General features: G+C 59.1%; 57 protein-coding genes, 2 tRNA genes and 2 pseudogenes. 30 read left to right on the top strand and 31 right to left on the bottom strand.

Annotated features, from left to right (window positions below):
• Positions 1-295: pseudogene (locus tag GIW04_RS05800) on the bottom strand (Zn-dependent hydrolase); the annotation flags it as partial.
• An 11-nt stretch (positions 296-306) separates the two neighbouring features.
• Complete coding sequence (locus GIW04_RS05795) at positions 307-1,623, bottom strand: MFS transporter (protein ID WP_034135086.1); 1,317 nt, start codon at positions 1,621-1,623, stop codon at positions 307-309.
• A 157-nt stretch (positions 1,624-1,780) separates the two neighbouring features.
• On the opposite strand from GIW04_RS05795, the gene GIW04_RS05790 reads away from it, so the two are divergent.
• The 4 genes from GIW04_RS05790 (at position 1,781) to GIW04_RS05775 (ending at position 4,905) form a co-directional block, all read left to right on the top strand.
• Positions 1,781-2,722, top strand: coding sequence for a LysR family transcriptional regulator (locus GIW04_RS05790; protein ID WP_120247651.1), 942 nt, complete (start codon positions 1,781-1,783; stop codon positions 2,720-2,722).
• Positions 2,723-2,828: 106 nt separating this feature from the next.
• On the top strand, positions 2,829-3,143 hold the full coding sequence (locus GIW04_RS05785) for a type II toxin-antitoxin system RelE/ParE family toxin (protein WP_034135084.1): 315 nt from the start codon (positions 2,829-2,831) through the stop codon (positions 3,141-3,143).
• A gap of 2 nt (positions 3,144-3,145) precedes the next feature.
• Positions 3,146-3,433 (top strand): NadS family protein, encoded by a 288-nt coding sequence (gene nadS, locus GIW04_RS05780; protein WP_014717446.1) that lies wholly within the window; start codon positions 3,146-3,148, stop codon positions 3,431-3,433.
• A gap of 245 nt (positions 3,434-3,678) precedes the next feature.
• Complete coding sequence (locus tag GIW04_RS05775; RefSeq protein ID WP_034135083.1) at positions 3,679-4,905, top strand: MFS transporter; 1,227 nt, start codon at positions 3,679-3,681, stop codon at positions 4,903-4,905.
• Positions 4,906-4,977: 72 nt separating this feature from the next.
• Here GIW04_RS05775 and GIW04_RS05770 read toward each other — a convergent pair whose 3' ends face one another.
• Entirely contained in the window at positions 4,978-5,229 is a 252-nt protein-coding gene (locus GIW04_RS05770) for a DUF6124 family protein (protein WP_120247650.1), read from the bottom strand.
• Positions 5,230-5,871: 642 nt separating this feature from the next.
• On the opposite strand from GIW04_RS05770, the gene GIW04_RS05765 reads away from it, so the two are divergent.
• Together GIW04_RS05765 and GIW04_RS05760 are read left to right on the top strand one after the other, a co-directional pair.
• Positions 5,872-6,111, top strand: a complete 240-nt coding sequence (locus GIW04_RS05765) for a type II toxin-antitoxin system RelB/DinJ family antitoxin (protein WP_020301039.1) — start codon at positions 5,872-5,874, stop codon at positions 6,109-6,111.
• On the top strand, positions 6,101-6,394 hold the full coding sequence (locus GIW04_RS05760; RefSeq protein ID WP_120247649.1) for a type II toxin-antitoxin system RelE family toxin: 294 nt from the start codon (positions 6,101-6,103) through the stop codon (positions 6,392-6,394). Before GIW04_RS05765 ends, GIW04_RS05760 begins: the two co-directional genes overlap by 11 nt.
• Positions 6,395-6,489: 95 nt before the next feature.
• Here the strand turns inward: GIW04_RS05760 and GIW04_RS05755 are convergent.
• The 5 genes from GIW04_RS05755 to dapA all read right to left on the bottom strand — a co-directional run bounded on the left by GIW04_RS05755 (position 6,490) and on the right by dapA (position 10,178).
• Positions 6,490-6,579: transfer RNA gene (locus GIW04_RS05755), tRNA-Ser, on the bottom strand.
• Between the two features lie 83 nt (positions 6,580-6,662).
• Entirely contained in the window at positions 6,663-7,376 is a 714-nt protein-coding gene (gene purC, locus GIW04_RS05750; RefSeq protein ID WP_010212191.1) for a phosphoribosylaminoimidazolesuccinocarboxamide synthase, read from the bottom strand.
• 27 nt (positions 7,377-7,403) lie between these two features.
• A complete protein-coding gene (locus GIW04_RS05745; RefSeq protein WP_003189469.1) occupies positions 7,404-8,162 on the bottom strand; it encodes an MBL fold metallo-hydrolase in 759 nt (252 codons plus the stop codon).
• A 4-nt stretch (positions 8,163-8,166) separates the two neighbouring features.
• Positions 8,167-9,282 (bottom strand): outer membrane protein assembly factor BamC, encoded by a 1,116-nt coding sequence (gene bamC, locus GIW04_RS05740; RefSeq protein ID WP_003189467.1) that lies wholly within the window; start codon positions 9,280-9,282, stop codon positions 8,167-8,169.
• A gap of 17 nt (positions 9,283-9,299) precedes the next feature.
• Complete coding sequence (gene dapA / locus GIW04_RS05735; RefSeq protein ID WP_034135081.1) at positions 9,300-10,178, bottom strand: 4-hydroxy-tetrahydrodipicolinate synthase; 879 nt, start codon at positions 10,176-10,178, stop codon at positions 9,300-9,302.
• Positions 10,179-10,440: 262 nt separating this feature from the next.
• Between dapA and GIW04_RS05730 the strand changes: the two genes are divergently transcribed.
• Together GIW04_RS05730 and GIW04_RS05725 are read left to right on the top strand one after the other, a co-directional pair.
• Complete coding sequence (locus GIW04_RS05730; RefSeq protein WP_003189463.1) at positions 10,441-11,001, top strand: glycine cleavage system protein R; 561 nt, start codon at positions 10,441-10,443, stop codon at positions 10,999-11,001.
• A gap of 14 nt (positions 11,002-11,015) precedes the next feature.
• Positions 11,016-11,489: a peroxiredoxin gene (locus GIW04_RS05725; protein ID WP_003189461.1), complete on the top strand. Its 474-nt coding sequence runs from the start codon at positions 11,016-11,018 to the stop codon at positions 11,487-11,489.
• Between the two features lie 19 nt (positions 11,490-11,508).
• On the opposite strand, the gene GIW04_RS05720 is transcribed toward GIW04_RS05725, so the two are convergent.
• The gene (locus GIW04_RS05720) at positions 11,509-11,748 is read right to left on the bottom strand and encodes a sulfurtransferase TusA family protein (RefSeq protein WP_003189460.1); all 240 of its coding nucleotides are present in this window, start codon (positions 11,746-11,748) and stop codon (positions 11,509-11,511) included.
• 95 nt (positions 11,749-11,843) lie between these two features.
• On the opposite strand from GIW04_RS05720, the gene GIW04_RS05715 reads away from it, so the two are divergent.
• Positions 11,844-13,277, top strand: coding sequence for a M48 family metalloprotease (locus tag GIW04_RS05715; RefSeq protein ID WP_003189458.1), 1,434 nt, complete (start codon positions 11,844-11,846; stop codon positions 13,275-13,277).
• A gap of 68 nt (positions 13,278-13,345) precedes the next feature.
• Here the strand turns inward: GIW04_RS05715 and GIW04_RS05710 are convergent, their stop codons facing one another.
• From GIW04_RS05710 to rpoE, 4 genes are all read right to left on the bottom strand, one after another.
• Positions 13,346-14,782 (bottom strand): DegQ family serine endoprotease, encoded by a 1,437-nt coding sequence (locus GIW04_RS05710; RefSeq protein ID WP_003189456.1) that lies wholly within the window; start codon positions 14,780-14,782, stop codon positions 13,346-13,348.
• A 234-nt stretch (positions 14,783-15,016) separates the two neighbouring features.
• Positions 15,017-15,979 carry a MucB/RseB C-terminal domain-containing protein gene (locus GIW04_RS05705; RefSeq protein WP_120247648.1) on the bottom strand — a complete coding sequence of 321 codons (963 nt, stop codon included), beginning with the start codon at positions 15,977-15,979 and terminating at the stop codon, positions 15,017-15,019.
• A gap of 16 nt (positions 15,980-15,995) precedes the next feature.
• Positions 15,996-16,583, bottom strand: coding sequence for a sigma-E factor negative regulatory protein (locus GIW04_RS05700; protein WP_003189451.1), 588 nt, complete (start codon positions 16,581-16,583; stop codon positions 15,996-15,998).
• A gap of 32 nt (positions 16,584-16,615) precedes the next feature.
• Positions 16,616-17,197: an RNA polymerase sigma factor RpoE gene (rpoE, locus tag GIW04_RS05695; RefSeq protein WP_003172477.1), complete on the bottom strand. Its 582-nt coding sequence runs from the start codon at positions 17,195-17,197 to the stop codon at positions 16,616-16,618.
• A 460-nt stretch (positions 17,198-17,657) separates the two neighbouring features.
• Between rpoE and nadB the strand changes: the two genes are divergently transcribed.
• Positions 17,658-19,265 carry an L-aspartate oxidase gene (gene nadB, locus GIW04_RS05690; protein WP_120247647.1) on the top strand — a complete coding sequence of 536 codons (1,608 nt, stop codon included), beginning with the start codon at positions 17,658-17,660 and terminating at the stop codon, positions 19,263-19,265.
• 614 nt (positions 19,266-19,879) lie between these two features.
• Here the strand turns inward: nadB and GIW04_RS05685 are convergent.
• The 6 genes from GIW04_RS05685 to GIW04_RS05660 form a co-directional block, all read right to left on the bottom strand.
• Positions 19,880-20,935 (bottom strand): hypothetical protein, encoded by a 1,056-nt coding sequence (locus GIW04_RS05685; protein WP_020301034.1) that lies wholly within the window; start codon positions 20,933-20,935, stop codon positions 19,880-19,882.
• A gap of 105 nt (positions 20,936-21,040) precedes the next feature.
• The gene (locus GIW04_RS05680; RefSeq protein WP_020301033.1) at positions 21,041-21,457 is read right to left on the bottom strand and encodes a hypothetical protein; all 417 of its coding nucleotides are present in this window, start codon (positions 21,455-21,457) and stop codon (positions 21,041-21,043) included.
• Positions 21,458-21,644: 187 nt separating this feature from the next.
• Entirely contained in the window at positions 21,645-21,944 is a 300-nt protein-coding gene (locus GIW04_RS05675) for a hypothetical protein (RefSeq protein ID WP_120247646.1), read from the bottom strand.
• The gene (locus tag GIW04_RS05670; protein ID WP_120247645.1) at positions 21,941-22,690 is read right to left on the bottom strand and encodes a hypothetical protein; all 750 of its coding nucleotides are present in this window, start codon (positions 22,688-22,690) and stop codon (positions 21,941-21,943) included. The genes GIW04_RS05675 and GIW04_RS05670 overlap by 4 nt, the downstream gene beginning before the upstream one ends.
• Positions 22,691-23,439: 749 nt before the next feature.
• A complete protein-coding gene (locus GIW04_RS05665; RefSeq protein WP_046784947.1) occupies positions 23,440-24,054 on the bottom strand; it encodes a hypothetical protein in 615 nt (204 codons plus the stop codon).
• A 79-nt stretch (positions 24,055-24,133) separates the two neighbouring features.
• Positions 24,134-25,576: a tyrosine-type recombinase/integrase gene (locus GIW04_RS05660; RefSeq protein ID WP_120247644.1), complete on the bottom strand. Its 1,443-nt coding sequence runs from the start codon at positions 25,574-25,576 to the stop codon at positions 24,134-24,136.
• Between the two features lie 43 nt (positions 25,577-25,619).
• Between GIW04_RS05660 and GIW04_RS05655 the strand changes: the two are divergent.
• Positions 25,620-25,811, top strand: a pseudogene (locus GIW04_RS05655) (L-aspartate oxidase); the annotation flags it as partial.
• Here the strand turns inward: GIW04_RS05655 and GIW04_RS05650 are convergent.
• Positions 25,780-26,226: a protein YgfX gene (locus GIW04_RS05650; RefSeq protein ID WP_003189446.1), complete on the bottom strand. Its 447-nt coding sequence runs from the start codon at positions 26,224-26,226 to the stop codon at positions 25,780-25,782. The pseudogene GIW04_RS05655 and the gene GIW04_RS05650 overlap by 32 nt on opposite strands.
• Positions 26,210-26,464: an FAD assembly factor SdhE gene (locus tag GIW04_RS05645; protein ID WP_034135077.1), complete on the bottom strand. Its 255-nt coding sequence runs from the start codon at positions 26,462-26,464 to the stop codon at positions 26,210-26,212. The genes GIW04_RS05650 and GIW04_RS05645 overlap by 17 nt, the downstream gene beginning before the upstream one ends.
• 140 nt (positions 26,465-26,604) lie before the next feature.
• Between GIW04_RS05645 and ygfZ the strand changes: the two genes are divergently transcribed.
• Both ygfZ and GIW04_RS05635 read left to right on the top strand, forming a co-directional pair.
• Positions 26,605-27,546 (top strand): CAF17-like 4Fe-4S cluster assembly/insertion protein YgfZ, encoded by a 942-nt coding sequence (gene ygfZ / locus GIW04_RS05640; RefSeq protein WP_003189442.1) that lies wholly within the window; start codon positions 26,605-26,607, stop codon positions 27,544-27,546.
• A 36-nt stretch (positions 27,547-27,582) separates the two neighbouring features.
• Positions 27,583-28,404, top strand: coding sequence for an HDOD domain-containing protein (locus GIW04_RS05635; RefSeq protein ID WP_003189441.1), 822 nt, complete (start codon positions 27,583-27,585; stop codon positions 28,402-28,404).
• Here the strand turns inward: GIW04_RS05635 and GIW04_RS05630 are convergent, their stop codons facing one another.
• Both GIW04_RS05630 and GIW04_RS05625 read right to left on the bottom strand, forming a co-directional pair.
• Entirely contained in the window at positions 28,405-29,790 is a 1,386-nt protein-coding gene (locus tag GIW04_RS05630) for a sensor histidine kinase (RefSeq protein ID WP_120247643.1), read from the bottom strand.
• A complete protein-coding gene (locus GIW04_RS05625; protein WP_003189437.1) occupies positions 29,783-30,454 on the bottom strand; it encodes a response regulator in 672 nt (223 codons plus the stop codon). Before GIW04_RS05625 ends, GIW04_RS05630 begins: the two co-directional genes overlap by 8 nt.
• Before the next feature lie 235 nt (positions 30,455-30,689).
• Here GIW04_RS05625 and GIW04_RS05620 point away from each other — a divergent pair, with 235 nt between their 5' ends.
• The 5 genes from GIW04_RS05620 to GIW04_RS05600 all read left to right on the top strand — a co-directional run bounded on the left by GIW04_RS05620 (position 30,690) and on the right by GIW04_RS05600 (position 36,152).
• Complete coding sequence (locus GIW04_RS05620; RefSeq protein WP_120247642.1) at positions 30,690-31,982, top strand: OprD family porin; 1,293 nt, start codon at positions 30,690-30,692, stop codon at positions 31,980-31,982.
• 27 nt (positions 31,983-32,009) lie between these two features.
• Positions 32,010-32,999, top strand: a complete 990-nt coding sequence (locus GIW04_RS05615) for a Bug family tripartite tricarboxylate transporter substrate binding protein (protein WP_169855587.1) — start codon at positions 32,010-32,012, stop codon at positions 32,997-32,999.
• Between the two features lie 148 nt (positions 33,000-33,147).
• The gene (locus GIW04_RS05610; RefSeq protein WP_003189430.1) at positions 33,148-33,606 is read left to right on the top strand and encodes a tripartite tricarboxylate transporter TctB family protein; all 459 of its coding nucleotides are present in this window, start codon (positions 33,148-33,150) and stop codon (positions 33,604-33,606) included.
• Between the two features lies 1 nt (position 33,607).
• Complete coding sequence (locus GIW04_RS05605) at positions 33,608-35,122, top strand: tripartite tricarboxylate transporter permease (protein ID WP_003189428.1); 1,515 nt, start codon at positions 33,608-33,610, stop codon at positions 35,120-35,122.
• Complete coding sequence (locus tag GIW04_RS05600) at positions 35,115-36,152, top strand: AbrB family transcriptional regulator (protein WP_034135075.1); 1,038 nt, start codon at positions 35,115-35,117, stop codon at positions 36,150-36,152. Before GIW04_RS05605 ends, GIW04_RS05600 begins: the two co-directional genes overlap by 8 nt.
• A 29-nt stretch (positions 36,153-36,181) precedes the next feature.
• Here GIW04_RS05600 and ung read toward each other — a convergent pair whose 3' ends face one another.
• On the bottom strand, positions 36,182-36,874 hold the full coding sequence (gene ung, locus GIW04_RS05595; protein WP_003189424.1) for a uracil-DNA glycosylase: 693 nt from the start codon (positions 36,872-36,874) through the stop codon (positions 36,182-36,184).
• A gap of 136 nt (positions 36,875-37,010) precedes the next feature.
• On the opposite strand from ung, the gene GIW04_RS05590 reads away from it, so the two are divergent.
• A complete protein-coding gene (locus tag GIW04_RS05590) occupies positions 37,011-38,123 on the top strand; it encodes an enoyl-CoA hydratase/isomerase family protein (protein ID WP_120247641.1) in 1,113 nt (370 codons plus the stop codon).
• Here the strand turns inward: GIW04_RS05590 and GIW04_RS05585 are convergent.
• A complete protein-coding gene (locus tag GIW04_RS05585) occupies positions 38,109-38,561 on the bottom strand; it encodes a DUF3757 domain-containing protein (RefSeq protein ID WP_032900451.1) in 453 nt (150 codons plus the stop codon). The two genes, GIW04_RS05590 and GIW04_RS05585, sit on opposite strands and share 15 nt — an antisense overlap.
• 157 nt (positions 38,562-38,718) lie before the next feature.
• Positions 38,719-39,078 (bottom strand): hypothetical protein, encoded by a 360-nt coding sequence (locus tag GIW04_RS05580; protein ID WP_019818497.1) that lies wholly within the window; start codon positions 39,076-39,078, stop codon positions 38,719-38,721.
• Positions 39,079-39,321: 243 nt separating this feature from the next.
• Between GIW04_RS05580 and GIW04_RS05575 the strand changes: the two genes are divergently transcribed.
• The 8 genes from GIW04_RS05575 to GIW04_RS05540 all read left to right on the top strand — a co-directional run bounded on the left by GIW04_RS05575 (position 39,322) and on the right by GIW04_RS05540 (position 43,522).
• Positions 39,322-39,534, top strand: a complete 213-nt coding sequence (locus tag GIW04_RS05575; protein WP_057710821.1) for a cysteine-rich CWC family protein — start codon at positions 39,322-39,324, stop codon at positions 39,532-39,534.
• Positions 39,524-40,216, top strand: coding sequence for a pseudouridine synthase (locus tag GIW04_RS05570; RefSeq protein WP_057710820.1), 693 nt, complete (start codon positions 39,524-39,526; stop codon positions 40,214-40,216). Before GIW04_RS05575 ends, GIW04_RS05570 begins: the two co-directional genes overlap by 11 nt.
• 305 nt (positions 40,217-40,521) lie before the next feature.
• On the top strand, positions 40,522-41,406 hold the full coding sequence (locus GIW04_RS05565; RefSeq protein WP_034135073.1) for an alpha/beta fold hydrolase: 885 nt from the start codon (positions 40,522-40,524) through the stop codon (positions 41,404-41,406).
• A gap of 113 nt (positions 41,407-41,519) precedes the next feature.
• Positions 41,520-41,593, top strand: a tRNA-Gly gene (locus tag GIW04_RS05560).
• A gap of 296 nt (positions 41,594-41,889) precedes the next feature.
• Positions 41,890-42,072, top strand: a complete 183-nt coding sequence (locus GIW04_RS05555) for a type II toxin-antitoxin system HicA family toxin (RefSeq protein ID WP_003189411.1) — start codon at positions 41,890-41,892, stop codon at positions 42,070-42,072.
• Between the two features lie 21 nt (positions 42,073-42,093).
• A complete protein-coding gene (locus tag GIW04_RS05550; protein WP_003189409.1) occupies positions 42,094-42,504 on the top strand; it encodes a type II toxin-antitoxin system HicB family antitoxin in 411 nt (136 codons plus the stop codon).
• A gap of 79 nt (positions 42,505-42,583) precedes the next feature.
• Positions 42,584-42,922: a hypothetical protein gene (locus tag GIW04_RS05545; protein WP_373874295.1), complete on the top strand. Its 339-nt coding sequence runs from the start codon at positions 42,584-42,586 to the stop codon at positions 42,920-42,922.
• A 99-nt stretch (positions 42,923-43,021) separates the two neighbouring features.
• Positions 43,022-43,522: a methylated-DNA--[protein]-cysteine S-methyltransferase gene (locus GIW04_RS05540; protein ID WP_034135071.1), complete on the top strand. Its 501-nt coding sequence runs from the start codon at positions 43,022-43,024 to the stop codon at positions 43,520-43,522.
• Positions 43,523-43,624: 102 nt separating this feature from the next.
• On the opposite strand, the gene GIW04_RS05535 is transcribed toward GIW04_RS05540, so the two are convergent.
• The 3 genes from GIW04_RS05535 to fos all read right to left on the bottom strand — a co-directional run bounded on the left by GIW04_RS05535 (position 43,625) and on the right by fos (position 45,376).
• Complete coding sequence (locus tag GIW04_RS05535) at positions 43,625-44,152, bottom strand: DUF4142 domain-containing protein (RefSeq protein WP_003189402.1); 528 nt, start codon at positions 44,150-44,152, stop codon at positions 43,625-43,627.
• A 119-nt stretch (positions 44,153-44,271) separates the two neighbouring features.
• Entirely contained in the window at positions 44,272-44,913 is a 642-nt protein-coding gene (locus GIW04_RS05530) for a LysE family translocator (RefSeq protein WP_120247640.1), read from the bottom strand.
• Positions 44,914-44,959: 46 nt separating this feature from the next.
• The gene (gene fos, locus GIW04_RS05525) at positions 44,960-45,376 is read right to left on the bottom strand and encodes a fosfomycin resistance glutathione transferase (RefSeq protein WP_120247639.1); all 417 of its coding nucleotides are present in this window, start codon (positions 45,374-45,376) and stop codon (positions 44,960-44,962) included.
• A gap of 101 nt (positions 45,377-45,477) precedes the next feature.
• Between fos and GIW04_RS05520 the strand changes: the two genes are divergently transcribed.
• On the top strand, positions 45,478-45,717 hold the full coding sequence (locus GIW04_RS05520) for a CopG family ribbon-helix-helix protein (protein WP_032900450.1): 240 nt from the start codon (positions 45,478-45,480) through the stop codon (positions 45,715-45,717).
• Entirely contained in the window at positions 45,707-45,991 is a 285-nt protein-coding gene (locus GIW04_RS05515) for a type II toxin-antitoxin system RelE/ParE family toxin (protein WP_120247638.1), read from the top strand. The genes GIW04_RS05520 and GIW04_RS05515 overlap by 11 nt, the downstream gene beginning before the upstream one ends.
• A 7-nt stretch (positions 45,992-45,998) precedes the next feature.
• On the opposite strand, the gene GIW04_RS05510 is transcribed toward GIW04_RS05515, so the two are convergent.
• Positions 45,999-46,904 (bottom strand): LysR family transcriptional regulator, encoded by a 906-nt coding sequence (locus GIW04_RS05510; RefSeq protein WP_413469141.1) that lies wholly within the window; start codon positions 46,902-46,904, stop codon positions 45,999-46,001.
• A 77-nt stretch (positions 46,905-46,981) separates the two neighbouring features.
• Between GIW04_RS05510 and GIW04_RS05505 the strand changes: the two genes are divergently transcribed.
• Entirely contained in the window at positions 46,982-47,458 is a 477-nt protein-coding gene (locus tag GIW04_RS05505; RefSeq protein ID WP_057711916.1) for a DMT family transporter, read from the top strand.
• On the opposite strand, the gene GIW04_RS05500 is transcribed toward GIW04_RS05505, so the two are convergent.
• On the bottom strand, positions 47,430-48,104 hold the full coding sequence (locus tag GIW04_RS05500) for an NAD(P)H-binding protein (protein WP_003189392.1): 675 nt from the start codon (positions 48,102-48,104) through the stop codon (positions 47,430-47,432). The two genes, GIW04_RS05505 and GIW04_RS05500, sit on opposite strands and share 29 nt — an antisense overlap.
• Positions 48,105-48,431: the final 327 nt, after the last annotated feature.

Genomic DNA, 48,431 nt, shown 5'->3' with positions numbered 1-48,431 from the left:
CCAACACGCCGTACACCCCATCGAAACGTCCGCCTTCGGGCTGGGTATCCAGATGGCTGCCCATCATCACCGGGGCGGCGTCCTTATCGGTGCCGGCGCGGCGAGCGAACAGGTTGCCGATAGCGTCCACGCTCAACGTCAGGCCAGCTGCTTTACACCAGTGGCTGAATAGCTCCCGACCGGCCTTGTCTTCAGCGCTCAATGCCAGACGGCAGCTGCCACCGCGTGCCGTCGCGCCGATCTCGGCCATGGCCATCAGGCTATGCCACAGGCGCTCGCCATTAATCTTCAACATTGCTGACTCCCTCAACTGTGTGCCATTTCCAGGCGGTGGGCCGTGGCGTGGCGGCGGGACAAAGCGAGTACGCACACCAACGACACCGCTGCGATGACGCTGTAGAAAACCGCCATCGGCCACCATTGGCCCAGGTATTGATGGGCCAGCCAGGTGCCGATCAGCGGCGTCAAACCACCGGCCAACGCGCCACACACCTGATAGGCCAAAGAGATCGCGGTGTAACGCACACGGGTTTCAAACAGGCCGCTGACGTAACCCGCGATCACGGCGTAGAACGACGCCATGCACACTACCGCCAAGGCAATACCAAAGATGATCAAGGGCGCCTGGCCGCTGCTGACCAAGACGAACATCGGATACGGCGAAGCCATTGCCAGTACGCACATGGCGCACAGGAACCGCGTAGCGCCGACCTTCTCCGCCACCCAGGCGGCCAGCGGCTGAACGCAGAACTGGATAATGGCAACGAAGAACAGGCATTCCAGAATCAGCGATCGCGGTAGGTCCAATTGCTGAGTGCTGTAGGCAATCATGAAGGTGTTGGTGAAATACACGCCGGCAATCCCCAACGTGTTGGCGCCAATGCACAGCAACAGGGGGCGCCAAGCCGTCTTCAGCACTTCCAGCACGGGGGCTTGGTCTTTCTTGATGGCGCGGGCTTTTTCCGCCAGGGCTTTGTCTTCGAGGAACTCCGGCGACTCGTTCACACCCAGGCGAATCGCCAGGCCGACCACCAGCAGCAAGGCACTGGCCAGGAACGGCAGGCGCCAGCCCCAACTGAGCAGATCCTCTTCTGGCAGACGGGTCACAGCGCTGAACGCCAGCAAGGAAAGGATCAAACCGGCCGGGCTACCCAATTGCGCGAAGGATGCAAAGAAGTTACGGCGCCCCTTTGGCGCATGTTCCCCGGCCATCAGCACCGCCCCGCCCCACTCGCCACCGACCGCGATGCCCTGCACCACGCGCAGCAAAATCAGCAACACCGGGGCCGCAGCGCCGATCTGCGCATAGGTCGGTAACAGGCCGATACACACCGTCACCACGCCCATCATCACGAGGGTAATCACCAGGGACTTCTTGCGCCCGATGCGGTCGCCGATATGGCCGAACACCACGCCACCCAACGGCCGTGCGAAAAAGCCCACGGCGAAGGTGCCGAATGCGGCCATGGTGCTGAACAGTTTATCGTCGGAAGGGAAGAACAGCTGACCGAACACCAGCGCGGCGGCGGTAGCGTAGATGTAAAAGTCGTACCACTCGATCATGGTGCCGATAAAGGCGGCGGCCGCGGCACGGCGAGGCTGCGGCGAAGCGGAAGGCTTCATGGGGCTGGCTCCTTTGGTTATTTTTTTGGCAGGAGAAGGTCAAACCAGTGCGCTCTGGTGGCGCTTGTTGAGCCCGATTTTTCGGCCTGGGGCTATGATTAGTCAATTTTCTATTTATTATCTTGATTATAAGAACTGCTTATTATCGAGCGACCCCATGCCCGAATCCCGCCGCGATATTCACCCCCTGCTCAATGACCGCCTGGACTGGAACTTGCTGCGCACCTTCCGTGTGATCGGCCAGGAACTGAGCATCAGCCGCGCCGCCGCCCGCCTGCACCTCACGCAACCGGCGATCAGCCAGGCGCTCAAGCGCCTGGAAGAACAGCTCGACTGCCAGCTCATCCTGCGCCGTGGCCCGCGCTTTGTGCTTACCGAGGCCGGTGAGCAGATCTTCGCCATTGCCGGTGAGATGTACGGCCAGGTCTCGCAGATGAGCAACGCCCTGCAAAAGCCGGGTGATGAAGTGATCGGCAAAGTGCGCTTGCTGATGATCAGCCGGATTAATTCCGACACGTTCGATGACTTTCTCGCAGGCTTTCATCGCGAGCACCCACGGGTAGACCTGGAGGTCGAAGTGATGCGCAGCTCCGACATCGTCGCCGCCCTGCTGGAAAAAACCGCAACCTTGGGGCTGAGCCTCAACCGTCGGTCACAGCCGCGCCTGGAACAGCACCTGTTCCTACGTCAGCGCTATGCGTTTTTTTGTGGGAAACACCACCCCTTGTTCGGACGCACCGGCTTGGTCGAAGGAGACTTGCAGTCGGAAAACTTCGTGAGTTTTACCAGCGATCAGATCGGCGGGATGCTCTCGCCGCTGACGATTTTTCGCGATCAGCAAGGGTTCGGCGGGCGGATCGTGGCGTCGTCATCCAGCCTGGAAGAAGTGCGGCGCCTGGTGATTGCCGGGTATGGCCTGGGATGCCTGCCGGTGCACGTGGTGGCCGAGGATGTGGAGAACGGGCTGCTCTGGCGGTTGCCGCCGGATGAGGGCATTGCGGATGTGGATATTCACGTGCTGTGGAATCGGGAGCAGAAGATGAGTCGGGCGGAGGGGGTGTTTATTGAGTGCCTTTTGGAGCGGTTGGCCAGAACATAATTGGCCGCATCCGAGTGCGCCAAAAAGCAGTTACAACTCACCGGATGCTCACCGAAGCGCGCACGGCTAGGATTGCAGCCAACTAAGCCAATGGCGTACATTAGCGATGATTTTCATTGAGACATCGGTCTTCACACGTCGCGTTAAAGAATTGATCGACGAGGATGCCTACATGGCCTTTCAGAACGTGCTTGTAGTGAATCCCGCCGCAGGCGATGTGATTGAGGGTACGGGCGGTATCCGCAAAATACGAGTAGCAGCCAAGAGCCATGGTAAACGAGGCGGGGCACGTGTGATCTATTACCACTTCGCCTCGGCATCACAGATTGTTTTACTGATGATCTATCCCAAAAATGAACAGCAGGACTTGAGCGCCGACGAACGCAAGTCACTGAAGGCTGCGATTGAGCACTGGAGATAGCTATGAGCCGACTTTTTGATGAATTGATGGAAAGCGTTCAAGAGATGAACGAGATCCTGCGCGGAGAACGGGAGCCATCCCGTGAATTTCATGTTGACTCAATGCGAGTTAAAGAAATCCGTAAGGCAACAGGGCTGACCCAGGCTAAATTCGCAGCGCTGATTGACGTTCAGCTCGGTACGTTGCGCAACTGGGAGCAGGGTCGTCGCGAACCTACTGGGCCGGCAAAGGCGTTGTTGAAAGCTATCCATAATGACCCAGTACATGTACTGAACGCGCTGGCTAGCTAAAATAAAACTCCACCCCCTGCACCTTAAACATCGTCATAACCGGAAAAGCTCGGAGCTGACTCAACTTCGGGCTTTTTCGTTTGTGATGCTGAGTGAGGACTCTTCAAAAACCTCACATCGATAGCACTGATGATTACTATCGAAACGAGCGCCTGCTCGATTGCCAACACTGATTCCTATAATCGCCCCCAGCTTCCCTCTCCTGCGTCTGACCTCAGGCGACTTTCACCTTGGAATCCCACACCATGCCAAGCGCGAGCCAGGCCTCTAACGGCCTTCCCGAACATAATCAACAAAGCGTCAAACAGCAGTGGCTGGCAATTCTTTCGGTCGCCGTGGGTGCATTTGCCCTGGTGACCAGCGAGTTTCTGCCGGTGGGCGTGCTCAACGACGTCGCCAGCGACTTGGGCATCAGTGCCGGCCACGCAGGCCTGATGGTCACCCTGCCCGGCATCATGGCGGCCCTTGCAGCGCCGTTGCTGTCGGTTGGCATTGGCGCCATGGACCGCCGCTATCTGCTGATCGGCCTGACGCTGGTCATGATCCTCGCCAACGGGGTGGTGGCCTATGCCACCGATTTCAGCCTGCTGCTGTTCGGCCGCGTACTGCTGGGCATCAGCATCGGCGGTTTCTGGGCCACTGCCATCGCCCTCAGCGGCAGGCTGGCGCCCAAGGGCGTGGGCGTCGCAAAAGCCACGTCGATCATCATGATGGGCGTGACCCTGGCCACCGTACTCGGTGTGCCCGTAGGCACCTGGCTCAGCGGCCTGATGGGCTGGCGCATGACCTTTCTGGTCACCGCGCTGGTGGGTGTGCCGGTGCTGCTGGCGCAAGTCTTGCTGCTGCCGCGCCTCAAACCGGAAAAGGCCATAGAGGTACGCGACCTGCCGGCCCTGTTTATCAACCCACAAGCGCGCGTCGGGTTGATCGCCGTACTGTTGATCGGCTTGGCGCACTTTGCTGCGTACACCTATGTCGCGCCGTTCTTCAAGCACAGCTCCGGCTTCGACGGGCCGACGATTGGCTCATTGTTGCTGCTGTATGGCGTGGCAGGCGTTCTGGGCAATGTGTTCGCCGGCTTCGCCGCCAACCGCAGCGTACGTAACACCTTGCTGCTGGTCGCGCTGATGATCGGTACCAGCACCGCCCTGTTCCCCTACTTCGCCACCGGTATGACGGGTGCCGTGGTGCTGATCGCGCTTTGGGGCTTTGCCTTTGGCGCCTTCCCGGCCTGCGCCAGTATCTGGATGTTCGTGGTAGCGCCCAAGGATGTGGAGCGAGGCATGCCGCTGTTCGTGGCGCTGTTTCAGGTGATCATTGCCCTGGGCTCGTTCTTTGGTGGGCGGATCGTCGACCAAATGGGCAGCTCGGTGTTGTTGAGCCTGGCCACTGTGTTGGTGGGGTTGGGGTTTGCGACCGTGCTGGTGTTGGGCCGTAAGGTGAGCAACAGCTTGGTGGCGCAGCCTGCCTGACCGAGTTGCAGCCACAAAAAAGCCTGCTGAGCGTTGAGTTCGGCAGGCTTTTTTCGTTTCCGGAGCAGGTGTTTATTGGGCCGTGGGGAAATCACGCTCGAGGACAGCGTCCACCAGGGCTTGCGCGTTCTCAATCAATTGAGCCAGGGCCATGATCACGGGCGACTGCGTGCTGACGGGATCTTCGGCGCATTGGTAAGCGGTTTGCAGGGCGGATGACAGGATTTCGGTGGCGTTTGTGAGGGCTTCTTCGGTGCCGACGTCATCGGCTACATGGAATATTTTACGCGGGGAAAATTCGGAATCAGAATCGAGATTGCTCATTGTGTAGCTCCTGTATGCAATGGGAACTGCCACATCCCGCTGTCAAACAGGATCAGGTGGCAGCTGTGCGCGGGTTGACAGACCGGTATACAGGACCCGGCGCACCCGAAGATGCCCCACGCACAGCCGCCATAAAACGACGTCACAGCAGAAGCGCTGTAATCGCATGGAGGTCGTACACCTGTAAATCAGTCTGTCAAAACCGGTCGCCATGAGGACGACGGCGGAAGGTTAGCGCCCTACCCCAGTCAACGCAACCCTGCTCGAAAACCGCCGAACCCGCATAACGTAAGCACCTGTTTCAGAAAAGCTTGGTAACCAGAATGCCCACAGGGAACCTTGTGCGCATAAGCCTCTGAGCTAGCCTGAAAAAGGTCGCCGCCGGGGCGGCATACTGTCAAGGGTGCTTATATGTCAACAAGATATCGCGATGCGGTCACAGGTGAATACGTAACAGAGCAAGAGGCGAAGAAAAGACCAAGAGAAACGGTGAAAGAAACCGATAAAAAGCGCCCGGCAAAGCCGACGAGCAAAAAGTAGGATCAACAGATGAGAGTGATTGCCGTATGTCTAGACAGACTTGCCAATGAAACCCGATTGCTCCAATGTAATGACCAACGTCATTACACAAGGAGCTATCCCTTGGCATCTATCAACATCCGTATCGATGACGACCTGAAAACTCGCGCCTACCTGGAGCTGGAGAAACTCGGTGTCACCCCTTCCGAACTGATACGCCAGGCGTTGCAATATGTTGCCGAGCGCGGCCAGTTGCCATTTAAGCCTGTGCTGATGACTGAAGAGGATGAAGCCTTGATGGCGACCGTACGTGAGCGTCTTGCATCGCCTCAACGCGTAAGGGTTTCTTTGGATGACCTATAGCCTTGATTTTGATGCGCGTGCATTGAAGGAATGGCAGAAGCTCGGTGACACCCTCCGTCAGCAACTCAAAAAGAAGCTGGTCGAAATCCTGAACAACCCACGTATTGAAGCTAATCGCCTACATCGCCTGCCTGACTGCTACAAAATCAAACTGCGTAGCAGCGGATACAGGCTGGTGTATCAAGTGATCGATCAGGAAATTACGGTGTTCGTGGTCGCCGTTGATAAACGTGAGCGTGATCAGGCTTATCGCAAAGCGTCTGAGCGCCTTGAACAGCGCTAGGCAGGACTAAAACAAATCCCTGAAGCAGCCATTAATAACGGCCGGAAATGAAAAAGCCCCGCAGCTTATTCAGCTGCGGGGCTTTTTCTATGTAATGGCGGAGAGATAGGGATTCGAACCCTAGGTACCGGTGAAGGTACAACGGATTTCGAATCCGTCCCATTCGGCCACTCTGGCATCTCTCCAACGGCGCGCATCATAACAGCATGATTGATGGATGCAAAGCGCCGAAGCGATTTTTTTCCGTGCTATCAGATGCTTGCGTCGATTACAGCGGTACGCCGAGACGATTGGCGACTTCTTCGTAGGCTTCGATCACGTCACCGAGGCCTTGGCGGAAGCGGTCTTTGTCCATCTTCTTCTTGGTGTCCTTGTCCCACAGGCGGCAACCGTCCGGGCTGAATTCGTCGCCCAGGACGATGGAGCCGTCGTGGAATACGCCGAATTCGAGCTTGAAGTCCACCAGCAACAGGCCAGCGTCGTCGAACAGCTTGCTCAGCACGTCGTTGACCTTGAGGGACAACTCCTTCATGCGCGCCAGTTGCTCAGCGGTGCCCCAACCGAACGCCACGACGTGGGATTCGTTGATAAACGGGTCGCCCTTGGCGTCGTCCTTCAGGAACAGTTCGAAGGTGTAAGGGTTGAGCTTGAGGCCCTCTTCCACGCCCAAACGCTTGACCAGGCTGCCGGCGGCGTAGTTACGCACGACGCACTCGACCGGGATCATGTCGAGCTTCTTGACCAGGCATTCGTTGTCGCCCAGCAGTTTGTCGAATTGGGTCGGGATACCGGCCGCTTCGAGTTTCTGCATGATGAAGGCGTTGAACTTGTTGTTCACCATGCCTTTGCGGTCAAGCTGTTCGATGCGCTTGCCGTCGAACGCCGAGGTGTCGTTGCGAAACAGCAGGATCAGGCGGTTGGCGTCGTCGGTCTTGTACACCGACTTGGCTTTGCCGCGGTAGAGTTCTTCACGTTTTTCCATGATGGGCTCCGCTTTGAGTAAGGTGGGCTAGGCGATGTGTCGCCAGTCGAGCCCTGAATCTTGATCGGCCAGTTGCAGCCAGTCCGGGTCGCACCCTAGGGTGTCGACAAAACATTGCCGGGCAAGCGTCGGCAGGTTGTTCTTGCTGCTGAGGTGAGCCAGGACCAGGTGTTGCAGGTCTTGCCAGCCCAACTCATACACCAGGTATGCGGCCTGGTGGTTGTTCAAATGTCCCAGCTCGCCGCCCACCCGCTGCTTGAGAAAATAAGGGTAATGACCGCGTGCCAGCAGGTCTCGGCAGTGGTTGGACTCGATCATCAAGGCATCGAGGTCCCGGTAACCCTCCAGCACCTTGGCGCAATAAGAACCCAGATCGGTGAGCACACCGAAGCGCCGCTCACCGTCACTGAATACATATTGCGTCGGCTCCTGGGCATCATGAGCAACCGCAACAACATTGATGCTCAGGGCGCCAATTTGCAGTTGCTCACCACCGGCCAGGAAGCCAGCAGGTTCAATGGGTTTGCGCATCCCGCGCAACGTGCCGCGACTCAAGTACACCGGTAAATTGTAGCGCCGAGACAGCAAACCCACGCCATGCACATGGTCGGCATGTTCGTGGGTTACCAGAATCGCGCTCAGTTGCGTGGGGTGAACCCCCAGGCGCAACAGGCGCCGCTCGGTTTCCCGCAGGGAGAAACCACAATCGACCAGCACGTACGTGTCATCATGGGCGACCAGCGTACCGTTCCCTTGGCTACCGCTGCCGAGAACGGCAAAACGCATCGGATCAGCCCAGGTTGTCTTGAATCACGCCCAACACTTTGCGCGCTGTTTCAGCTGGCGCGACGGTGTTGATGTTCTTCTCGACGGTAACTTGCACGCTTTCGCCCACCTTGCTCAAACGAACCTGGTAACGCTCGGCGCGGGTTTCGATCTCTTCCTTGGTCGGCGCGCTGCCGAACAATTTGCCGAAGAAACCTGGCTCGTCGTCTTTTTTCTCGGCCTTTTCAGCCACGTTGATGTAGTACAGGCCCAGGCTGCGGTTGATGTCTTCAACGCGCCAAGGGCCCTGCTCCAACGCGCGGCCAACACTGGCCCAGGCGCGGTCGAGGTCTTCACCCAGGTTCAGCACCACGTTGCCGCTGCCGTCTTCGGTGAGGCTGACGCGACTAGGGGTGTCGTAATCACGGGCGGCGAGTAAGGATACGGAACCACCCTTCTCGGAGATACGGCTCATGCTGGCCAGCATCTCGTCGACCAGCGCGGCGTCGACACCGGTGTTGACCGAGCGCGGGGTGAAGTCGACGTCAGCCGTGCTGCCGGCAGGCCGCTCGGCGCTGACCACATAGACTTCGCTGGTGTTGCGCTGCACGCCAGGCTCGATGCGCACACGCACACGGGCTTCGCTGTCGGCGGCTACACCGCCCGCCAGCAGGCGCTGGGCCATGTTGGCGGACAGCTCGCGACCTTGCTGCCACGCGGTGGTGAACTCACCGGTCTGCGGGCGTTGCTGGTCGAGGCGGAAACCGTTGTCCTGAAAGAACTGCACCGCCACCGGCCAGACTTCAGCAGGTGGGCGCTGAGCCACGATCCAGCGGTTGTCGCCGCTTTTCTGCAGGCTGTAGTCGCTGGCATCGGCCACGGCCGTGATCGGCTGTGGGCGTGGCACTACGTACTCACCCTTGACCGTGTCGTCGGCAACGTTGCGTGGAATCGGCAGCAACGGGTCAAGGCGCTTGGCGACATTGACATCAGGCGGCAGTTGCATCGGTTTGGTTGCTTGCGCTTCCAGGTAATCGCTGCCGCGGTCACGGAAGTAGCCTTCCGGCCCCCATACCCAACCGCAGCCACTGGTGCTGGAGATAATCAAGGCAAGTGCGGAAAGTCCGGCCAATCGCTTCATGCGTAGTGCTTCCTCAATTAAACCAGGACGCCGGACTGGCGCAGGGCCTGTCGCAGCGGTTCGTGACAGGCTTCGCTGAGGCGGGTGAGCGGCAGACGGATACCGTCCGGCATCAGGCCCATCTCAAACAGCGCCCACTTCACGGGAATAGGATTGGATTCGATAAACAGTGTCTTGTTGAGCGGCATCAGCTTCTCGTGGATCGCACGAGCGGTGGCTGCATCGCCAGCAATGGCGGCGGCGCACAGCTCGCTCATGGCGCGCGGGGCCACGTTGGCGGTCACGGAGATGTTGCCCTTGCCACCCAGCAGGATCAGCTCGACAGCGGTGGCGTCGTCACCGGAATACACCAGGAAGTCGCTGCTCACGCCGGCCAGGATGTCCTTGGCGCGCTGCAGGTCGCCGGTGGCTTCCTTGATGCCGATGATGTTCGGCACGGTGGACAGGCGGATCACGGTCTCTGCCTTCATGTCGCACGCGGTGCGGCCCGGCACGTTGTAGAGGATCTGCGGGATCTGCACGGCTTCGGCGATGGCTTTGAAGTGCTGGTACAAGCCTTCCTGGGTCGGCTTGTTGTAATACGGGGTTACCAGCAGGCAAGCGTCGGCGCCGGCCTTCTTGGCGTTCTTGGTCAGCTCGATCGCTTCACGCGTCGAGTTGGCGCCCGTACCGGCGATCACCGCAATGCGGCCCGCCACGCGCTTGACCACGAACTCGATCACCTGGATGTGTTCTTCCACATCGAGGGTGGCCGATTCACCTGTGGTGCCGACCGCCACAATGGCGTTGGTGCCCTCTTGCAGGTGGAAGTCCACCAGTTTGCCCAGGCTGTCCCAGTCGAGACGACCTTGTGCATCCATGGGTGTGACCAGTGCCACCATACTGCCCGCAATCATGCAACCGCTCCTGCCGGAAAAAGAGAGCCGTAATGGTACTGGCGCCAAGATGCTTGTACAAGCGAAGTACCGCGTGAGGATGCGTTCTGGCGCAACTAAACGACGGGCAATGCCATCATTAGGCCAAAGCACCGCCCGAAGCGGGCTGATCACGCAATGAAAACGCCACCTCCTAGCCCTTGGCGACGCTTTTCGCTACCCTTGATCCTTTGATCGATACCGCCCACACGGCATCGACCGCTCATCGCTTTAGGAAGGCTGCATGTCCACCCCCACAGTTCGCGAACAATTCCTTGTTATCAGTGCCCTCGGCGCCAACCCCATGGAGCTGACCAACGTCCTGTGCCGCGCCAGCCATGAGAACCGCTGCGCCGTCGTGACCTCCCGCCTGACCCGCCATGGCGAGTGCAGTGCGCTGGTCCTGCAGATTTCTGGCTCCTGGGATGCCTTGGCGCGTCTGGAAACCGGCCTGCCAGGCCTGGCCAAGAAGCATGATTTCACCGTCAACGTGGTACGCAGCGCTGCCCTGGAAAACCGTCCCCAGGCCCTGCCTTATGTAGCGTATGTCAGCTCGGCCTACCGTTCGGACATCGTCAACGAGTTGTGCCAGTTCTTTATCGACCATAACGTCGAGCTGGAAAACCTGACCTGTGACACCTACCAGGCGCCACAAACCGGCGGCACCATGCTCAATGCCACCTTTACCGTGACCTTGCCGGCCGGCGTACAGATCAGTTGGCTGCGCGACCAGTTCCTGGATTTCGCCGATGCCCTGAACCTCGACGCCTTGATCGAGCCATGGCGCCCACAGAACCCCATGTAAGGAAGTACTTCTCTATGCCGGTAGCCATCGACACACCCGTGGCCGATTTCGAGGCCCAGGCCACCAGCGGCCAGACCTTCAGCCTCGCAGCCCTCAAGGGCAAGCAAGTGGTGATCTACTTTTACCCGAAAGACAGCACCCCTGGCTGCACCACCGAAGGCCAGGGTTTTCGTGACCAGTACGCCGCGTTCAAGGCCGCCAATACCGAAGTGTTCGGCGTGTCGCGCGACAGCGTGAAGTCCCACGAGAACTTCAAAGGCAAACAAGAATTTCCTTTCGAGCTGATCAGCGATAAGGACGAAGCGGTCTGCCAGCTGTTTGATGTGATCAAGTTGAAGAAGCTGTATGGCAAGGAATACCTGGGCGTGGATCGCAGCACCTTCCTGATCGACAGCCAAGGCGTCCTGCGTCAGGAATGGCGCGGCGTGAAAGTGCCGGGGCATGTTGATGCGGTTCTGGCGGCAGCGCAGGCGCTGAACAAGGCTTGATCTTGCCTCGATAAGGCCTTCAGGCCTTGCGCAACCAATAACGGTACACACCCTCGGCGGCGTCTTCATGCTCCAGGGTGTGGCCGGCCAGCTTGGCAAAGGTGCGAAAATCGCGCTGGGAGCCGGCGTCGGTGGCTGTCACCTTGAGCACGGCACCGCTGGCCAGTTTATTGAGCTCCAGCTTGGCCTTGAGCAAGGGCAACGGGCAGTTCAGACCGCTGGCGTCGAGTTCGGCGTCACAGGCTACAACGTCGGTCATGGTGTTACTCCAGGCAAACATTTAGGCTGCTTAGAATATCTGGTCCCAAGCTCAGTGTCCGGCTACAGTAAGCTCTTTGTCGAAAGGCTTTGTGCATGACTTTTTTGCGCCCTACCCTGCTGACGCTGGCCTGCCTGCTGGCCTCCCCGGCCTTCGCTGACGACCTGCCGTCACTTGGTGACGCCAGCTCTGCCATTGTCTCGCCGCAACAGGAATACCAACTGGGCCGCGCCTGGCTGGCTTACCTGCGCGGCCAGGTCTCGCAACTCAATGACCCGCAACTCAAGGATTACGTCGAAACCAGCGTGTACAAGCTGGTGGAGACCAGCCAGGTCAATGACCGGCGCCTGGAATTTATCCTGATCAACAGCCCACAGCTCAACGCCTTTGCGGCACCGGGTGGGATCGTCGGGGTCAACGGCGGCCTGTTTCTCAATGCACAGACCGAAGGCGAATACGCGTCGGTACTGGCCCACGAACTGGCGCACTTGTCCCAACGCCACTTCGCCCGAGGCGTGGAAGCGCAATCACGCATGCAACTGCCGATGATGGCCGCCCTGCTTGGCGGCATTATCGCCGCTGCCGCAGGTGCCGGGGATGCCGGTATCGCCGCGATTGCCGGCTCACAAGCCGCGGCGATCCAGGAGCAGCGCCGCTTCTCCCGCCAGAACGAACAAGAGGCTGACCGCATCGGTATCCTTAACCTGGAGAAAGCAGGCTACGACCCTCGCTCCATGCCCACCATGTTCGAACGGCTGATGCGCCAATACCGCTTCGACGCCAAGCCGCCAGAGTTCCTGCTGACTCACCCGGTCACCGAATCGCGTATCGCCGACACCCGCAACCGCGCCGAACAGGCCAAACCCGGCGGCAAGGAAGACAGCCTGCGCTATCAACTGATTCGCGCACGGGTACAGCTCAAGTACGAAGACACACCAGGCCTGGCTGCCAAGCGCTTCCAGGCGCAGCTAGATGAAAACCCTAAAAATGACGTGGCGCGCTATGGCCTGGCCATCGCCCAGATCAAGGGCACTCAACTCAAGGAAGCACGGGAAAGCCTGGCGCCGCTGCTGGCCAAGGCGCCCAACGACATCACCTACAACCTGGCCCAAATCGAACTGGACATCACCAGCAACCGTATGCCGGATGCGCAGCAACGTACCGACCGCATGCTCACCCAGTACCCCAGCAACTATCCGCTGAACCAGGTGCGGGTAGATCTGTTGCTTAAACAGAACCGTACCGCCGATGCAGAAAAGGCGCTGGACGGGCTGCTCAAATCGCGCCCGGACGATCCGGACGTGTGGTATCAGGTCGCCGAAACACGCGGCTTGTCGGGCAACATCATTGGCCTGCATCAGGCCCGTGCCGAATATTTCGCATTGGTGGGGGATTTCCAGCAAGCCATCCAGCAGTTGGACTTTGCCAAGCGGCGTGCTGGCAATAACTTCCCGCTGTCCTCGCGCATCGACGCCCGTCAGCGTGAACTGATCGAACAGGAGCGCCTGGTGAAAGGCATGATGAGCTGAACCCGCCGCCCACAAAAAAGCCCCGCTGCCGTTAACCGGCAGCGGGGCTTTTTTATAGGTCTAGCGGATTACTCAGCCAGCTTGAAGGTGATGAAGCTGGCACGGCCTTGACGCAGGACGCGCATCGACACCGAGCGATTCTTCGGCAACGCCTTGGCGATGTCGGCGAACTCCTTGGTGGTATCGATTGCCTGGTTGTTCAAGTGGGTGATCACGTCACCCGGTTGCAGGCCGATCAAGGCGGCTGGGCCGTCCTGAACCTCCTTGATCACGACACCGCTTTGCAGGTCGAAGGTTTTCTTCTGTTCGGCGGTCAGTTCAACCACGGCGATACCCAGGCGGTTACTGCTGCGCTCGGCACCTGGCTTGGCGTTGCCCAGGGCGTCCAGGGTCGCGCCTTCTTCCGGAATTGCCCCAACGGTCAGTTCGACGTTCTGGCGCTTGCCGTCACGAATCACTTCCAGCTTGGCTTTGCCGCCGGCCTTGAGCGCGCCGACCAAATGAGGCAAGTCTGCCGACATGATGATCGGCTGGCCGTTCATGCTCAGGATTACATCGCCCACTTTCAGGCCGCCTTTGGCCGCAGGGCCATTGTCCTGAATCTGCGCAACCAGGGCACCGGCCGGCTTGTCGAGACCGAAGGACTCAGCCAGGTCCTTGTTCACTTCCTGGATCACCACGCCCAACCAGCCGCGGCTGACCTTGCCGCCGCTTTTGAGCTGATTGGAGACGTCCATGGCCACATCGATCGGGATCGCGAAGGACACGCCCATGAAGCCACCGGAGCGGGTGTAGATCTGCGAGTTGATGCCCACCACCTCACCGGCCAGGTTGAACAGCGGGCCACCGGAGTTGCCTGGGTTGATCGGCACGTCGGTCTGGATGAACGGTACGTAGTTTTCGTTCGGCAGGCTGCGACCGATGGCGCTGACGATGCCTTGGGTAACGGTGTGGTCAAAGCCGAACGGCGAACCGATCGCGACCACCCACTGACCGGCCTTCAGGTCCTGGGACTTGCCCAGCTTAAGCACCGGCAAGTCCTTGCCCTCGATTTTAAGCAAGGCCACGTCGGAACGTGGATCGGTGCCAATCAGCTTGGCCTTGAGTTCACTGCGGTCGGCCAGGCGCACGAGAATCTCGTCGGCATCGGCAATCACGTGGTTGTTGGTGAGGATATAGCCGTCAGGCGAAATGATGAAGCCGGAGCCCAGGGATTGGGCTTCGCGCTGGCCACCGCCGCCACGGGGGGAGCGTGGTTGCGGCATCCCTCGTTCGAAGAACTCGCGCAGCATGGGCGGCAAGCCTTCCAGGTCGGGCATCTGCTGGTTCGAGACTTTGCGATCCGGCAGCTTCTGCGTGGTACTGATGTTCACCACGGCAGGCGAGGCCTGCTCCACCAGTTGGGTGAAGTCAGGCAACTCGACCGCTTGCGCAGGTAAGGCCTGACCCAGCACCAGCACTGTGGCGACTATGGATAAGTAAGACTTCAAACGTGGTATCGACATACAGCTCCCGTTACGACGAGCAGGGTTAAGCGACAGGGTTCAATAAATGCCGGGCACTGCGACCGGCATTTTTGTTCCGCGAACAAACAAGGCCAGAGCCATCAAACCCTGACCTATAAAAAACATGGGAAGTTTTTGCAAGTGAAAATGCTGATCCAGAGATTTCATACACCCAGCCCCCAACCAAATTCGGGCTCAGATTGAAAGAACAGGATGAACATAAGATTAACAATCTCAGGGCTTGGCGGCGGCCTTTTCACCACGCACCGACAACGCGATACGCTCAGCAGTGCCAATGGGAATTTCACCGACCACGGTGACCATCATTTCGCCATCCACCGTATTCAAGCGCCGCGAGACTGCCACGGTCGGCCCAAGCTGAGCACGGGTTTCATTCACGTCAGCGCCGCTGGCTGACTCAAGAAACACCGAAAAACGCGCGAGCCCATCGTCATACATCAGGCTGTCGACGGTAGATTTCGTTTGGGTATCTTTGCGCGTGGCGCTGCTGATCTGTTGGAAACCTGGCGGTAGCCAGTCCAGATGCCACCTTTGCGTGGCAGACAAGTCAGGTGCTTTAGCGGCGGACGACATTGTTACCGGCGAACAGTCGCTGCTGGGCTGCAAGTCCTGGTCAGAAGGAATGGCCGAGGGGTCCAGGCGCGTGAACTGGAAACGCTCCAACAACTGCCCTTGATCGTTGAGCAGCAAGGACTTGAGCGGCAGCGCAGTCTCACGATCCAGGTGTAATTCAAACCCATAACGGTAAGGGTCACGCGGACTGATCGACACAATCACCGCATTACGACCAGCCACGCGGGATTTGCCAATGACGGCCAGTTCATAGAATGGATTGAGTTTTTTGGGATCGAGAATACGCGAGGGTGCATCAGAAGAATGACCGAGGCTGGCAACCAACGTGCCACTGACGCATTGCGCTCGGCCGTCTATCCGAACCGCTTCTTGGGCGGAGCCGTCAAGCTGCAACAATCGTTCACGGACATGACCATCCTGGACGCGGTGCCAGATGTCATGGGTGGAAAAACTGCCGTTACGTTCGTAGACAAACGTACCTTCGAAGCTTTGCTGCTGCTCTGCACGCCCAAGTCGAGTCAGCCAGTCTTGGGCTTCATCGGCATGGGCGGATAGTGCAAACCAACTACTGAGCAAAAGCGCAAGGAGCGGTATGGCGCGCATAGGGCTCCTTAGCGAATCAGCGGTTTTCCTGGCTTGCTGCGCGAGCGTATGGCAGAGCGCTTTCAGTGCCTTTGGCGGCCGATTCCTGCGCATGTTGACGCAGGTAGCCTGGAAGGCGCTGATCTTGCCAGCCGGATTGCCCCTGAAGTACACCATTGGCCATAGGGCCGGTGGTATCGGTGCTTTCCTTGTAGCCAGCCAGCACGGCCGGGCCTTTGACTTGCGGACCGGCCATGACCGGCTGCTGAGTCTGCTGGGCCAGCTCGTTGCCTGCGATCTCGTCCTGGTTGTACAGGCGAACGCCTGCCAACACAGCAACGGTCACCGAGGCGGCCACTGCCAGACGACCCAGGCTACGCCATGGACCACGCGAGGCTTTTGCCGGAACGGCTTCATCCGCCAGTGCAGCAGAAACGGCCGCAGCAATATCCAGACGAGGGATTAGGAGATCCTTGTGCATCACCGCCCGAGCGACTTGGTAACGAGACCAGGTATCACGGGTTTCGGCGTCATCAAATGCGTTGAGCACTCGACGAAGTTCCAGTTCATCCGCTTCGTTATCCATCACTGCGGACAGCGATTCCTGCAGGGCATCACGACTCATGGCGGTTCCTCTCTTGGCTGTCGCCGCTGTCTTTAGTTTTCCTGCAACAACGGTTGCAAGGCTTTGTCGATGGCTTCCCGGGCCCGGAAAATCCGTGACCTCACAGTCCCCACCGGACATTGCATGACGCTCGCAATGTCTTCGTAACTCAGACCATCGAATTCACGTAAAGTTAACGCCGTACGCAAATCTTCTGGCAGTTGCTGAATAGTGCGATGAACGGTGCCTTCGATCTCGTCGCGCAGCAATGCACGCTCAGGCGACTCGAGATCTTTGAGGCCGTGATCACCATCGTAAAATTCTGCATCTTCTGAACTGACATCACTGTCTGGTGGGCGGCGACCGCGTGACACCAGATAGTTTTTCGCCGTGTTAATGGCGATGCGGTACAGCCACGTATAAAACGCACTGTCACCGCGGAAATTTCCAAGTGCACGGTAAGCCTTGATAAAGGCTTCCTGTGCAACGTCCTGCGCTTCATGGGTGTCGTGCACAAACCGCACGATCAACCCGAGAATTTTGTGCTGGTATTTCAGCACTAGCAGATCAAATGCTCGCTTATCACCGCGCTGTACGCGCTCGACCAGCTGCTGATCCTCTTCCTGGGTTAGCATGAACACTCCTCGTTGTACTTGAAGGAGGCTTGCATAACTAAACGATCAGGCTTGCAAACATAGACTCGGGCTTTTCGCAAAAGTTCTCCCCCTTCAAGCAAGTTTCCGGCATGCACTGATTTGGCACACACGAAAAACGCAGCACGGTCGGTGCCGGCTGCGCGAATAATCTTGTCGCCGGTTTCGTGACGCGTCCAATGCTCCCGACGGGCCAATAAACTCAACGTTTTCCCAGCTTTCGGGCAACCTGCTATTGAGTCGGGGCTCATGCAAAAAGTTCCCGTCCCGCCAACCGGCTGTTTCCCAACGCTGCGCAGCATAATCTCACAATGCCACGAAGGCGTGGCTATTGTGCCGCTCCACCCCTCTATATACTAGTGGCCCGTGTGACCCTTTGATTCGCCGATCCAGGCGTCCTGTTTGCGCCCCCCTTTGGATCGCTTTTTGCGGAATCCGTCAAATGAGCCAACAGTTTCAACACGATGTCCTGGTTATCGGTAGCGGCGCCGCCGGCTTGAGCCTGGCCCTGACCCTGCCCAGCCATTTGCGTATAGCGGTTTTGAGCAAAGGCGACCTGGCCAACGGCTCGACCTTCTGGGCCCAGGGCGGCGTGGCTGCGGTGCTGGACGACACAGACACCGTGCAATCCCACGTCGAAGACACCCTTAACGCCGGCGGTGGCCTGTGCAACGAAGACGCCGTGCGCTTCACCGTCGAGCACAGCCGGGAAGCCATCCAATGGTTGATCGACCAAGGTGTGCCCTTCACCCGCGATGAACATGCCGGCAGCGACGACGGTGGCTTTGAGTTCCACCTGACCCGCGAAGGCGGCCACAGCCATCGCCGAATCATTCACGCTGCCGATGCCACCGGGGCCGCGATTTTCAAGACCCTGCTCGATCAGGCCCGCCAACGCCCCAACATCCAATTGCTGGAGCAGCGCGTCGCCGTCGACCTGATCACCGAAAAACGCCTGGGCCTGGCGGGCGAGCGCTGCCTGGGTGCCTACGTACTCAACCGCACCAGCGGTGAAGTCGATACTTATGGCGCACGCTTCACCATTCTCGCCTCGGGCGGCGCCGCCAAGGTCTACCTCTATACCAGCAACCCCGACGGTGCCTGCGGCGACGGCATTGCCATGGCCTGGCGCTCGGGCTGCCGGGTCGCCAACCTGGAGTTCAACCAATTCCACCCCACGTGCCTGTATCACCCGCAGGCCAAGAGCTTTTTGATCACCGAAGCCCTGCGCGGCGAAGGCGCACATTTGAAGCTGCCCAATGGCGAACGCTTCATGCAGCGCTTCGACCCACGCGCCGAGCTGGCACCACGCGATATCGTCGCCCGCGCCATCGACCACGAAATGAAGCGCCTGGGTATCGACTGCGTGTATCTGGACATCAGCCACAAGCCCGAAGCCTTCATCAAGACCCACTTCCCGACCGTCTACGAACGCTGCCTGACCTTCAATATCGACATCACCAAGGGCCCGATCCCCGTGGTGCCGGCCGCGCACTACACCTGCGGTGGCGTGATGGTCGATCAGCATGGCCGCACCGACGTGCCGGGCCTGTATGCCATCGGCGAAACCAGCTTCACTGGCCTGCACGGCGCCAACCGCATGGCCAGCAATTCATTGCTCGAATGCTTCGTGTATGCCCGCTCGGCGGCAGCGGACATTCTTGAGCAACTGCCGCGCATCCCGGTACCAGCCGCCCTGCCCCGCTGGGATGCGAGCCAGGTCACTGATTCGGACGAAGACGTGATCATCGCTCACAACTGGGACGAGCTGCGACGCTTCATGTGGGACTATGTGGGTATCGTGCGCACCAACAAGCGCCTGCAAAGGGCGCAACATCGGGTGCGCTTGCTGCTGGATGAGATCGACGAGTTCTACAGCAACTATCGCGTAAGCAGAGACCTGATTGAATTGAGGAACCTTGCTCAAGTAGCGGAACTGATGATCAGGTCTGCCATGAAACGTAAGGAATCTCGGGGTCTGCACTACACGTTGGACTATCCAGAGCTGCTGCCAGAGGCGAAGGATACGATCCTTACACCCGACAAATGAGGCACGTTAGGAGCCATAGCGTAGCACCATGGGGCCCCAGTTTGTAACAGCTTTGGCGCACATTTGTCCCAACGCTGAGGTCCTTATCACCTGCCCGCAAGGGTCCTTATCGTGCGCCTGAGCGAGCATGCGAGGGCCTATGGGGGTAAGCGCGCAGGTTAGTAGTTACAGGTGGTCACTCAGATTTTTGTGCCAGATCCTCATGAGGTGCCCTTGAGGCACCCATACAGCCAGAAGGCCACATGAACACCAACGCAGGCCCGTAGGCCGCGCTAAACGTGTCCATGAAGTTGTCCTAAGAGTTAAGGGATCGGTGAACCGTCAGGTTTGTGAGACCGTATTGAGTGGCAATCTCAAGGATGCCCTCATAGGATTTAGGCCAGCCTCCACCACTTGAGTCGTTGGTGGCCCCTGACTGGAGCAGGGCAAAGCAAACGGCTGCATATGGGGTCAGGTGATCGACTTGTATCTTCGTAACCACCCGTTTGTCCTTGTAGGTATAACAGAGAGTAAAACTCATGGCTGGCCTTGCCGTAACATGGTCGATGCCCAAGCATAGCAACTAAACAGCTCGCCCATGAGGCCCATTACGGACCTCATGGATACAGCGGGTGTTACGGCTTGACGACCACACGGGTGATCAGCGGAAAGTCTACGGTCTCGACCTGAAGTTTCTCAGTAGGGTCCGCTGGGTTTGCCAGCTTCAGCTTGACCTTGGCCTGAGCCATTACGTCAGCGATACCGGTGATTTCGATGTCCCAGCCCTGTACCGAGGCGTTACGGCTGGCGAGGATTGACCACACATCACCGTCGTTACCTTCACGGAACGACAGGGAGGCGAAGCCTTTAGGGAGCATGAAGACGCCACGGTTGCCATCCGAATAGAACTGGGTACGGCAGCCCAACAGGTCCTCAATATCATCTACGCCTGCACGCTGGGCAGCACGCTCAAGGATTGCCTGTTCGGTCATGTGCATCAGCAGCACGAAGTCACTCAGGGAGTTGCCCACTGAGTGGTTGATGCTCAGTGTTAGTTGGTCAATCCAATCCTCAGCACGATCACGTGGTCCAGTGCCAGCAATGGTGACTTCCTTGACCTCGACACTTGGGGACTTCAGGAGAATGTCCACGATGGTAGAGCCGCACGCTTTCTCAAAGTCCTGCATGGCCTTATCCAGCATTTGGCCGATGGAGTTGCTGGTGAAACCTGCCACCACATGAGCATCTAACAGAGTCATACGGTGCGAGAAGAACGCGGCGGTATCAGTGGGCTCCGTAAAGATCACGTCACCGGCAACAGCTTCACCCTTTGTAATGGTCGAGGTGTCGTAGATCGACTTACGTGGGTCGAACTCGACGTTGCGGTCGACCATGTTGACCAGTTGCACAGGGGTCGGCTCAGTGCCCTTAGGTCGAAACTCACACGGGATAGCATCAACGGCGTTCTGGTGCCATTCGCCACCATTAAAGAAGTCGTCAAGGACCGCAACGATACCTTCAGCGGCGACGCTGCCGTCACTGCATGGGGCGCTTGTGGATGCCTGGGTGTTGAACTGAAGGTTACCACCATTGCCCCACACGGCCTGCTCATAGGCAGTCGGTGCGCTGTAACGGTCAGTGTTCTCGCGGTGGTCGGCGGATTTGAAAGCGTTCTGTTTACGAGTAGGCATGATTGAGTATCTCCTGAAAGTTTACTTGAAGGGGTTCAACGGGACGCCAACAAGAGCCAGCGCCACCGGAGGCAAGACGGTGTGAGTCAGTAGGTTGCCCGTGAGTCATTCCCACGAGGACCATGAGGACCGGCCATTAGCGGCACGGATAGCAGCACCACGTGCACGGTATTCAGCTTCGCGGGCCTCACGCTTGGCACGGCGACGGGCGACCTCAAGGGCCGTAGGGGTCGCATAGGAAGCAACGCGCTCAGCATGGGCACGAGACTCAGCTAACTGGCGCTCACGCTCGGCTGCTGAATGGGCCTCACGAGCACGAACTGCTCGGACCACAGCGGGGAACGCATCAGCGATCAGACCAGCGTCAAGGTATTGCTTAACGATGGCCTCACGGGCCGAATCATTCTTACCTGCACCAGCGATCAGCCCAGACAGCATCACGCCTTCAGCGAAGGTACGGGTCACGCTCTGGCCTTGGACTTCAACAGTTTCGGGCGTTACGTTTTGAATGTTCAATTGCATGGTAGGTGTCTCCTAAATTCGAGACATTGATTCATGGCCCTGCCGCATAGAGGCAACGTGACCAGATGGCAAGGAGTAGCCGCACGGACCTCTCAAGGACATGATCAATATCTTCTGGGTTTGGGTTGGTGCGATCACGGGTCTGTAACTTGGCGGGGTGTGATCTTGGTGCCGATAGCGGACGGCGTTACAATAGATGGATGATGCGTTGAGCTTTCCCTAAAGGGACCTTTAAGCGTGCACGGAGTACCCCGTCGATGTGGAGCGATGGTGACCCGATGATCGACTTAACGAAGGCGCTCAGACCGGGGTGATTGGCTTCGAGGTGGGCCAGTAGGGAATCCAAATGGACCCCGCATGATGACTCGCAATAGAAGCTGTTACGGGCACGTCGATCACGCCAGATGCCACGGAGGGTCAGCAACTTCACGCGGGACGCGGGGGTGACGCACAGGGCATTGAGCTGGTCGAGGAAGGAACTGCTCATAGCTGTGCCTCCTTGCATGCACGGCCCCAGCGATCCACACGGGATGCCTGAGTGGCCTTCTTAGCTTTGGCCTGAGCGGCCTTGGCTTCAGCTACGCCGACGTTGATGGTCTCAGTATTTGCACGCAACCAGTCAAGGCCACGGGGTTTGACCCTCCAGCCTTCACGGTTGCCGAAGTCCGATGAGATCGCCACAAAGGCGCCTGATGAGAAACCTTGCTGCTTCGGTCGGATCTGACCAGTACGGCTACCAAAATCGTCACAGACGTGAACGAACATCGGCCCCTTTGCGAGAAATTCAAGAGCAAGTCGAGGCTGTTGAATACCAGCCACACGGCAAGCCTCGGTCCATGTCAGACCCGCGCCGCGAGCCTTCATGTCGAGAGTCGTAGCCTTGGGCATGTTTGCGTCCAGAAGGGCATCTTTATGGCGCAGCTCACGGACGGCACTGTTGCGCATGGCGATGAACGCACGAATGACCATCAGGTAAAAGTCGGTTGAAACCCACATGGCGTATGCAATTGCGCCCTCTTCTGTTGCAAGGGTCCCGTTACCGTGGGAGACATGCAAATTTGCATCTTTGATCAGGGCAGCTTGAACAGCATTACGCCACTGACCCGGTTCCCGAACATTCAGAGTCTTGGCGATCTCGTTGAGATTCCACATTCCATCTTCGTTCGGCTTGAAGGTCTGCCCCTCAATCACGATAGGCAGCAGATCAGTTTGGTTATTGGTGTTGGCCAGCATAGTAGTGGACTCCTTTTGAGTGCCCCCTGAGTTCGCTCCCACAGGCCGACCGTCAAGGCCCCACTACGGGCATCGACTATGGCTCAAGAAGCATTCAGAAAGACTTGACGTTGATAAAAGCCCAGCGACGGGCGTAGAGGAATTCAGAGCGACCGATTAGCTTAGCGGTCTGTCCCTGTTCTTGTGAGGGTTTTTAATCTGGTCATACTGGAGCACCAACGAGCCGCTACGGTCACACTTCTACAACCACGACATCGAAGGTAGACCCAAGATCTTAATGATCGACCTTAAGGTAACTCTAAGAGCATTCTCTTTAAGTTTTTATTATTTATAGAACTAAACTAATAAAACTTAATCTTAGAGTCATCTTGTAGAGATCTTTAAGTTAAAAGGCCCCTTTATACTGTGCGATCAGAGATAGGAGGCCCAAACCTATCAAGGGTCTATTCACACGAAGTGCGCAGACAGAATCGCTACAGTGGACCTGATGCTGGCCCCGCAGATCCCGTTAGGGCTGCGCTTGGTGGTCGTGGTGTCTTGGACATTGGTCTACCTGAAAGAGGTAACGTTGATCACTGGACGTACACGCCTTGCCCGCAGAGGGCCACCTTTGAGGTGACCTTGCGGCATCTTGAAAGGAAAGCAACGCTGATTTAGTCTGTCCCTCTTTGGGTGAGGGTTTTTAAATCTTCGACGAACGTGTAGCTAACACGTCAGGACTCACAACCGCTCGCATGTCCTTATCGAACCTAACGGCTGGTCTTCCCTGAAGTGACATCAAGGTAGACCTTATTGTTGACTTTCATACCGCCGCAATAAGTGAAGTACACACCTTCGCCACGATTCGTTGAGGCCATCCAGCCACCAATTTCCTTGAAGTCATCCTCAGTACAAGTGCCGTCATCTATCAATGCCCGCGCTGCTTTAGCAAATGGGTCCTTATAAATCCTATAATCGTCTGAACCTTTTACGAGAGAGTAATCTCCACTTGCATCCTCTGAAGGGTCCTTAGGGCGATCTCGGCTAAAATCTTTGCTCTGAACCCATTCAGCAAACTTCCCGTCCTTGATGCCATTAACGGCCGTACAGGCTTTATTTCCAGACTTAATGTACTCGCTGACGCCGCCAGTACAGGATGCAGAATAGGTTTTAGTAATACGCACCCACTGACCTTTACGCTCTAAGATGTCAACGCCTTCCCTGAACATAAGACGGCCTGCGACCCCACACTCTGTAGATGGGCAAGTGTGTCGATCAGTACGATCTGTGGTGACCCATAGTTTTTCCTGCCCCAGCGCATGAGCCGCAAAGACTTGAAGCACTGCACAAAGAGCGAGGCCACTGAAGAAACGTCCATTGTTCAATTGACAGCTCCGTTACTTAGTTAATGTTCCATGATGTCCGCATACTAAGCGCTCGTTGGCGACCAGCATAGATGCAGCCTTAGCTTGCCAGCTTCAAAGCTTTCACCAGAGCGTCCGCCATACGGCCCACCTCAACGGCACTCCCAGCCCCGTACAGGTCATAACTGATAGACCCTGAAGCGTGACCCAAGATGGACTCAGCGGTTCCCACAGGCACCTCAGCGGCCTTCAAGGCACCGGCCAGTGAGTGACGCAATGAGTGGAAAGTCTGGGTCCGATCAGCGTTCAAGCTCAAGACATCCCGTAACGCACCATTAAGCAGGTTCGAGAACTGACCAGCGCCCAAGGTGAACAGCCGAGAGTCGGCCTTCCTGACAAACTCAAGGAACGCCTTAAGGTCGAAGCCATAGGCCCCGTCAGTCAGCGGTACGACACGTAGAGCATTCTTGGTCTTGGCTGTCTTGCCATCGTTCCTATTGATGTCGATGACCCACACAGTCCCGACCTGCTTAACGTCAGCCTTGGTCAACTGCCTGAGTTCCTCAATACGGGTCCCAGTGATCACTCCAAGGGACAACGCCCAGCGCTGCCAAGCGTCCACTGGAAGCGACTTAGCGTGAGCCATCAGGGCCTTTACCTGATCCTGAGAGAGCGCCTCACGGGAGCTGTCAGCTCCTTTAGTTGGCTTCAGGCCCTTATCGAAACTCTTATCGAGGTAGCCATTGTTCACAGCCCAATCCATGACCGTTGATAGCCGGGTCAGCAGCTTCTTAACTGTCGAAGGCTTACGGGCCTCAAGGAGCTTTTCCCTGAGGCCCTTCATGTCCTCCCGTGTGTGGCTCTTCATGTCCAAGTCACCAAGGACCGCACCGATGGCCTCACACGATGACTTCACGTCCCGCATGGTGCTGGCCTGAATGCTGTCCTTGCGTTCCTCCATGTAGAGCGCAGAGAGAGACTTAAAGGTCAGACCCGGAGAAGCATTTACAGATTGGGAGAGAAAGAGGGCTTCAGGCGTGCCACAAGGTTCATCGTTGAGGTCCTTAACGATCTCGACCAGCTTCCCTGAACGGCCCCGCATACGCTCCTGAGAGGCCTCAAGGATCTCAAGGGCCTTACTGACTGCCCGCTGCTGATTCACACTCAGAGGCAACGTTGCGGACGCCTTACGCAACGCCAAGTGATGCTCATCGTTGATCATCTCGTAAGCGACCAGTGAGCTGTCACCGTGTGCCATCGTCAAGTTGTACTCAGCGAAGTCAGTCAGGCGCGCGCGCAGTTCATCCCATGACGCCTCTGGGTTGTCCAAGTGGTAGGCCTTGAGGGTCGAAAGGATGTCGTCTGAGATGGTCATTGCGGTGGCCTTGTCGGTGGTCCTGAGTGACAGCGTGAAGAAGCCCTTAACGGTTCCTTGCGGGCGAAGGCGAAGGTAATAGCGACCAGACCGGCGATAGTGGTATGGCTTGGCGAGCGCAGTTTGTAACAGGTTTGTCCCACTTTGGGAGCGGTGGTTGACGGTCATCGGCTGAAACCCCTGTATCCATTGGGTTTAGCCTCACAGGGTCGAGTTCTACAGCAACTACAAGGTCAGCCGCGACCTGATCGAATTGCGCAACCTGGCCCAAGTGGCCGAGCTGATGATCCGGTCGGCCATGGAGCGCAAGGAAAGCCGCGGCTTGCATTACACCCTCGACTATCCACAGATGCTGCCCGAAGCCCGGGACACTATCCTGGTGCCAACCACCTACGCCGGCTGAACTTCAGGCGTACCCGCAGGCGCCGGTGCACATCGGCGGCCTGTGCATCCCTTGGCACGCAGATGGACCGCACTCGCCGTTCACCCTGCGCCCGGTAACGCAATACCACGATCAGCGGCAACGCCAGGCTGTCGGGCCGCAGTTGCACAGGGTGCCACCCGCGTGCGGCGCTCCATAATTGCCAGCCATCGTCGTCACGGCGCAGGCCACGAATCGACGAACGGTGAGTGAGCAGGATTTGCCGCGGTAATACCCAGGCACAATGAGCCAGGCATAACAGGATGCCAAGGCTTGAGTAAGGCAGGTTTAGAACCAGCAGGCTGCCCAACGCGATCAGTTGGGCAAGCACATAGGCCGCCAGCAACAGCCGCGAGGCCTGCCAGCGGCACTCGAAACGATTACTTGGGCTGGACACGATCCAGGATCATCCGAACCATGCGCTGCAGCTCCGGGTCTTCGGATTCGGCGCGCTCCATGAACCAGCCAAACATGTCCTGATCTTCGCACTCGAGCAACCTGACGTAGAGGTCGCGGTCCACGTGATTGAGCGTCGCGTACACCTCTTTGGTGAAAGGCACCAGCAACACATCCAGCTCCAGCATGCCGCGACGGCTGTGCCAGTAGAGGCGATTGATTTCTACATCTTCGACCATGGAGCCCTCCTAAAATAGAGCGCAAGTATACAGCCCCGACGACACTGGAACAGTCGGCTTTGGTCGCCCTATATGGAAACTATGCATTTGCCGGACGCCCCTCTATGATGCACCCATGACTTTTTGACCTGCGATGACCCATGGCTGACTCCGCTTTTTTCTGCTCCCTGTCCCACGAAGGCGTTCTCGCCGTCCGCGGCTCTGATGCTGCCAAGTTCCTGCAGGGCCAACTGACCTGCAACCTCAATTACCTGAGTGAAACCCAGGCCAGCCTGGGCGCGCGCTGCACGCAAAAAGGCCGGATGCAGTCGAGCTTCCGCATCCTGCTGCAGGGGGATGGCGTACTCCTGGCCATGGCCACCGAGTTGCTTGAACCGCAGCTGGCAGATTTGAAAAAGTACGCGGTGTTCTCTAAATCCAAGCTCACCGACGAAAGCGCTGCCTGGGCGCGCTTCGGCCTGGCTAACGCAGACGCGGCCTTGACCGCTCTTGGCCTGGAACTGCCGGTCGAGACCGACAGCGTGGCACGCAACGAGGCATTGATCGCCGTCCGCGTTTCCCAGGGCCGTGCCGAACTCTGGGTACCTGCCGAACACGCCGACGCCGTGCGCAGCCAATTGGCCGCGCAGTTGCAACAGTCTGAATTGAATGCCTGGCTACTTGGCCAGATCCGTGCCGGTATCGGCCAGGTGATGCCCCAGACGCGCGAGCTGTTCATCCCGCAGATGCTCAACCTGCAGGCCGTGGGTGGCGTCAGCTTCAAGAAAGGCTGCTACACCGGCCAGGAAATCGTCGCGCGCATGCAGTACCTGGGCAAACTCAAGCGGCGTCTGTATCGCCTGAACCTGGAGGCTGCCGAACTCCCCGAGCCAGGTACTCCACTGTTTTCCCCCAGCCATAACAGCGCAATCGGCGAAGTGGTCATCGCCGCAAAAGCTGACCAGTCGATTGAACTTCTCGCTGTGCTGCAAGCCGAAGCTGCCGACAGTGGCGACGTGCGCTTGGGCACCTTGGAAGGCCCAGGCCTGCACTTGCTTGACCTGCCCTACCAACTGGACCGAGATCGCGAGATCCAGCGTTAATCGCCGTACTTTTTTGCAGCACCCTAGAGAGCATGAATGAACAAGCTGGCGGAAAAAGTCCAACAAGCGTTGGTAACGGCCATCGATAACGATGACCTGGTTCTGCCGACATTGCCGGAGGTGGCCCTGAAAATTCGCCAGGCCGCCGAAGACCCGGAGATCAGCATCAGCCACCTGAGCAAAGTGATCAGTCGTGACACGGCCCTGTCGGCGCGCCTGATCAAAGTGGTCAACAGCCCGTTGCTGCGGGCCAGCCAGGAAGTCACCGACCTGCACACCGCCATCACCCGGCTCGGTACCAACTACAGCAGCAACCTGGCTATCGGCCTGGTGATGGAGCAGATCTTTCACGCCCGCTCCGAGGTGGTCGAACAGAAAATGCGCGACGTGTGGCGCCGCAGCCTGGAGGTGGCGGGCGTGAGCTACGCCTTGTGCCGTCGCCACAGCCAGCTCAAGCCGGACCAGGCGGCGCTGGGCGGCCTGGTGCATCAGATCGGCGTGCTGCCGATCCTCACGTATGCCGAGGACCATTATGAGCTGCTGGCCGACCCCGTCAGCCTCAACCACGTCATCGACAGCATTCACCCGGTGCTGGGGGACAAGCTGCTACGGGTGTGGGACTTCCCCGAGATGCTGGTGAACGTGCCGGGCCAATACCTGGACCTGACACGCGACTCTGCCAGCCTGGATTACGTCGACCTGGTGCAAGTCGCCGCGCTGTACTGCCACCGCGGCACCGACCATCCCCTGGGCACCGTGCCGCTTGCCACATTGCCGGCTCTCATGAAGTTACGCATAGACCTGCACAGCGACGCCCTGCGCAGCGAACTGGACGAAGCCCGCTCGATGTTTTACTGATCAACCCACGATAAAACTCACGCGTACCTTAAGCCCCGCCAGCTCGCCATCATGCAGGCTGATCTGCGCCAGGTGCGCACGGCAAATCTCCCCGACAATCGCCAACCCCAAGCCCGAGCCCATGCCCTGCTGGCTGCGTCGATAAAAGCGCTCGAACACCCGGTCCCGCTCATCCAGCGGGATACCGGGGCCGTCATCTTCCACCTCCAGCACCGCCGGGGCCGTCACCCGCAGAATCACATTGCCGCCGGGTGGCGTATGGGCCAAGGCGTTGTCCACCAGGTTGCTCAGCAGCTCATTGAGCAGCGTCGGTTCGCCACGCAGCCATACCGGCTCATCGGCCTCCAGCGCCAGCGCCACGCCCCGCGCGTGGGCCAGCGGCGCCATGGCCATACCGAGCTCACGGGCCAACTGGCTTAAATCGAGCAACTGCGCACCACCTTCGGCAATGGCCCGGGCACCGTTTTCGATGCGGGCCAGGGACAACAATTGATTGGCCAGGTGCGTCAAGCGGTCGGTGCCCTGGGCGGCCGTTTCCAAGGTGCTGCGCCAGGTGGCCGGTTCTTCGGCACGCAGGCCCAGTTCCAGCCTGGCCTTGAGCGCCGCCAGGGGTGTGCGCAGTTCGTGGGCAGCATCGGCAATAAACTGCGCCTGACGCTCGAACTGCCCGCGCAGGCGTTCGGTGAAATGGTTGAGCGAGCGCACCAGTGGGCCGAACTCGTCCTGAACTTCCACCAAAGGCAGGGGCCGCAGGTCATCGGGCTGGCGCTCTTCCACCGCCGTGCGCAGGCGTTCCAGCGGGCGCAGGGCGGCGCTTACCGCGAACCACACCAGCAACAATGCGCCGATGGCGAGCATGCCCAGGCGCAGCAGGGTGTCAGCCATCAGGCTGCGGGCCATGGCCACCCGCGCTTCGTCGGTCTCCGCGACACGAATTTCGGCCATGCCATTCATGTTCGGCTCCGAGACGGCCTTGAGCAGGCTCACCACCCGTACGTGCTGGCCCAGGTACATGGCGTTGTAGAACCGCGCCAAGGCTGGGTAATCGTCGGTGCGGGGCGTGCCGGGCGGCGGGCCGGGCAGGTTTTCGTAACCGGAAATCAGCTTCTGATCAATGTCATTGACCTGATAATAGATGCGCCCGGCACTGTCGTAGGCAAAGGTGTCCAGGGCTACATAAGGCACATTGGCGCTGAGGGTGCCGTCCACCTGGGTCAAGCCGGCGGCAATGGTGCGCGCCGAGGCCAGCAGCGTGCGGTCATAGGCGGTGTCGGCGGCTTCGCGACCGTTCCAATAAGCGCTCATGCCGCTGGCGAGCATCAACAGCACCAGCAACAGCGCCAGGTTGCACAGCAAGCGCCAGCGCAGGCTGCTGGGCTTATGCATCACGGGCTTCCAGCAAGTAGCCAAGGCCACGGAAGGTAACAATGGCGATGGGCTGGCCATCGAGCTTCTTGCGCAGGCGATGCACGTAAATTTCGATGGCGTCAGGGCTGGCCTCCTCGTCCAGGCCAAATACCTGGGAAGCCAATTGTTCCTTGCTCATCACGCGACCCGGCCGGGCAATCAAGGCTTCGAGCACCGCTTGCTCTCGGGAGGTCAAGGTCATCAGTTCGCCTGCGACCGTGAAGCGCCGGGTGTCGAGGTCGTACACCAGTACACCGCAGGTCTGCTGGCGCTCGCCGCCCAACACGCTGCGCCGCAACAGTGCCTTGACCCGTGCTTCAAGCTCCGAGAGTTCAAACGGCTTGGCCAGGTAGTCATCGGCGCCCAGGTTCAGGCCGTGCACGCGGTCTTTTACATCACTGCGAGCAGTCAGCATCAGCACCGGCAGGTTTTTTCCACGTGCCCGCAAACGCGCGAGCACCTCGAAGCCATCCAGGCGCGGCAAACCTACGTCCAGGATCACCGCGGCGTATTCCTCGCTGCTCAAGGCCAGGTCCGCCGCCACGCCGTCATGCAATACATCAACGGTCAAACCCATGCTCTTGAGCGCTTGGGCGACACTTTCGGCGAGCTGCAGATGGTCTTCAACCAACAGGACACGCATGGATTTCTACCTCATTCAGGGGTGGTCGGCGCCACGCTTTGCCCGGCAGTTTACAGCCGCAACCTGGCCTGTGAAGCCCGAAAACATTGAAAGGCGATTGAAAGGTTAGTGAAAGCTTCGCCCTTTAGGATCTAAGCACGGTGGTCTATGCCCGCCGAGTTGCCTGACCCGTAGCGCCCGAAAAACGCCTTGAAGCGTTTTCGCCAAAATAAGAACAATAACGGAGTACACCACGATGCTGTCGACCCAGCCACAGGCTTGCCCGCCTGTTCGCTCTTCCCGCCTGACCCACACCGCCCTCGCCAGTGCCGCCGCCCTTGCCGGCTTTGCGCCGCTCAGCCAGGCTGCCTTCTTCGAAGACAGTAGCGCGACCCTGGAAACCCGCAACATGTACTTCAACCGCGACTTTCGCGACGGTACCAGTGCACAGCAATCCAAGCGCGACGAATGGGCACAAGGCTTCATGCTCAATGTGCAATCGGGCTACACCGACGGCACCGTCGGCTTTGGCGTGGATGCGCTGGGCATGCTCGGCGTCAAGCTCGACTCCAGCCCCGACCGCACCGGCACCGGCCTGCTGCCGACCCACGATGACGGCCGCGCCGCCAACGAGTACTCCAAGCTGGGCCTGACCGGCAAAGTGAAAATCTCCGCCACTGAGCTTAAGATCGGCTCGCTGATCCCCGAACTGCCGATCCTCAAGCCCAACGACGGGCGCATCCTGCCGCAGACCTTCAACGGTGGCTTGATCACTTCCAAGGAATTCAAGAACCTGGTGTTCACCGGTGGCCGCCTGGACAAAGCCAAGGACCGCGACGACACCAACTACGAAGACATCGCGCTCAATAACAAGAACAGCCGCTTCCTCAGCGGTGCCACCGGCAAGCACTTCAACTTTGGTGGCGTGGACTACAAGTTCGCCGAAAAGGTCACCGGCAGCTACCACTTCGCCCAACTTGACGACGTGTATCGCCAGCACTTCCTCGGCATGGTCGCATCCCGCCCGATGGGCCCTGGCACCTTCGGCGCCGACCTGCGCCTGGCGATCAGTGATGACACCGGCTCAGCGCGCGGCGGCAATATCGACAACACGTCCCTCAACGGCCTGTTCAGCTACGCTCTCAATGGTCATAAGCTCAGCGCCGGCTACCAGCACATGTCCGGCGACAGCGCCTTCCCGTATGTGGATGGCAGCGACCCGTACCTGGTCAACTTCGTGCAGATCAACGATTTTGCCGGCGCCGAAGAACGCTCCTGGCAGGCACGTTACGACTACGATTTCGCCAAGCTGGGCATTCCGGGCTTGAGTTTCATGAGCCGTTACCTCTCGGGTGACAACATCAAGCTCAAGAATGGCGAGACCGGCAAGGAGTGGGAACGCAACAGCGAGATCAAGTACGTGGTGCAAAGCGGCACGTTCAAAGATGTGGCCGTGCGCCTGCGTAACGCCACCTATCGCTCCAACTATTCGGCCCGTGACGCAGATGAAATGCGCTTGCTGGTCAGCTACAGCGTCGCACTTTGGTAGTACCCCCTCATAACAACAACGATGGAGATCACCATGACCCTTTCACTGCGTAAATTTGCCCTTGCCGCCGGCTGCATGCTGTTCGCCGGCCAACTGCTGGCCGCCGACGAACCCAAGCGTCCGGAATGTATTGCCCCAGCCTCGCCTGGCGGCGGTTTTGACCTGACCTGCAAGCTGGCGCAAAGCGCGCTGGTGAATCAAAAGCTGCTGACCAAGCCGATGCGCGTGACCTACATGCCAGGCGGCGTGGGCGCGGTGGCCTACAACGCGGTCGTCGCCCAGCGCCCTGCGGATGCCGGCACCCTGGTCGCCTGGTCGAGCGGTTCGCTGTTGAACCTGGCCCAGGGCAAGTTCGGCCGTTTTGATGAAAGCGCCGTGCGCTGGTTGGCGGCGGTTGGCACCAGTTATGGCGCCATCGCTGTGAAAAGCGACTCGCCCTACAAAACCCTCGATGATCTGGTCAAAGCCTTGAAGAAAGACCCAGGCAGCGTGGTGATTGGCTCCGGCGGCACCGTCGGCAGCCAGGACTGGATGCAAACCGCACTGATTGCCAAGGCCGCCGGGATCAACCCGCGCGAGCTGCGTTACGTCGCCCTTGAGGGCGGCGGTGAAATCGCCACAGCCTTGCTGGGTGGTCACATCCAAGTGGGCAGTACCGACATCTCCGACTCCATGCCGCATATCCAGAGCGGCGACATGCGCCTGCTGGCGGTGTTCTCCGAGAAGCGCCTGGATGAGCCGGAAATGAAGGATATTCCGACCGCCAAAGAGCAAGGCTACGACATCGTCTGGCCGGTGGTGCGTGGCTTCTACCTGGGGCCAAAGGTCAGCGATGAAGACTACGCCTGGTGGAAAGCCGCCTTCGACAAACTGCTGGCTTCCGAGGAGTTCGCCAAGCTGCGTGACCAGCGCGAGCTGTTCCCGTTTGCCATGACCGGCCAGGAGCTGGACACCTACGTGAAGAAGCAGGTGGCTGACTACAAAGTGCTGGCCAAAGAGTTCGGCCTGATCCAGTAATCGCCCCTCTTTTTGTGTAATGCCCCTGTAGGAGCGAGCTTGCTCGCGAAGAACGCAAGTACACCGTGTGCATCCAGGATGGCCGGCGTCATCGTTGACGTTTTTCGCGAGCAAGCTCGCTCCTACAAGAGGGGCCTTGGAGTTTTCTATGCTCTTACAACGCATTTTTGCCGCGGTGCTGTTACTGGCCTGTATCGGCCTGGCACTGATGGCCTGGCCGTATCAGGCGGCCTTTTCCTACGAACCCGTGGGGCCCAGGGCCTTCCCCCTGCTGCTGCTCGGGCTGATGGGCCTGGCGCTCATCTACATGATGATTCGCCCGCAGGCGACCAAACACACCGACGATGAACCCGCACTGGACCAACCCACGTTGATCAAGATCGGCATCTGTGTGGCCCTGCTGCTGGTGTTTGCCGGCACGTTCGAATCCTTGGGCTTCATTCTCAGCAGCATGCTGATCGGTATTCCGATGGCACGGCTGTATGGCGGCCGCTGGTTGCCCAGCGTGGTGATCATCACCTTGATGAGCGTCGGTCTTTATCTGCTGTTCGATAAAACCATGGACGTACCGTTGCCCCTCGGCCTGCTCGACGTTCTGGAGAACTGATATGGATACTTTTGGCTATTTGGGCCAGGGTTTCGGCGTTGCGCTGAGCCCCTATAACCTAGTGACCGCGTTGTGCGGCACCTTGATCGGCACCGTGGTCGGCCTGTTGCCGGGCCTGGGCCCGATCAACGGAGTGGCGCTGTTGATCCCCATCGCCTTCGCCCTGGGCTTGCCGCCCGAGTCGGCGCTGATCCTGCTGGCAGCCGTGTACCTGGGCTGCGAATACGGTGGCCGCATCAGTTCGATTCTGCTGAACATCCCGGGCGAAGCGTCCACCGTGATGACCACCCTCGACGGTTACCCGATGGCCCGCAAAGGCCTGGCTGGCGTGGCGCTGTCATTGTCGGCCTGGAGTTCGTTCATCGGCGCGTTTATCGCCACCTGCGGCATGGTGCTGTTCGCCCCGCTGCTGGCCAAGTGGGCGATTGCGTTCGGCCCGGCGGAATACTTCGTATTGATGGTGTTTGCGATTGTCTGCCTGGGCGGCATGGCCGGTGACAAACCGCTGAAGACTTTTGTTGCGGCGCTGATCGGCTTGTTCCTTTCCTGCGTGGGCATCGACGCCAACAGCGGTGTGTACCGCTTTACCGGCGACAATATTCACCTGACCGACGGCATCCAGTTCGTGGTGCTGGTACTGGGGCTGTTCTCCATCAGCGAGATTCTGCTGCTGCTGGAAAAAACCCACCGTGGCCAGGAAGCAGTGAAAGCCACCGGGCGCATGATGTTCAACGCCAAGGAAGCCTTGTCGGTACTCACCGTGAACCTGCGTTGCGGCGTGTCGGGCTTTATCATCGGCGTGTTGCCGGGTGCCGGTGCGACCATGGCGTCGGCCGTTGCCTACATGACCGAGAAACGCATCGCAGGCGCGAGCGGCAAGTTCGGCCAAGGCGACATGCGCGGCCTGGCCGCCCCTGAAACCGCGATTGGCGCATCGGTTTGCGGCGCCATGGTACCGATGCTGACCCTCGGTGTTCCGGGCTCGGGCACCACAGCGGTGATGATCGGCGCCCTGTCGCTGTACAACATCACTCCTGGCCCGCTGCTGTTCCAACAGCAACCGGACATTGTCTGGGGCCTGATCGCGTCGTTGTTCATTGCCAACATCATGCTGGTGGTGCTCAACATCCCGATGATCCGCATCTTCACCCGTATCCTCGCCGTGCCGAACTGGGCGCTGGTGCCGGTGATCGCCATCATCACCGCGATTGGCGTGTACGCCGTGCATGCCACCACCTTCGATCTGTTCCTGATGATCGCCATCGGCATCTTCGGCTACATCCTGCGCAAGCTGGACTTCCCGCTGTCGCCGCTGCTGCTGGGCTTTATCCTCGGCGGCCTGATGGAGCAGAACCTGCGCCGTGCGCTGTCGATCTCCAACGGTGCGCTGGAAATCCTGTGGTCGAGCCCGATCACCTTTGGCGTCTGGGTACTCACCGCAATCATGCTGCTTGTACCGCTGCTGCGTATCTGGCGTAAACGCGTGCAACAGCGTCGTGCCCTGGCCGATGTCTGAGGTCACCTTTAAACATTGGTGGGGAACACCGCTGGTCGGCCTGGCCGGCGGTTACCTGGCCAGCCTGGTGGGCTGGCCTTTGCCGTACATGGTCGGCTCGTTGCTGGCGATCATCCTGGTGCGGTGCCTCACGCCCTGGCAGTTGGCGGAGATTCCCGGCGGGCGCAAATGCGGCCAATGGGTGGTGGGCATCGGCATCGGCCTGCACTTCACCCCGGTGGTGATCGAGCAGGTGATGAGCCATTTCGGCCTGATCTTCTTCGGCGCACTGGTCACCAGCTTGTCGAGCGTGGTGGGCGTGTGGTTGATGCGCCGCAGCGGTGAAGACCGTGCCACGGCGTTTTTCTCCAGCATGCCGGGCGGTTCCGGCGAGATGGTCAACCTCGGCGCCCGCAATGGCGCGGTGCTCAGCCGGGTTGCGGCCGGGCAAAGCCTGCGAGTGCTGGTGGTGGTGCTGTGTGTGCCGGCGATCTTCAAGTATTTGCTCGGAGGCGGCGCGCCGCAGTTTCATCCGGCGCCCGTAGACTGGGCCTGGCTGGCCCTGCTGTTTCCGGTGGGTGCGCTGGTCGCCTGGGGCTGGCAACGCTTGCGCCAACCCAACCCCTGGTTGTTCGGACCATTGCTGGTGAGTGCGGTGGCGAGCGTGACCTGGGATTTGCACATTGGCCTGCCAGACGGCGGCAGCCAGATCGGCCAATGGTTGATCGGCAGCGGTTTGGGTTGCCACTTCAATCGGCAGTTCTTTCGTCGGGCACCGTCGTTCATGGGCCGCACCTTGATTGGCACGGCATTGACCATGCTGCTGGCGACATTGGCGGCGGTGGGCTTGAGCGCCCTCACTCACCTCGACCTGCGATCACTGACCCTGGGCATGATGCCAGGCGGTATCGCTGAGATGAGCCTGACGGCTGAAACCCTGCAGCTGTCGGTGCCCTTGGTGACGGCGATGCAGGTGATGCGCCTGTTGTTCGTGCTGTTTTTGGCCGAGCCTTTGTTTCGGCACTGGAACCGTCAGCCAGCCCCTCTCTAAACCCTCCCACATTCTGAATGTGCCAGGCCTCAGACCGGTGGCAAACGCCACTCGATGGGGGCCTCGCCATTCTGCTCAAGGAACTTGTTGGTCCGGCTGAAATGCCCGCAGCCCAGAAACCCACGATACGCCGACAACGGTGACGGATGCACCGACGTCAGCACCAGATGCTTGGTGGCATCGATGAGCTTCTGCTTGCTTTGAGCATGGGCGCCCCACAGCAGGAACACCAAGTGCGGCTGATGCTCGCTGACCACTTCGATGATTCGATCGGTAAAAAACTGCCAGCCCTTACCCGCATGGGCGTTGGCATTGGCGCGCTCCACGGTCATGGTGGTGTTGAGCATCAGCACGCCCTGGTCGGCCCAGCTTTGCAGGTAACCGTGGTTGGGGATGTCGATGTTCAGGTCGCGCTTGAGCTCTTTATAGATATTGACCAGCGACGGCGGCGCCGGCACGCCCGGTTGTACCGAGAAGCACAGGCCGTGGGCCTGGCCAGGGCCGTGGTAGGGGTCTTGGCCGAGGATCACCACCTTGACCTTGTCCAGGGGCGTGGAATTAAGGGCATTGAAAATCAACGGGCCGGGCGGGTAGATCTCTTTGCCAGCGGCATGTTCCTGGCGCAGAAACTCGCGCAATTGCGCCATGTAGGGCTTCTCGAACTCATCGCGCAGGGCGTGTTTCCAGCTGGGTTCGAGTTTGATACGGTCGCCATCGGTCATAGTTCAATTGTCTTGTAAAAAAGAATGAGGCGAACCCTAGGAAAGCCGACCCCGCTTGTCAATTGATCTGACACAGCACCGGCACTTTCCCACGAAGGGATCATACTCATCCTTCACCTTCTCGATTGAGGTCACGATGAACCTGCATTTCGAAGAACTGACCGGCAGTGGCGGCGCTCGCATCGGCATCGCCAGCCTGGACGCGCCAAAGTCCCTCAATGCCCTCTCCCTGCCGATGATCCTGGCCCTGGATGAGCGCATGGAGGCTTGGGCCAAAGACCCGCAGATCGTCTGCGTGCTGCTGCGCGGCAACGGCCCCAAAGCCTTTTGCGCCGGTGGCGAAGTGCGCAGCCTGGCCCAGGCATGCCGTGAGCAGCCCGGCGAAGTTCCGGCTCTGGCCGCGCAGTTTTTTGCCGCTGAATATCGTCTTGACTACCGCCTGCACACCTACCCCAAACCGTTGATCTGCTGGGGCCACGGTTATGTATTGGGCGGTGGCATGGGCCTGTTGCAAAGCGCCGCCGTGCGTATCGTTACGCCGAGCAGTCGTTTGGCCATGCCCGAGATCAGCATTGGCTTGTACCCGGATGTGGGGGCCAGTTGGTTCCTGTCCCGCCTGCCGGGCAAGCTCGGCCTGTTCCTGGGCCTCACCGGTGCCCATATCAACGGTCGTGACGCGCTGGACTTGGGCCTGGCCGATCGCTTCCTGCGCGATGACCAGCAAGACGAATTGCTCGATGGCCTGTTGCAACTGAACTGGCAGGAACAGAGCGCGATGCAACTCAACAGCCTGCTAAAGGCCCTGGGCCAGGAGGCGGTCAGCGATCAACCCGAAGCGCAATGGCTACCGCGCCGCGCACAAATCGACGAATGGCTGGATGTCGGAGATGTACGCTGTGCCTGGCGTGCCTTGAGCCTGCTGCGCGACCACAGCGACCCGCTATTGAACCGCGCCGGCAAAACCCTCAACGAGGGCTGCCCGCTGACGGCGCATCTGGTGTGGGAACAGCTCCAGCGCGCGCGCCACCTATCCCTGGCCCAGGTGTTCGAGATGGAATACACCCTGAGCCTCAACTGCTGCCGTCATCCGGAGTTCGCCGAAGGCGTTCGGGCGCGCCTGATCGACAAAGACCAGACGCCTCATTGGCACTGGCCGGATATCAACACACTGCCGGATGCAGTGGTGCAAGCGCACTTTGACAAGGCTTGGGAAGGTAGGAATCCTCTGGCAGATTTATCTGACTACTGACAGGTCTGTACGTTTGTCGTTGACCTTGAACGCGCAATTGTCCGGTTGGCTGTCCACGCACGTATACACCGGCAACTCGAACGCATCGGGCTGCAGCTTCCAATACAAGGAGCTGGTCAACGACATGTTGATAATCTCATTGCCCCTGCTTGGCCTCAACACTACTACCCCGTTCCAGCTGGTGCGGTAGATGCACTTGTCCATGTAGCCGTTTCCTCTCTCCTCGCCGTCGCCCGGCATGAAGACTGCGCCAATGAACCCGTCGACAACACCACGCGACGCTACCTTCGGACTTTGCCAGCGCAGGCCATTGTCCTGGGCGCGATAATGGCCATCGGCGTACACGATCTGCGTCGTATAAGGACAGCCCTGCTCCGCTCTTGCCGATGCAATGAAGCCGCTCATCAGCAGGAGCACGCAAATCAATTGTTTGAACATAGGGATTCCATCTGCTCAGTCTCACCACGCAAAAGCACAAGGCTTCTCGTTAGTGAAGTACAGCTAGCGCCTCAAAGATAGCTGTTAAATCTGACAGTACGGACATACGGTACCTATAAAAAACGGCGCATGATGCGCCGCTTGTTTTTCAAGATATTTAACGGTGACCGCCGCGGCCACCTCCGTGGTCGGAACCACGTCCACGCCCGCCATTGCCCCAGCGGTCGCCCCACCCCTGGTTTGGGTAGGGCCGGTAGCCGGCGCGAGGGTAATAGCGCGGGGCCGGTTGGTAGTAGCGCGGCGCCGAATAGTAGCGAGGCTGCGGCGCATAGTAGCGAGGCGCTGGCGCGTAATAGCTGCGCCCAGAAGGGTAATAACGCGGGCCGCCGTAGTAGTAGGCTGGCGCCGGTGCGGTGTAGACCTCGGAGCGATAGTAGGTAGCGCCTCCATCGTAGTAGGGCACGCAGGCTGAAAGGGTCAGGCCGAGCAAAGCGATAAGCAGCAGTCGTCGATACATGGCGGCCTCCTGGACCGCGGAAGAGCTCCTCCAGCGACGCTGGCGAGCGGCATTCAGCCTTCACTGAATGACGAAACATCTGACATCAAAAACCGAATCTGGTGCGTTCGCGACACAAGTGGAAACATCTGTTTCAGACGAAGTGAAGCCTCGCCAAAAAGCCATGGTGATGGAATGCCGCGCAGCCGCGCTGTATCGTGCAATAACTAACGCGCCCTACCCGATTCCCTTCTGAACCGACCCATGACCACACCGACCCTCTGCCCCGCCTGCGGTGCCCGCAACGACTGCTCCCTGGCCGACCCGCGTACCGTCGACCAGGCCTGCTGGTGCTACAGCGTCATCATCAACCCGGCGGTGCTTGAAGCCCTGCCGGATGAGTTGCGCAATAAAGCCTGCCTGTGCCCACGCTGTGCCCAAGTGGACGAACAGTTGCGTAACCGCCATGCGCGTTGATCGCTTCCTCAGCAACCTGCCACAGTTCAATCGCAAGCAAGTGCGCCTGTTGCTGGCGGAGCGCCGGGTAACCGTCGAGGGTGTTGCAGTCAGCGATCCGCACCATCACGTACGTGAATTCAGCCAGGTCTGCGTGGACGGTGAAATCCTGCAAGCGGGCAAGCCGGCGCGTTATTTCATGCTGCACAAACCTCAGGGTTGCGTCAGCGCCACATCAGACCCGCAACACCCCACGGTCCTGGACCTGCTGGACGAACCGGACAAAGCCGACCTGCATATCGCCGGGCGCCTGGATTTCAACACCACCGGCCTGATGCTGATCACCAACGACGGCCAATGGTCGCGGCGCCTCACCCAACCGCAGACCAAGTTGCCCAAGGTGTACCACGTGCGCACCGAACAGGACATCGGCCCGCAGTACGCGCAGACGTTCGCGGCAGGCGTGTATTTCGCTTTTGAAGATCTCACTACCCAACCTGCCGAACTTGAACTGCTGAGCCCCAGAGCGGCCCGGTTGAGCATCATCGAAGGCCGCTATCATCAGGTGAAGCGCATGTTCGGGCACTTTGATAATAAGGTGGTCGGCCTGCACCGCGAGCGAATGGGGCCCTTGGTGCTGGATACGTCGCTTGCGCCGGGTCAGTATCGGCCACTGACTGACGACGAAATCCGACAAGTCTGACGACCGTTCAGCCGGTGATGGCAAAAAACCAGCCGCTTGCCTTGCGACCTGCTTTCGGTGCTGCTTGAATCAAGGCTTCAGCCAGATGATGACTGACGAGTCGCCCTATAACCTCCAAGAAACACCTTGCCTCGCCCGCGCTTGATACCGGGGCCTTCCCGGCAAACCGCCCGCCATAACAACACCCGCCGGCCAGCCGTCATCGGACCGACATGGGCCCTCATTTTCCAGGCGTATGCCTACCTGTCATAAAGCTCGTGCAGAGTGATCTGCGCGCACTACCCGCTTGCCAGGAGTCTTACGACATGAGGCCAGAAATCGCTGTGCTGGATATACAGGGTCAGTTTCGGGTGTACACGGAGTTCTATCGCGCGGACGCAGCGGCCAAGACCATCGTCCTGGTTAACGGCTCCATGGCGACCACAGCGTCCTTCGCTCAAACCGTGAAAAGCCTGTACCCGCAATTCAATGTGGTGTTGTACGACCAGCCCTACGCTGGCCGTTCCAAAATCCACAACCGTCATGAGCACATGCTGACCAAGGAAGTCGAAGGCCAGATCCTCCTGGAACTGCTCGACCACTTCGCCGCTGAACACGTGTTGTCCTTCTCCTGGGGCGGCGCAGCCACGTTGGTTGCCCTCGCCCAGCGACCCCGTCGGGTGGAAAAAGCCGTGATCAGCTCATTCTCGCCGGTGATCAATGCGCCCATGCGTGACTACCTCGAACGTGGCGTCGACTACCTGGGCAACCTCGACCGCGACCGTGTCGGCCACCTGGTCAACAGCACCCTCGGCAAGCACCTGCCGTCGCTGTTCAAGCGCTTCAACTACCGCCATGTCAGCAGCCTGGCCGTACACGAATATGGGCAGATGCATTTTCACATCAGCCACGTGCTCAACAGCGACCGGCAGTGCTACCTCAAGGCCGCCAGACAGATCGACATTCCGGTGCTGTTCTTGAACGGAGAATGGGACGAATACACCAGCGCAGACGACGCCAAGCTGTTTGGCCAGCATGTCGCCAAGAGCAGCTTCAGCACCATCCAGGCGACGGGACACTTCTTGGACATGGAACATAAAGCCGCATGCCGCGATAGCCGTGAGGCCGTGGTGGGCTTCTTGAAAGGGCAGCGGCCCGCCAGCCCGTTGCGATATAGCCAGGGCCAGGCGCAGCATGCATGGGCGCTTTGAAATCAAGCCTGACACTGTGGCGAGCAAGCTTGCTCGCCACACGCAACTCTCACATTTTTCAAAGAAAAACTTCAAATCCAGCCGAACATCTGGTACAAAGTCAGCCGCTCTGAGCGGGTATAGTTTAGTGGCAAAACGAAAGCTTCCCAAGCTTTAGTTGAGGGTTCGATTCCCTCTACCCGCTCCACTCAGATTTGCACTTGCGTCAGGAGGGTTCTGGCGCAGGATGCACAAAAAACCGGTCCTTGGTGACCGGTTTTTTTATACCAATAATTTAGCCTCCAGCGCTCATCTGCTGCTCGGCAGTCGAGCCTGAGGGCGTGAAGCACCTCGTAATACCTCCAAGCGGCGCCATTTCTGTGCGCCCATACACTTCATTCAACACCTATCGAAATCTCGGACATCAACCGTTGGTAGGTAGAGTGTTGATAATTTTATAGCAGTGGTTATAGTCTCCACCAACACACACCACAAGGAGGTGATGTGGATAGCCGGTATTTGATAGGACACATCGTTGCAGACGGTTGGTATCTGGTGCGCATCCGAGGTAGCCATCATCACTTCAAGCACCCGACAAAGCCGGGGCTCGTGACGATCCCTCACCCCAAAAAGGACCTGCTGGATAAAACCGCCAAGAGCATTTTGAAACAGGCTCTGCTGAGCTAACCGTCCCTGGAGGGCAAGAGCATGCTTTACCCCATCGCAATTTCAACGGGCGACGCGGACCACGCCTGGGGCGTGGAAGTCCCGGATATTCCTGGCTGTTATTCAGCCGGCGATGATCTGGACGATGCCATGGCCATGGCCCGCGAAGCCATCGAAGGGCACTTCGAGATCCTCGCAGAAGATGGCGCGCCGATCCCCAGCGCGCAGAAAGTCACCGTGCACGCCGCCAACCCTCAGTACGCCGGTTGCACGTGGGCTGTGGTGGACATCGACGTGACCAAATATCTGGGCAAAGCTCAAAAGCTCAACATCACCCTGCCCGGCTATCTGTTGAATCGCATCGATGAGTACGTGTTGAATCATCCACAGGAAAAAAGCCGCTCGGGATTCCTGGCGTCCGCTGCGCTCAAGGTATTGCAACAGGAACGGTAGTTACGCCTAAACAAAATCTTACGGCAAGGACGGCAACACCCCGCGATGATGTAGGCTCATCGGCCAAGAGTTCGGACACATGGCAATGCTGGACACCCAAAAAAACACACCCAAGATCATCCTGCGCCAAGTCGTCGGCTGGGTGTTGGTGTTGCCACTGCTGGCCTCGTTTGCAAGGCTGCCCTTTCCTCTCGGATTACTCTTGGAAATAGGCGTGATTGCCGCGTCGGCTTACGGGGTGAGCCTGGCCTGGCGTCATGCGAGCCGCCGCGTGGCAGTATTGGCTTTGATTATCACCCTGCTCAATATCATTTCTGCGTTCATGCTAAGCACTGCATCTGCGCTGAAGGCGCTCTACATAATCTCGTGGCTTTACTGGTACCCCTACTACGCCGATTGGGTTTACTGGAATTTCTAGACGAGCGCAAAATTTGACCGCAAGAAACGTAGTTTCCAGGCACTCTGATGGAACTACAGTGACGTCGTCCCCCTTCACGCCCCTTCAAGGAGCCTGCCGATGACTTACCACTACAAGCTCATGCCTTCCCCCGTCGGTGAGCTCACCCTGGTGGCGCGCGATGGCAAACTCAGCGCCATCCTCTGGGAAGTGGAACGTGCGAATCGCGTACGCCTGGGTGAATTGATCGAGGCCAACGACAGCCCGGTGCTGCGAGAAACCGAACGCCAATTGAAGGAATACTTTGCCGGAACACGTAACCAGTTCGAGCTGGAGCTGGACTTCACGGGCACTGACTTCCAAAAGCAGGTCTGGCAGGCACTGCTGACCATCCCCTTCGGCGAAACCCGCAGCTACAGCCAGATCGCCGAGCAGATCGGCAACCCCAAAGCCGTGCGCGCTGTCGGCGCGGCGAATGGGCGCAACCCCATCTCAATCATTGCGCCCTGCCACCGGGTGATTGGTGCTTCTGGCGGCTTGACCGGTTTCGCGGGCGGGCTGGCGGCCAAGCAGTATTTATTGGCGCTGGAAGGCACCGGTCAGGGGGAACTGGCGTTATAGCGCTACATTGAACAAGCCGCGTCCAGGACAGGCCTGAACTCGGCATAAAAAAACGGCGGTTGGATCCTCTCCAACCGCCGTTTTTCATGTCAGGCAGGGGCCTCAACCGTCGCCTTGATGGCCCTTGCCGTAGGTCGAGGCCAGGGCCCGGGCTTTTTGCAGGCGCTCTTCAAGCTTGGGCAGCGTCTCATCCACCAACGCTTTTATCTCTGGTACATCCGACGCCGCACCTTCTTTCTGGAACAGGGCGATGGCATCTTCGTTCTCCTTGACCTGCTGCGCGGTATAGGCAGCGTCAAACGAATCGCCGTCCTTGAGTTCAGGCATCAGGGTTTCGGCCTTATCAACGATCTTCTCCCGTGGGGCCACAGGCAAATCAAGCTTCTTGGCAATCGCCGCCAAGTGCTGGTTGGCCAGGGTGCGCTCGTTGATGACCTCGATGGTGTAGTCCTTGATCTCTTGGGACGAGGTCTTGGCGTGGGCCATGCGGCTGGTTTCGATATCGGCCATGCCTTTGGCCGAAGCCTGCTCGATGAATTCTGCAGGCGACTGGGCGAAAGCATTGCTGGCGCCGAGGCCCAGCAGCATCGCGAAACTGGCGGTGCGTAACCGGATAGCCATGCGGCTCATGATGGGTTCCTCCAGGGCAAAAATAGGCGCGGGAGTATACTCCTCGCCCTGAATTGGAATTTTCAGGGCGGCAAAGGTTTAGAAAAAACTTCCCTGTGCGACGAACGGCAGTCGTCGCCTCAGGCCGGTTTGCTGCCAAACAGGCCCGGCAATGCGTGCGCCAGGGCATTGAGGGCGAAGCCGATAAATATCACGCCGCAGAGTCTGGTGATGAGAATTTCGTGGCGTTGATACAGCGTCCGCACCCGTTGGGCGCCCACCACACCGATCAGGATCGCGTAGGCCAGCAAGCCACCGATAAAGCTCAGCAGAATCAAGGTCGGCAGCATCGACCAAGTCAACAGCTCGGCCCGGCTGGACAGCAACGCAGTGAAGGTCGCCACGGCCACCGGATACGCCTTGGGGTTGGTCAAGCCAAACAGAATGCCGTGCCAGAACGGATGACGCGCCGCGCCCTGAGGGGCATCGCTGTTGCGGCGTTGGGTGCGGATCGCACGCCAGCCGAGCCAGAACAAATACACCCCACTGAGTACGCCGAGCACGTCAAACGCACTGCTGCCGACTTCCCGCGCACCGACGATGGCTATCAGCGCCGTGCTGCACCACACCACATCGCCGAGCAAATGACCGCACAAGAATCCTGCCCCGGCACGCCGGCCACGGGCCGCACCGATGCCGAATACGGCCAGGACACCGGGGCCAGGGGTAATGCCGTAGATAAAACCCGAAGCCAGCACGGCGAACAGCAAGGATGGAGTCATGGATAGACGCTCCGACAGACGCTAAAGGTGATTGATTCTGCATGCTTCACCGCGACGGGTAAAACTTCATTCCAGCATAGGGCTTGGCACGACAGGCTTGCAGGCGCGAGGCCAAATCGCCGACATGAGCCTCCAGCTTATGGCCGTCGGGATCGAGAAAATAAAACGATGCGCCTTCGCTGCGGTTGTCTCGCCATTCCCGTACGCCGGCAGCACGCAGGCGTTCGACCAAGGCAGTGAAATCAGCAGCATCGACAGTGAAGGCATAGTGGGTGTAATCCACCGCCACATTAGTCGAACGCAACGGGTCGAGCGACAGGCACAGCCAAAGCCCAGGCAGTGAGAGGTAGGCACCGTGGTCCCAGGTTGCGTCGAGCTGCAGGCAGAGCAGGTCGTGATAGAAACTGACGCTGCGCGGCACATCGGTGACGGCCAGGGTCAGGTGGTTGAATCCAGAAAGCATGACTGTTCTCCTTGATCGTCATACGCCTGACGAGCGGGGCAAACCGTGGCGGTAATGACGATGTAGTATGTTGCACTACACATCACTACATCGAGGTTCATATGTCTGTTATGTCCCTACGTATACCGGAAGACGTCGCCGATACCCTCGCCAGTCTCGCCAAGGCTACCGGTCGCAGCAAATCCTTTCTGGCCGTTGACGCATTACGCGAATACCTGGCCCGCGAAGCCTGGCAAATCGAAGAAATCCAGAAAGCCGTGAAAGAAGCGGATGCGGGGGATTTCGCCACGGCTGCCGAGGTAAAGGCTGTCGCTGATAAATGGCGCGCCAATGCAGGTTGAGTGGCTGAGGGCAGCCCTCAGAAATCTTGACGATGAAGCGGCTTATATTGCCGAAGAAAACCCCAAAGCAGCCCATGAATTTGTCCTGGCAATTCTAAGTGGTCTGGAACAGGTAGCCGCGTTTCCCGCGATGGGGAAAGAGGGACGAGTGCCGGGGACTCGCGAGTGGGTTGTATCCCGATGGCCCTACATTGTTCCTTACCGAATTCGAGAGGGGCGACTACAAGTAATGCGGATTTTTCATACACGTCGTCAACCTCCGAAAGCCTGGTAACAGGAGCCTAATCAACCAGCCCCACCACCCGCTCAATCAACCACTGCAACCCTGCATCCCCACCCCGCCGCGTATGCCAGGCCAGCTCAAAGGCAAACGACGGGATATGAAAGGGCGGTGGCACGGCCAGCAATTGCCGAGCGTCGATATTCAATAAACCCCGGGACGACACCGTCAGAATCAAATCCGTGCCCTGGATCAACTGCGGCGCCACCCCCCAATGCGGCAGGCTGATCGCCACATGGCGGCGTTCACGAATGGCCGTCAGTGCCCGTTCGATTTCCGGTGTGCCGCTGCCGCGCATCTCCAGCAGTACATGGGGGCGCGACAGGTAGCCCGGCAGGTCCAGCACCCCACTTGGCGTAAGGCTGTCGCGGTCGACCAGGCAGGTGTACTGCTCTTCGAACAGCGGCGTGGTGCGCAGTTCGGCGGGGATGTCGGGAAATACACCTGCCGCCAGGTCGAGGTCGCCATTGAGCACACCGTCGACCATGCCTTCGCGGCTAGCCTGGATGATCTGCAAGTCGATACCGGGCGCTTCCTGGCGTAGGACGCGAACCAGGCCGGGTAGGAAAATCGCTGCGCTGTAATCCGACATCGCCACGCGAAAGCGGCGTTTGGCAGAAGTGGGATCAAAACGATTCGGCGTCAATAAGGCCTGCACCTGCGCCAGGGTTTCGGCCAAGGGTGCCGCCAACTCCAAGGCGCGCGCGGTTGGCACCAGTGTGCCGCCCTGACGCATCAGCAGCGGGTCGCCCAGCATATCGCGCAGCCGCGCCAACGCATGGCTGACCGCCGGCTGGCTCAGGTGCAGGCGCTCGGCGGCGCGGGTGACGTGCTGCTCGCTGAGCAAGGCGTCGAGGACCACCAACAGGTTAAGGTCGATGCGGCGCAGATCATTCATCAGCTGCATGCCCAGCATAAGAATTTGGAATTTAAATTTGCTCGACGAATAACCTAGAGTCCAGCAAAACTTCTGGGAGCGTCGAGATGACGGTGTTGCATTGGGTAGGTTTGTTGGCGCTGGCGGTGTTCGCCGGTGCAGTGGTGCCGTTTCAAAGTGCGATCAACGCCAACCTCGGGCGCGGGCTGGGCCATCCTTTGTGGGCCACCTTGGCGTCGTTGCTGGTAAGCATCATCGTGCTGCTGCCGGTGATTGTGGCGCTGCGTTTGCCTCTGCCGAGCCTGGCCTTTATCAACAAGTCACCGTTGTGGATGTGGGCCGGCGGTGCCTTTGGCGTGTGTTTCATTTCATTGGCGCTGATGCTGCTGCCCAAGCTCGGCGCATCAGGCTTCATTGCGCTGGCCATGGCCGGGCAGATCCTCGCCTCGTTACTGCTGGACCATTTCGGCCTGTTCGGCCTGGCGGAACGTCAGCTGACAACCTCGCGAGTACTGGGCGCGCTACTGCTGATCGGTGGCGTGGCGTTGATTCAGTTCAGCGGCGCTCAGCCGCCAGGCGATTAATCTGCGCCTGCTCCACCACCGGCTGCGGCGCGCCTTGGCTGGCCGCCTGCAACATCGCACGGCCGACGGTCTCGGTGCTCACCACCCAGTCCGGCTTTAGTCGCCGCACAAACGAAAGCACCGGCCCGAGCACGCTATAGAAAGATTGATACAACGGCGTCTTCGAACGCACACCGTGCAACGGCTGGATGATCCCCGGACGGAACAGATACACCGCCTTGAACGGCAAGCGCAGCAAGGCATTTTCGGTCTTGCCCTTGACCCGCGCCCACATCGACTTGCCGGCTTCGGAGCTGTCCGTGCCAGCGCCGGACACATAGATAAAGGCCATCTGCGGATTGAGCCGCGCCAGGGTACTGGCCGCCACCAGGGTCAGGTCATAGGTGAGGTGGGTATAGCGCGCTTCTTTCATGCCCGCCGACGAAACACCCAGGCAGAAGAAGCACGCATCAAAACCTTGCAACAGGTTTTCCAGGGGTTGGAAATCCAGCATGTCGCTGTGCAACACCTGGTGCAGCTTGCCGTGCTCCTGAGTCAAGGGCGTGCGGCCCACGGCCACCACTTCCTGCACATCAGGCGCCAGCAGGCACTCGCGCAGCACACCCTGGCCCACCATGCCGGTGGCGCCGAATAACAGAACTCTCATGAAAGGACCTCAGCGGCACGCCGCACGCTTGATGCTTGAATGCATTAGGCGTGTAGCTTAACGCGTGCCGCTGGAGGCTGCCCTTATCAAAACATAGGTATCTACACAAAGAGTTGCTGCTGCCGAAGCTAACCACGATGCGAAGCGAGCCGCTCTTGATCTTGCTCTTGATCTGCTTGTGATCTTGATCTCAGGCGCCCCGTCAAACCACGCTGGCCGGAATTCGCCAGGGATTTGGGGGGTAAACCGGCAGGGATGCCGGTTTAGCCGCCCCGCGCCATGGATGGCGCGTGGCGGCGGCCCCCCAAATCACTGGCGGATTACGGG

Source organism: Pseudomonas sp. PA-4-8C (assembly GCF_021606625.1).
GTDB classification, from domain to species: domain Bacteria; phylum Pseudomonadota; class Gammaproteobacteria; order Pseudomonadales; family Pseudomonadaceae; genus Aquipseudomonas; species Aquipseudomonas lactis.
The sequence above is the reverse complement of the archived record's forward strand: the minus strand, read 5'-3'. Positions and strand labels throughout refer to the sequence as shown.

Bases quoted from the DNA above. Each gene is read 5' to 3' on its own strand.
- GIW04_RS05670 (WP_120247645.1), bottom strand. From the start codon at position 22,690: ATGCTGGCCAACACCAATAACCAAACTGATCTGCTGCCTATCGTGATT.
- GIW04_RS05520 (WP_032900450.1), top strand. From the start codon at position 45,478: ATGTCTGTTATGTCCCTACGTATACCGGAAGACGTCGCCGATACCCTC.
- nadS (WP_014717446.1), top strand. From the start codon at position 3,146: ATGAGCCGACTTTTTGATGAATTGATGGAAAGCGTTCAAGAGATGAAC.
- GIW04_RS05565 (WP_034135073.1), top strand. From the start codon at position 40,522: ATGAGGCCAGAAATCGCTGTGCTGGATATACAGGGTCAGTTTCGGGTG.
- purC (WP_010212191.1), bottom strand. From the start codon at position 7,376: ATGGAAAAACGTGAAGAACTCTACCGCGGCAAAGCCAAGTCGGTGTAC.
- GIW04_RS05745 (WP_003189469.1), bottom strand. From the start codon at position 8,162: ATGCGTTTTGCCGTTCTCGGCAGCGGTAGCCAAGGGAACGGTACGCTG.
- GIW04_RS05575 (WP_057710821.1), top strand. From the start codon at position 39,322: ATGACCACACCGACCCTCTGCCCCGCCTGCGGTGCCCGCAACGACTGC.
- GIW04_RS05540 (WP_034135071.1), top strand. From the start codon at position 43,022: ATGACTTACCACTACAAGCTCATGCCTTCCCCCGTCGGTGAGCTCACC.
- GIW04_RS05775 (WP_034135083.1), top strand. From the start codon at position 3,679: ATGCCAAGCGCGAGCCAGGCCTCTAACGGCCTTCCCGAACATAATCAA.
- GIW04_RS05760 (WP_120247649.1), top strand. From the start codon at position 6,101: ATGACCTATAGCCTTGATTTTGATGCGCGTGCATTGAAGGAATGGCAG.
- GIW04_RS05680 (WP_020301033.1), bottom strand. From the start codon at position 21,457: ATGCAATTGAACATTCAAAACGTAACGCCCGAAACTGTTGAAGTCCAA.
- GIW04_RS05600 (WP_034135075.1), top strand. From the start codon at position 35,115: ATGTCTGAGGTCACCTTTAAACATTGGTGGGGAACACCGCTGGTCGGC.
- GIW04_RS05535 (WP_003189402.1), bottom strand. From the start codon at position 44,152: ATGAGCCGCATGGCTATCCGGTTACGCACCGCCAGTTTCGCGATGCTG.
- GIW04_RS05545 (WP_373874295.1), top strand. From the start codon at position 42,584: ATGGCAATGCTGGACACCCAAAAAAACACACCCAAGATCATCCTGCGC.
- fos (WP_120247639.1), bottom strand. From the start codon at position 45,376: ATGCTTTCTGGATTCAACCACCTGACCCTGGCCGTCACCGATGTGCCG.
- GIW04_RS05660 (WP_120247644.1), bottom strand. From the start codon at position 25,576: ATGACCGTCAACCACCGCTCCCAAAGTGGGACAAACCTGTTACAAACT.
- GIW04_RS05620 (WP_120247642.1), top strand. From the start codon at position 30,690: ATGCTGTCGACCCAGCCACAGGCTTGCCCGCCTGTTCGCTCTTCCCGC.
- GIW04_RS05550 (WP_003189409.1), top strand. From the start codon at position 42,094: ATGCTTTACCCCATCGCAATTTCAACGGGCGACGCGGACCACGCCTGG.
- GIW04_RS05605 (WP_003189428.1), top strand. From the start codon at position 33,608: ATGGATACTTTTGGCTATTTGGGCCAGGGTTTCGGCGTTGCGCTGAGC.
- ygfZ (WP_003189442.1), top strand. From the start codon at position 26,605: ATGGCTGACTCCGCTTTTTTCTGCTCCCTGTCCCACGAAGGCGTTCTC.
- GIW04_RS05625 (WP_003189437.1), bottom strand. From the start codon at position 30,454: ATGCGTGTCCTGTTGGTTGAAGACCATCTGCAGCTCGCCGAAAGTGTC.
- ung (WP_003189424.1), bottom strand. From the start codon at position 36,874: ATGACCGATGGCGACCGTATCAAACTCGAACCCAGCTGGAAACACGCC.
- GIW04_RS05635 (WP_003189441.1), top strand. From the start codon at position 27,583: ATGAACAAGCTGGCGGAAAAAGTCCAACAAGCGTTGGTAACGGCCATC.
- nadB (WP_120247647.1), top strand. From the start codon at position 17,658: ATGAGCCAACAGTTTCAACACGATGTCCTGGTTATCGGTAGCGGCGCC.
- GIW04_RS05570 (WP_057710820.1), top strand. From the start codon at position 39,524: ATGCGCGTTGATCGCTTCCTCAGCAACCTGCCACAGTTCAATCGCAAG.
- GIW04_RS05515 (WP_120247638.1), top strand. From the start codon at position 45,707: ATGCAGGTTGAGTGGCTGAGGGCAGCCCTCAGAAATCTTGACGATGAA.
- GIW04_RS05795 (WP_034135086.1), bottom strand. From the start codon at position 1,623: ATGAAGCCTTCCGCTTCGCCGCAGCCTCGCCGTGCCGCGGCCGCCGCC.
- GIW04_RS05705 (WP_120247648.1), bottom strand. From the start codon at position 15,979: ATGCGCGCCATACCGCTCCTTGCGCTTTTGCTCAGTAGTTGGTTTGCA.
- GIW04_RS05710 (WP_003189456.1), bottom strand. From the start codon at position 14,782: ATGTCGATACCACGTTTGAAGTCTTACTTATCCATAGTCGCCACAGTG.
- GIW04_RS05645 (WP_034135077.1), bottom strand. From the start codon at position 26,464: ATGGTCGAAGATGTAGAAATCAATCGCCTCTACTGGCACAGCCGTCGC.
- GIW04_RS05610 (WP_003189430.1), top strand. From the start codon at position 33,148: ATGCTCTTACAACGCATTTTTGCCGCGGTGCTGTTACTGGCCTGTATC.
- GIW04_RS05590 (WP_120247641.1), top strand. From the start codon at position 37,011: ATGAACCTGCATTTCGAAGAACTGACCGGCAGTGGCGGCGCTCGCATC.
- GIW04_RS05770 (WP_120247650.1), bottom strand. From the start codon at position 5,229: ATGAGCAATCTCGATTCTGATTCCGAATTTTCCCCGCGTAAAATATTC.
- GIW04_RS05530 (WP_120247640.1), bottom strand. From the start codon at position 44,913: ATGACTCCATCCTTGCTGTTCGCCGTGCTGGCTTCGGGTTTTATCTAC.
- GIW04_RS05685 (WP_020301034.1), bottom strand. From the start codon at position 20,935: ATGCCTACTCGTAAACAGAACGCTTTCAAATCCGCCGACCACCGCGAG.
- GIW04_RS05505 (WP_057711916.1), top strand. From the start codon at position 46,982: ATGACGGTGTTGCATTGGGTAGGTTTGTTGGCGCTGGCGGTGTTCGCC.
- GIW04_RS05700 (WP_003189451.1), bottom strand. From the start codon at position 16,583: ATGAGTCGTGATGCCCTGCAGGAATCGCTGTCCGCAGTGATGGATAAC.
- GIW04_RS05510 (WP_413469141.1), bottom strand. From the start codon at position 46,904: ATGCAGCTGATGAATGATCTGCGCCGCATCGACCTTAACCTGTTGGTG.
- GIW04_RS05630 (WP_120247643.1), bottom strand. From the start codon at position 29,790: ATGCATAAGCCCAGCAGCCTGCGCTGGCGCTTGCTGTGCAACCTGGCG.
- GIW04_RS05585 (WP_032900451.1), bottom strand. From the start codon at position 38,561: ATGTTCAAACAATTGATTTGCGTGCTCCTGCTGATGAGCGGCTTCATT.
- bamC (WP_003189467.1), bottom strand. From the start codon at position 9,282: ATGAAGCGATTGGCCGGACTTTCCGCACTTGCCTTGATTATCTCCAGC.
- GIW04_RS05790 (WP_120247651.1), top strand. From the start codon at position 1,781: ATGCCCGAATCCCGCCGCGATATTCACCCCCTGCTCAATGACCGCCTG.
- rpoE (WP_003172477.1), bottom strand. From the start codon at position 17,197: ATGCTAACCCAGGAAGAGGATCAGCAGCTGGTCGAGCGCGTACAGCGC.
- GIW04_RS05675 (WP_120247646.1), bottom strand. From the start codon at position 21,944: ATGAGCAGTTCCTTCCTCGACCAGCTCAATGCCCTGTGCGTCACCCCC.
- GIW04_RS05785 (WP_034135084.1), top strand. From the start codon at position 2,829: ATGATTTTCATTGAGACATCGGTCTTCACACGTCGCGTTAAAGAATTG.
- dapA (WP_034135081.1), bottom strand. From the start codon at position 10,178: ATGATTGCGGGCAGTATGGTGGCACTGGTCACACCCATGGATGCACAA.
- GIW04_RS05730 (WP_003189463.1), top strand. From the start codon at position 10,441: ATGTCCACCCCCACAGTTCGCGAACAATTCCTTGTTATCAGTGCCCTC.
- GIW04_RS05580 (WP_019818497.1), bottom strand. From the start codon at position 39,078: ATGTATCGACGACTGCTGCTTATCGCTTTGCTCGGCCTGACCCTTTCA.
- GIW04_RS05720 (WP_003189460.1), bottom strand. From the start codon at position 11,748: ATGACCGACGTTGTAGCCTGTGACGCCGAACTCGACGCCAGCGGTCTG.
- GIW04_RS05500 (WP_003189392.1), bottom strand. From the start codon at position 48,104: ATGAGAGTTCTGTTATTCGGCGCCACCGGCATGGTGGGCCAGGGTGTG.
- GIW04_RS05715 (WP_003189458.1), top strand. From the start codon at position 11,844: ATGACTTTTTTGCGCCCTACCCTGCTGACGCTGGCCTGCCTGCTGGCC.
- GIW04_RS05725 (WP_003189461.1), top strand. From the start codon at position 11,016: ATGCCGGTAGCCATCGACACACCCGTGGCCGATTTCGAGGCCCAGGCC.